The organism is Streptomyces populi (assembly GCF_002911015.1).
Classification (GTDB): domain Bacteria; phylum Actinomycetota; class Actinomycetes; order Streptomycetales; family Streptomycetaceae; genus Streptomyces; species Streptomyces populi.
On sequence record NZ_KZ626850.1, the window covers coordinates 56,735 to 114,405 of the forward strand.

A 57,671-nucleotide genomic window follows, 5' to 3' on the forward strand; every position below is an offset into this window, starting at 1 on the left:
GCCCCGCATGATTCCCATGGACGGCGCTTCCGAGAGCTTCTCGCTCTCCGCCCACGCGCCCGCCGATCTCATGGAACGGTTGCCGGAAGGCTTCGTGGCCCTCGACCTGGAGGGCAGGATCACTTTTCTCACCGCGCGGGCCGCGTCCCTCCTCGGCCGCCACGTCAGCCGGCTCCTGGGAACACGGCCCTGGCAGTCCCTGCCCTGGATGGACCAGGTCCTCGTCGAGGACCACTACCGCACCGCGGTCATCAGCCGTGAGCCCGTCGGCTTCACCGTGCTGCGGCCGCCGGACACCTGGCTCGACATCGAGCTCCACCCCGATTCCAGCGGTATCAGCGTCCGGGTGAAGCCCCGCCTGTCGCGGCCCGGTGATCCGCCCGGCACGGCCGCCCCCGCCGCGGTCCCACCGCCCGGGGCGTCCGTGGGCCGTCTGTACCAGCTGGTGCACCTGGCGGCGGCCCTGACGGACGTGATCGGCGTACAGGACGTGGTCGACCTGATCGCCGTCCAGATCCTTCCCGCCTTCGGGGCCGACGGCATGGTCCTGTCCACGGCCGACGCCGGGCGCCTGAAGATCGTCGGCCACCACGGTTACGACCCGCGGACCATCGAACGCCTCGACGGGCTTCCCGTGGACACCGGCCTCACACCCGCGGGTGAGGCGCTGATCAGCGGAAACCCCCTGTTCTTCGCCGACCCCGACGAACTCGCCCGGGACTACCCCTCCGCACCCCGGATCAGCGGCAAGCAGGCCTGGGCCTTCCTCCCCCTCGTCAGCGACGCGCGCCCCGTCGGCTGCTGCATCCTCACCTACGCCCGCCCCCACACCTTCACGGCGGAGGACCGGGCCGTCCTCACGTCGCTGGGCGGCCTCGTCGCCCAGGCCCTCGACCGGGCACGCCTCTACGACGCGAAGCACGCCCTGGCCCACACGCTCCAGCAGGCCCTCCTCCCGCGGAGCCTGCCCGCCCTCGACGGGCTGGAGGTGGCGGCACGGTATCTTCCGGCCGGCCACGGCATGGACGTGGGCGGCGACTTCTACGACCTCATCCGGCTCGACCGCGCGACCGCGGCGGCCGTCATCGGCGACGTCCAGGGTCACAACATGGCGGCCGCGGCGCTCATGGGACAGGTCCGTACGGCCGTCCACGCCACCGCGGGCGCCCGGCCCGACGAAGTGCTCGCCCGCACCAACCGGGTCCTCGCGGACCTGGAGCCCGACCTCCTCGTCTCCTGCCTGTACGCGCACATCGACCTGGACCGTCGGCGGATGAGCCTGGCCAGCGCCGGCCACCCGCCGCCCCTCCTGCACCGGCCCGGGCAACGCCCCGGCGTGCTGGAGATCGATCCGGGTCCGTTGCTCGGTATCGGTGTCGACCTCCCGTACCCGATCACCACGGTCCCGATGCCCCCGGGGACGACCCTCGCCCTGTACACCGACGGACTGGTCGAGGTACCCGGCACCGATCTCGACCGGATGACGAGCGGTCTCGCACAGCTCCTCGCGGGCGGATCCCGTCCGGACCGGCTCGTCGACAAGCTCATCCACCATTCCTGGCCCCACGGCCTGCCGACCGACGACATCGCGGTTCTGCTGCTGAAGACCGGTGAGGCCTGAACCCCGCGGCCGAAAGGCGTCGGCCACGGGGGTTTGCGGTCGCGAGCCGAGGGCACTCGGACGTCCGTGCTTCGGACCGGAGGCGCGCACCCAGCGGGAGGCGCCGGCCGCCACGGCCTTCGACGGTCCGAACAGCGCTTCTCGCATCGGCGAACCTGACTCCACGTTCAGGCAGGGTCCACGGGACGAGTCCTGTCGACCGGGCGTGAACCCACCGCTCAGGAGCGACCCGCATGCTCACCGACACGACCATCGGCAGTCCTCGTCGCCCTGACGGCTTCGCGGGCCGCCACCCGCGGCACACGCACGACGACCGTATTTGCACCCCCGCGCTCTTCACACGCCTGGTACGTCTGGAAGCGGGCCCCGAGCGTGACGCCGTGCGTGACGAACTGGTGAGGGCGTGGCTGCCCATGGCCCACCGGATCGCCGGCCGTTTCCGCAACCGCGGCGAGACGGTGGAGGACCTGAACCAGGTGGCCGCGGTAGGCCTGATCAAGGCTGTCGACCGGTTCGACCCGACCCGGGGCGCCTTCGAGAGCTACGCCGTGCCGACCATCACCGGCGAGGTGAAGCGGCACTTCAGGGACCGCATGTGGGCTCTGCGCGTGCCCCGCCGGGTGCAGGAACTGCGCAACCAGGTCCGCGTGGCCCGCCGTGAACTGAGCCAGCGGCCGGGCGCCCCGGAACCGTCCACGTCCGAGATCGCCGCCCACACGGGCCTGACCGAGGAGGAGGTGACCGCCGGCCTGGGAGCCCTGGAGAGCTTCAGCACCCTCTCCCTGGACGCCACACCGGGTGACGGCGGCACGAGCAGCCTCGGGGACGTCCTGGGCGCGGCGGACTCCTCGTACGACGTCGTCGTCGACCGCGAGGCGGCCAAGCTGGAACTGCGCCGGCTGCCCGAACGGGAACGTGCCGTGCTGTACATGCGCTTCTTCGAGGACATGACGCAGAGCCGCATAGCGGACAAGCTCGGCATCTCCCAGATGCACGTCTCCCGGATCATCAGCCGCAGCTGCGCCCACGTCCGGCACGAGGCACTCAAGTAGTGCTTCCCGGGAACCCGCGATCCGGGGACCCGGACCCCACCGACCATCCACGAGCCCACGGGCCCGTGGCCCGTCACGACCGAGGAGCCCACTGTCATGCGCGCACTCTCCCTCGTCTGCTCGTTGAACGCCTCACCCACGCCCTCCAGCAGTCATCTGCTCGCCGAGCAGATCATGACGGAACTGGATGATCTCGGAGTCCAGGGTGAGGTGGTGCGGGTCGCGGACTTCGACGTCCGGCCGGGCGTGGAGACGGACATGGGCGACGGCGACCAGTGGCCCCGGCTGCGCGAGCGGGTGCTGGAGGCCGACATCCTCGTCCTCGCCACACCGATCTGGCTCGGGCACCCGTCGAGCATCTGCCAGCGCGTACTGGAGCGCCTGGACGCCGAGCTCTCGGAGACCGACGACGAGGGGCGCATGCTCACCTACGACAAGGTCGCCGCCGTCGCCGTCGTCGGCAACGAGGACGGCGCCCACAAGGTGAGCGCCGACCTCTTCCAGGGCCTCAACGACGTCGGTTTCTCCCTGGCGCCCGGAGCGGTCACCTACTGGGTCGGCGAGGCCCAGCAGGGGACCGACTACCAGGACCTCGAGAAGACCCCCGACGCGGTGAGGAAGACGACACGCACGCTCGCCGTCAACGCGGTCCACCTGGCCCGCCGGCTCAAGGAGCACCCGTACCCGCCCGGCTGAGCGGCTGAGCGCACCACGGCCACCGGCCCGCCCGGCGGGCCGGTGGCCGCCGCTGTGTCCGACGACACCCCGGCATCGAGGGCCGGGCCACATCGCGCCGCCCCTCATCAGGGCTACCGTTCCCGGCAGGAAGTTCATCCTCTCGGCGGTTCCCGGAGGGCCGGCAGTGCTCGCAGATCTCTCCCCGCTCATCGCGGCGGCCACGCAATGGCTGACGCGCGCCTATCCCGCCTGCGGCGGGCCGTTCGCCTCCGCCCTCTGCGAGGCCCAGGCGCGCCAGGCCGTCACCGTGGCGGCGTGGCTGCGTTACCCGACACCGATGGACGCCGCCCTGGTCGCGATGGCCGGTCCGGGGGGTGCCGGAAGGCTCGACTGGACGGTCGGCGCGGACACCGCCGACGGCGCGGAGGACGACGCCTGGCGCACCTGGGTGGACGAGGCCGTGGTGAGCTGGGCCGCGTCACTCCTGACCGACGCCCGGCTGGCCGGGCTGGCGGTCACCGCACTCGCCGCCGGCGACCACGTCAGGATCGCTCCCGTGGAATTCGGGCGTCTGCGGTCACCGGACGACCACGACCGGCGGGCGGCGGCGCTGCTGCGCCACCCCGACCTGCTCGCCCCGGTGGCGGCCCTGCACCGCGAGGAGCTCATCGGCCTCCTGGGACAGGGGCGCGCGCTCGTGGCCTGACGGGGGGCGTTCTCCGCTCCGGACGTCCGTCCGCCCGCACGACCGCGAGACGCCGTGCGGGCGGACAGGACACCGGCGGTTCGCGGCGCCGGCTCTGCGGAGGCCTTTCAGTCCAGCTTCCCGCGGCCGCTCAGGGCGTCACGCAGCCGGTCGACCATGCCGACGCCCGGGGCCAGGAGCTTGTTGGCGGGCGGAGTGTCGGGGGCGGACGGGTGGGGGCGGGTCGGCGCCACCTTCTTGGCCTGGCGCACCTTGTCCCCGAGATCGTCCAGGGCCTCCGGAGGGCACGCGGCGCGCAGCATGGGGAAGAGGTTCTGCTCCTCGTCGGCGATGTGGGCCCGGATCTCGAGCATCAGGGTTCCGACGAGCCGGTCGAACTCGGGATCGCCGGCCTCGTAGCTCTCCAGGTCCTTCATGATCTGCTCGGCCTTGGAGTGGTCCTCGATCTCCCTGTCGGCCAGCGTGTCACCGTTCGGCAGGTGCCGGCGCACGGCCGGGTACAGGTAGGCCTCCTCGGCCACCGAATGGCGCACCAGTTCCATCGTCGCCTGGTCCGCGTAGACCTTCCGGTTCTTGTCACCGGGCGCGCAGCGGTCGATGCGCCCGAAGATCTCCTCGACCTCCCGATGATCGGTCATCAGCTCGTCGATGACGTTTCCACCGTGACCCATGTCCTCAGCCTTTCCAGCGGTGACGGCTCCTGGATGATCCGCCCGGGGCTTCCGGGTGCCCATCGGTCGCCGGTTGACACGAGTTTCCGTGCCGGGGGACGGCACCGGTTCCCCGGCGCCGTCGAGAGGGCGCCGGGACGTTTGAGGCCGTGGCTGGAGGACACTCGCAGGGCCCCTGCCCCACCCCGGCGTCGGGCTCGTGCGCCGGGTGCGAGGGGAGGAGCCCCGGGCCACGGGTACCCCCTGTCCGGCGCGGAGAAGCGCGGTGAGACCCAGGAGGTCGGACATGAGCGAGCGGTCCGTGATGGTTTGCCCGCCCACGAGACGCGACGGCCGTCAGGTGTGGGTGGACGGAAAGCCCATGGGCGAGGCCCAGAGCCTGCGAGCCCTGACCGAGCTGCTGAACGCGGCGGGCTGGGACGACATGGACGAGGTCGACGTCGCCGAGTGGGAGGTCATCGAGTGGTACGGCGGAGGGCCGGAGGTCTGGTCGCTGTGGTCCGACCCCTGGCCCGTGAGCGCGCGGCAGCCGGGATCCGGGTGAATCCGCCCCGGTGGCGAGCGGGCGCGGCCCGCCGGGAGCGCGTGTTGCGGAGAGCGTGCCGGTGACGCCGGCCCGCGTCCGGAGGTCTCAGCCGGAGTTCATGCGCAGATACTTCACGCCGCATTCGGGGCAGAAGGGATCCGACGCGTCGGTGCCCCAGGCGGTGGACGGCTGTGTCCAGGCGGCCGGATCGAGCTGACGCCCGCAGAGCGACACGGTCGCGCCCGCCTCCGTCATGTGCCAGAGCGCGACCCGGGCGTCGGCCGACCCGGGCGGGATCCCTTCCGCGTACTCCGCCCGCAACTCGTACTGCACGAGCCGCCCTCCTTTCCCGCCTCCGTGCCCCGCGGGGCGGTCGCCCGGCGGACGCGGCCGGATCTCCGGAGCCGGCGGGCGCCGTCCGAAGAACCCACACCGGGTTCCCCCGCCGGCGCGGGCGAATCACCGGACGCTCGCCGTGTGGGAGGGGACGTCGTGGGAACTGGGAGGGCACACCCGTACCGGGGCCGCACCACCGCACCCGCGTCAAGGACGTGAGGCACCCGGCCGACGGCAAGGGTGGTCACCGCACGGGGTGGGCGCCGTTCCGGTGGGCGGAGCGCGGCCCGCACCACGGTTGGAGTGAGCCACATGGCGAACACCGAGGACGGGACAGCCGCCGCGACCGGTGACGCGGACGTAGTCCGTGCGGTGTTCGAGCAGATGCCGCTGATGATGGCCGGCCTGGAAGGACCCGAGCACCGCGTCGTGGCGGCGAACGGCGCCTTCCGGGCCGGTGCTGACCGTGCCGCTCCCGCCGGTGCGACCCCGCACGCCGTCCTTCCGGAGTCGGTGGAACAGCGGGTGCACGAGGTCTACGACCGCGTGCTGGCCACCGGACGGACGGAGTCCTCGCGCGAGTGGTGCGTCCGGACGAACACCGGCGGCCGGGTGGTGGAGGGCTTCTACGACTGCACCGCCTCCCCTCGCACGGGCGCGGACGGCACGGTGAAGGGCGTCTCCGTGTTCGTCGCCGACGTGACCGACCGGGTTCACGAACGGCAGGCGGCCCGCGATCGGACCGAGGAAGCGGAACATCGTTGCGCACAGGCGCGCGAGACGGTCGTCGAACTGCAGCGGGCCCTGTTCCCCGAGTACCTCCCGGTGCTGCCGTCGGTGCGGGTGTCCGCCCTCCTGTCGGCCGAACCCGGCAGGAGGGCGGGCGGCGACTGGTTCGGCGTGGTGGATCTGCCGGGCGGCCGGGTCGCTCTGGTCGTGGGGGACGTCGTCGGCCATGACGCGGCCGCCTCCGCCGCGATGAGCCAGCTGCGGACCGTCGTGCTCGAGCGGCTCCGCAGCGGTGAGGGCCCGGCCGCCGCGCTGGCCGCCGCGGACCGCTTCACCGAACGGGTGCCGGGAGCACGCGCGGCCACCTGCTGCGTCGCCGTGCTGGTGCCGGGCGACGGACGGCTGGTGTACGCCTCGGCGGGGCATCCGGCACCGCTGCTGGTCGCTCCCGACGGGACCACGAGGTACCTCGCCCACGGAGCGGGCCCGTTGGGCACGGGCGCCTCCTACCGGGACCAGGACGACCGGACGCCGGACGGCGGCGTGGTCCTGCTGTACACCGAGGGCGTCGGCGAGCGTCCCGGCGTCACTCCGTCCCCGGGCCGTACCGCGCCGGCCACGACAGCCGCGGGCACTCTCCTGGAGCGCGCCTTCGGGCAAGGAGGTCCGCCGGGCGCCGCGGCACGGACGCTCGAGGTTCTGCTGTGCGAGGGCGGGCACGGCGAGGACGCCACCCTGCTCGCCGCCCACCGCACCCCGCCCGTACCCGCCTTCGAGACGGTCCTGCCCGCGGTCGTCGACAGCGTCCGCGCCATTCAGTTCGAACTGGGCCGATGGCTGCTGCAGCTGGGGTGCTGCGACGAGGACGAGACCGCCGTCCAGCACGCCGTCGTGGAACTCGTCACCAACGCGGTCGACCACGCCTACACGGAGGCGGAGCCCCCGGACACCGACAGAAGCGTGCGGGTGCGCGCCCGTCTGACGGAGGATGGTACGGCCGTCGTCGAGGTCGCCGACCACGGCAGCTGGTCCGACGGGGGCCAGCCGGACCCGCTGAGGGGACGGGGACTGGCCATGGTGGAGCTGTTCACCGGTGCCTTCACCGTCGACCGCGGTGACGCCTCCACGGACAAGGGGACGACGGTGCGGATCAGCCATCGGCTGCGCCGTCACGTCACCGTCGCCACAGGCACCGCGCCGACGGCCACCAGACCGGGGGAACTGCGGATCGAGGAGGAGCCCGACACCGTCGGGCGGCTCGTCGTCCGCGGCGGCGTCGACACCACGACCGCGCCCCGGCTGAGGGCGGGTCTGATGTCCGCCTCCCACGGCGGCACCACCGACCTCACCGTCGACCTGTCCGCCGTCACCCACCTGGCCGGTGCCGGGGTGCGGGTGCTCCACGACACCGCCGCGCTCTGCGGGAGGAACGGCCGGACCGGACTGACCCTGATCGCCTCGGCCGGCTCCGTCGCCGCGAGCGTTCTCGACCTGGCCGACCTTCCCTACACCCATGACACGGCCCCGTGACCGGACATGGCCTCCCGTCCCGTGCGACGGCGACGGAAAAACGCACCTTTGCTGCTCCCGCGGACGGGTACTCGGCGCGCAGCCGGCGGTTCCCGGGCCGGTCGTCCGAGACCCTGACCGAAGCAGGAGGCGGTTCGCCCGTGACGAGTTCCACGCGTTCCCCGAAGACCCCGGCGCTCGACGTGGCCGGGCTGCGGGCCGCGCTGCGTGAAGGCGTGGACGGCGAGGTCAGGTTCGACGCCGGGAGCAGAGGCGCGTACGTCACGGACGGCTCCAACTACCGCCAGGTGCCGATCGGCGTCGTCGTACCGCGCAACGTCGAGGCGGGGGCCCGGGCGGTCGAGGTGTGCGCCCGTTTCGGCGCGCCGGTCCTGTCACGCGGCGGCGGCACCAGCCTGGCCGGCCAGACCACCAACACCGCCGTCGTCATCGACTGGACGAAGTACTGCGACGCCCTGGTCTCGGTGGACCCCGACGCCCGCACCTGTGTGGTCGAGCCGGGCATCGTCCTGGACGAGCTCAACCGGCGACTCGCCGGCCACCGGCTGCAGTTCGGCCCGAAACCCTCCACGCACAGCCACTGCGCGCTGGGAGGGATGATCGGCAACAACTCCTGCGGATCCTCGGCGCAGGCGTACGGCAAGACCGTCGACAACGTCCGCCGGCTGGAGATCCTCACCTACGACGGACTGCGCACCTGGGTGGGGCCGACCTCGAAGGCCGAACGGGCCCGGATCGCCGCCGAGGGCGGGCGGAAGGCCGAGCTGTACGACGGCCTGGACCGCATCGCCGGCGAGTACCTGGCCGACATCCGGCGCGGCTACCCGAAGATCCCGCGCCGCGTCTCCGGCTACAACCTGGACTCGCTGCTGCCGGAGAACGGCTTCGACGTCGCCCGCGCCCTGGTCGGCAGCGAGGGCACCCTGGTCACCGTCCTGCGCGCGGAACTCGACCTGGTGCCGGTGCCGCGCCGGCAGTCGCTGCTCGTCCTCGGCTACGAGGACATCTGCCGTGCCGGGGACGACGTCGCCCGGCTGCTGGAGCACTGCAACCCCAGCCAGCTCGAAGGGCTGGACGGCCGGATGGCGCAGCTGATGCGCGAGGAAGGCGCCCACCTCGAATCGCTCGACGTCCTCCCCGAGGGCGACAGCTGGCTGCTCGTGCAGTACAGCGGCGACAGCCAGGAGGACGTCGACGAGCAGGCGCACGCGCTGCTGCGCGCGATCGGACGCAGCGAGAAGGACGCGGACGTCGCCTTCTCCGACGACCCCGAGCGCGAGCAGCGGATGCTCAGGGCCCGCGAGGCCGGGCTCGGCGTCACGGCGCGGCCACCGGACGACCGCGAGACCTGGGAGGGCTGGGAGGACTCCGCCGTCCCGCCCGAGCGGCTCGGCGACTACCTGCGCGACCTGAAGGGCCTCTTCGAGGAGTTCGGCTACGACCACCCGTCCCTGTACGGGCACTTCGGCCAGGGCTGCGTGCACACCCGTATCCCGTTCGGGCTGAGGACCGCCGAGGGCGTCGCCGCCTTCCGGCGCTTCGTGGAACGCGCGGCCGACCTCGTGACCTCGTACGGCGGGTCCCTGTCCGGCGAGCACGGCGACGGCCAGTCCCGGGGCGAGCTGCTGACCCGGATGTTCGGCACCCGGCTGGTGACCGCCTTCGGGGAGCTGAAGACACTGTTCGACCCCGGGAACCGGATGAACCCGGGCAAGGTCGTCGACCCGAACCCGGTCGACGGGCAGCTGCGGCTCGGACCCACCTGGCGCCCGGACACCCCCGGGACACACTTCGACTACCCGGAGGACGACCACTCCTTCACCCGCGCCGTGATGCGCTGTGTCGGGATCGGCAACTGCCGCACCCAGGAGGGCGGTGTGATGTGCCCGTCCTACCGCGCCACCAGGGAGGAGGAGCACTCCACCCGGGGCCGGGCCCGGCTGCTGTTCGAGATGCTCGGCGGACACGAGGACTCGGTGATCACCGACGGGTGGCGTTCCACCGAGGTGAAGGACGCCCTCGATCTGTGCCTGGCCTGCAAGGGCTGCAAGTCGGACTGCCCGGTGGGCGTCGACATGGCCACCTACAAGGCCGAGTTCCTCTCCCACCACTACGAGGGGCGGCTGCGCCCCGCCGCCCATTACGCGATGGGCTGGCTGCCGCTGTGGGCGCGGCTCTCCCGGATCGCTCCGTCCCTGGTCAACACGGTCCTCCACGCCCCCGTACTGGCGCGTGCGGGCAAACGGCTGGCGGGGGTCGCGGGGGAGCGGCAGGCCCCCGTGTTCGCACGGCAGTCCTTCGTCCAGTGGTGGAAGGAGCGTGGCGGAACCGAGCCGGATCCGGCCGGTCCGAGGACCGTCGTGCTGTGGCCCGACACCTTCGGCAACCACTTCCACCCCTCCGTCGCGATCTCGGCCGTACGGGTCCTGGAGGACGCGGGGTTCGAGGTCGCCGTACCCACGCAGCCCGTCTGCTGCGGGCTGACCTGGATCTCCACCGGCCAGCTGTCGACCGCCCAGAAGGTGCTGCGACGCACCCTCGACGTGCTGCGGCCCTACCTGGACGCGGGAACCCCGATCATCGGTCTGGAACCGTCCTGCACCGCCGTGTTCCGGTCCGACGCCGTGGAGCTGATGCCCGCCGACCAGGACGTCAGGCGGCTGGCGGGCCAGGTCCGGACCCTCGCCGAGCAGCTCGTCCACCACGCCCCCGAGGGCTGGCGGCCGCCGGAACTCGCCCGGCGGGCGACCGTGCAGACCCACTGCCACCAGCACGCGGTCATGAAGTTCGACGCCGACCGGGAACTGATGCGCCGGGCGCACGTCGACGCCGACGTCCTGGACGAGGGCTGCTGCGGGCTGGCCGGCAACTTCGGCTTCGAACGCGGCCACCACGAGGTGTCCATGGCCGTCGCCGAACAAGGCGTCCTGCCCGCCGTCCGCGGGACAGCCACCGGCAGCCTGGTCCTCGCCGACGGCTTCAGCTGCCGCACCCAGATCGAACAGGGCGACACCGGCCGCCGGGCCCTGCACCTGGCCGAAGCGCTCGCCCTCGGTCTCGACGGGAACCTGCCCGGCCGGTACCCCGAAAGCCTCGGCCGACGGCCCGGCCCGCCCTCCGGCGCGGCCCGGTGGGCGGCCACCGCGGGCGCCACGGCACTCGCGGCCGGCCTCGTGACCACGGCCGGACGGGCCGTCCACAGGCGCTGCCGCCGCCCCTGACCGGGCCCGGCCCGGGACCGGTACGCACCGGGACCGCGCGCCCGGACCGGGAACCCGTCAGGCCCCGGCACCCGTCGAGACCGCCCGCGACCCCGAACCCTCTGACCCCGGAAAACCGAAAGGTCCCCCATCATGTCGAAGAAGGTCTCCGACCACGTTCTCGAGCGTCTGCGCGACTGGGGAGTGGAGCACGTCTTCGCCTACCCCGGCGACGGCATCAACGGACTGCTCGCCGCCTGGGGCCGCGCCGACGACAACCCGCGGTTCGTCCAGGCCCGCCACGAAGAGATGGCCGCGTTCCAGGCCGTCGGCTACGCCAAGTTCTCCGGCCGGGTCGGCGTGTGCGCCGCGACCTCCGGGCCCGGCGCCATCCACCTCCTCAACGGCCTGTACGACGCCAAGCTCGACCACGTGCCCGTCGTCGCGATCGTCGGACAGACCAACCGCAGCGCCATGGGCGGCTCCTACCAGCAGGAGGTCGACCTGCTGAGCCTCTACAAGGACGTCGCCTCCGACTTCTGCGAAATGGTCACCGTCCCCGAACAACTGCCCAACGTGCTCGACCGCGCCCTGCGCACCGCCATGGCCCGCCGCTCCGTGGCCGCGGTCATCATCCCGGCCGACGTGCAGGAGCTCGACTACACGCCGCCCGAGCACGCCTTCAAGATGGTCCCCTCCAGCCTCGGCATGCCCCACTACGCGCCGGTGCCGGGCGACGACGACCTCGCCCGTGCCGCCGAGGTCCTGAACGCGGGCGACAAGGTCGCGATCCTGGTCGGCCAGGGCGCCCGCGGTGCCCGCACCGAGGTCATGGCCGTCGCCGACCGGCTGCGTGCCGGGGTCGCCAAGGCCCTGCTCGGCAAGGACGCCCTCGACGACGAACTGCCCTACGTCACCGGCTCCATCGGCCTGCTCGGCACCCGGCCGTCGTACGAGATGATGACCGGCTGCGACACCCTCCTCGTCATCGGCTCCTCCTTCCCGTACACCCAGTTCCTGCCGGAGTTCGGGCAGGCACGCGCCGTGCAGATCGACATCGACCCGCACATGGTCGGCCTGCGCTACCCCTTCGAGGTGAACCTCGTCGGCGACGCCCGCGAGACCCTGACCCGGCTGCTGCCGCTGCTGAAGGGCGGCGGGGACAAGAGCTGGCGCAAGAAGATCGAGAAGGACACGGCCCGCTGGTGGGAGGTCATGCAACGGCGCGCCGCCGTCGACGCGGACCCCGTCAACCCGGAGTACGTCGTGCACACCCTGAACGACCTGCTGCCCGACGACGTCATCCTCGCCGCCGACTCCGGCTCCGCCGCCAACTGGTACGCCCGGCACCTGAGGCTGCGCGGCGCCATGCGCGGCTCGCTGTCCGGCACCCTGGCCACCATGGGCCCCGGAGTGCCGTACGTCATCGGCGCGAAGTTCGCCCACGGCGACCGCCCGGCCATCGCGCTCGTCGGCGACGGGGCCATGCAGATGAACGGCATGGCCGAGCTGATCACGATCGCCAAGTACTGGCGCGAGTGGGCCGACCCGCGCCTGATCGTGGCGGTGCTGAACAACCGCGACCTCAACCAGGTCACCTGGGAGATGCGCGCCATGTCCGGAGCCCCGCAGTTCCTGCCCTCCCAGTCGATCCCCGACGTCCCCTACGCCGACGCCGCCCGCCTGTTCGGCCTGGAGGGCATCCGGATCGAGCGGCCGGACGACGTCCAGGGCGCCTGGAAGACCGCGCTCGCCGCCGACCGGCCCTGCGTGCTGGACTTCGTCACCGACCCCGCCGTGCCACCGATCCCGCCGCACGCCGGTCTCGACCAGATCGAGGCGGCGGCCCTTTCCGTCGTCAAGGGCGACAGCGACCGCACCGACATGGTCCGCCAGGGCTTCAAGGCCAAGGTGCAGGAGTTCCTGCCCGGCCGCCGGCACCGGGAGGACCGGCCCGGAGCCGAGGACGACACGTGAGCGACACCCCGGTCGTGGAGCGGGTGGACACCGCGGTGTTCACCGTTCCCACCGACGCGCCCGAGGCCGACGGCACCTTGGCCTGGGACAGCACCACCCTCGTCCTGGCCGAGGTCCGCTGCGGCCCTGTCACGGGCCTCGGCTACACCTACGCGCCCGCCGCCACCGCCCGCGTCGTCGACGACCTCCTCGCGGGCGTCGTCACCGGGCGGCCGGCGCTGGACGTGCCCGGCACGAACGAGGCCATGCACCGGGCCGTGCGCAACGCGGGCCTGCCCGGCGTGTGCGCCCAGGCGATCGCCGCCGTCGACATCGCCCTGTGGGACCTCAAGGCACGCCTGCTCGGCCTGCCCCTGGTCCGGCTCCTCGGTGCCGCCCGCCAGGAGGTGCCGCTCTACGGGAGCGGCGGCTTCACCACCTACGACGACCAGCGGCTCGAACGCCAACTGCGCGGCTGGACCGAGGAGGAGGGCATCCCCCGTGTCAAGATCAAGATCGGCGAGTCGTGGGGGCGCCGGGAGGACCGGGACCTGCGGCGCGTGGGCCGGGCACGTACCGTCGTCGGCGACCGCGTGGACCTGTACGTCGACGCCAACGGCGGCTACGACGCCAAACAGGCCCTCCGCGTCGGCCGGGCGATCGTCGACGACGGGGTGACCTGGTTCGAGGAACCGGTCTCCTCCGACCACCTCACCACCCTCGCCCGTATCCGCGCCCAGGTGTCCCAGGACGTGACGGCCGGCGAATACGGCTACACGCTGCCCTACTTCGAGCACATGCTCGCCGCCGGTGCCGTGGACTGCCTCCAGGCCGACGTCACACGCTGCGGCGGCATCACCGTGTGGCTGCGCGCCGCCGCCCTCGCCCAGGCCCGGGGCATCGAGATCTCGGGCCACTGCGCCCCGCACGCCCACGCCCACGCCGCCGCGGCCGTGCCCAACCTGCGGCACCTGGAGTGGTTCCACGACCACGTCCGCATCGAGCGCCTCCTCTTCGACGGCACCCTCACCCCCGACGGCGGCGCCCTCACACCCGGCGACGACGGCACGCCGGGACTGGGCCTGACGCTCGACCACGAGCGCGCCCGGCCCTACCGCGTCGGCTGACACCAGGAGGCGGCACCGATGACCACGACGTCCCACCCACCGCACGCGCTGCACGACTACGCCCTGCTCGCGGACGGGGAGCGCGGCGCCCTGGTCGGACCGGACGGCGCCGTCAACTGGCTCTGCGCGCCCGCCTGGCACGACGAGGCCGTCTTCGCCTCCCTCATCGGCGGCCGAGGCGTCTACGCGGTGACCCCGACCAGCCCCTGGGTCCCCGGCGGCTACTACGAGGACGGCACGCTGATCTGGCGCAGCCGCTGGGTCACCACCGAGGGCGTCGTCGAGTGCCGCGACGCCCTGGCCTTCCCCGGCGAGGAGAACCGTCTCGTCCTGCTGCGGCAGCTGATCGCCGTCGACGGTGCCGCGCGCGTCCACGTCGTACTCGCCCCGAGCGCGGACTACGGACGGGCCCCGCTGTCCTCCACCCACCGTGACGACGACGGCGTCTGGCACCTGACCACCGGCCGCCACCGTCTGCGCTGGCAGGGTGCCCCGTCGGCGGCGTTCCGCGACGAAGCCCTGGTCGCCGATCTCGAACTGCGGCCCGGCAGGCGGCACGACCTCGTCCTCGAGTGCTCCGACGCACCCCTCCCGCACAGCCCGCCGACGGCGCGGCATGCCTGGGACACCACCGAACGGGCCTGGCGGCGGGCGGTGCCCGAACTGGAGCACACCATCGCCACCCGTGACGCCCGGCGCGCGTACACCGTCCTGCGCGGTCTGACCGCCCGCGGCGGCGGCATGGCCGCCGCGGCCACCACCAGCCTGCCCGAACGCGCCGAGGCCGGCCGCAACTACGACTACCGGTACGTGTGGATCCGCGACCAGAGCTACGCGGGACAGGCCGCGGCCGCCACCGGCGCCCCCGAACTCCTCGACGCGGCGGTCCGGTTCGTCGGCGAACGGCTGCTCGCCGACGGCCCGCACCTGGCACCCGCCTACACCGTGCACGGCGCACCCGTCCCCGGTCAGCGGGACCTCGACCTGCCCGGCTATCCGGGAGGCTTCAGCCGGATCGGCAACCACGTGCGCGAGCAGTTCCAGCTGGACTGCTTCGGCGAGGCACTGCTGCTGTTCGCCGCCGCCGAACGCCTGGACCGGCTCGACGCCGACGCCCGGCGGGCCGCCGAGACCGCGGTGCGGGCCGTCGCCGCCCGGTGGCGGGAACCGGACGCGGGCATCTGGGAGCTGGACCACCGGCCCTGGACGCACAGCCGGCTCACCTGCGTCGCGGGACTGCGGGCCCTGGCCGCGGCGGCACCCCGCCGGCCGCTCGCGGACACCTGCACCCGGCTCGCCGACACCCTGTTCGAGGAGGCCGCGGCGAGCAGCGTGCACCCCGACGGGTACTGGCAGCGCACACCCGACGACACCGCGGTCGACGCCGCGCTGCTGCTGCCCGCGCTGCGCGGGGCCCTGCCCGCCGACGACCCCCGCACCCGCGCCACCCTCACCGCGTGCCGGGAACGGCTCACCGACGACCACTTCGTCTACCGGTTCCGCCACGACGACAGACCCCTGCGGGAAGCGGAGGGCGCCTTCCTGCTGTGCGGCTTCGTGATGGCACTGGCCGAACACCGGCAGGGCGGCGCGGTCGAGGCCCACCGCTGGTTCGAACGCAACCACGACGCCTGCGGGGCGTCGGGCCTGTACGCGGAGGAGTTCGACATCGCCCAGCGCCAACTGCGCGGCAACCTTCCGCAGGCCTTCGTGCACGCGCTCCTGCTGGAGACCGCCGCCCGCCTGGCCGAGGAGCCCGCCCGCCACGACAACCGTCACCGGACAAGGAGTTGACACATGACCCAGACCGTCGTCATCACCGGAGCCAGCGCCGGCATCGGCCGTGCCACGGCGCGCCTGTACGCCGGGCGCGGCGCCGACGTCGTCCTGATCGCCCGTGGCCGGGCCGGGCTGGAGGCGGCCGCCGAGGAGGTCGCCGCCCTGGGCGGACGTCCCCTGGTCCAGGTCGCCGACGTGGCCGATCCGGAACAGGTGGACGCGGCGGCCACGGCGGCCACGGAGCTGTTCGGCCCCCTCGACGTCTGGATCAACTGCGCGTTCAGCACCGTGTTCGCGCCGTTCGAGGAGATCACCCCCGAGGAGTACCGGCGGGCCACCGAGGTGACGTACCTGGGCTTCGTCAACGGCACCCGGGCCGCGCTGGAGCGGATGCTGCCCCTCGACCGGGGCACGATCGTGCAGGTGGGTTCCGCGCTGGGCGAGCGGGCGGTACCCCTGCAGTCCGTCTACTGCGGGGCCAAGCACGCCGTCAACGGGTTCACCTCCTCGCTGCGCACCGAACTGCGGCACCGCGGCAGCAACGTCCACGTCACGATCGCGCAGCTGCCCGCCGTCAACACCCCGCAGTTCTCCTGGGTCTCCTCCCGTCTGCCCAGGCACCCGCAGCCGGTTCCGCCGATCTACCAGCCGGAGGTGGCCGCCCGCGGCATCGCGCACGCCGCCGACCATCCGCGCCGCAAGCAGTACTACGTCGGCGCCACCACCCTCGCGACGATCTGGGCCAACCGCATGGCCCCCGCCCTGCTCGACCGCTACCTGGCCCGCACCGGCTTCGACTCCCAGCAGACCGACCGGCGGCCGAGCGGTGAGCACAACCTCCACGAGCCCGCCGACGGCGTCCAGGGCACGGACCACGGCGCCCACGGCGTCTTCGACGGCGTCTCGCACCGCTGGTCACTGGAGGCGGCACTGGCCCGGCACCCGGCCGCGGTCGCCTCCGTGCTCGCCGTCGGCGTCGCCGCCGCCGCGAGGGCCGGACTGGCCGGACGGCACGCTACCGCCCCACGGCGCGGCCCCCTGGCCCTCGTACGGCGGTGAGGGTCGCGTACACCACCACGTTGCCGCGGTATCCGCCGTCCCCGGCCTGGCCCCCGCAGGTGATCACACGGAGTTCGGGCCGCCCGGAGCCGCCGTAGACCTTCCCGTTGGGGAAGTGGTCCCTGTCGTAGACCTCCACCGCGTCGACGGTGAAGACGGCGGTACGGCCGTCCACCCGGGCGACCTCGACCGTCTCGCCCTTGGTGACGGCGCCGAGCCGGTAGAAGACACCGCGGCGTCCGTCGCGCGTGTCCACGTGCCCCGTGGTCACGGCGGTGCCCCGCGAACCGGGTGTCGTGCCCCCGCCGTACCAGCCGGCGAGACCGGGGTCGCCCTCGGGCGGGGGCCGCAGGGCCCCCGCCCTGTCGAGGCCCAGCCGTGCCAGGGCCGCGTCCACACCGATCGCGGGGATACGGAGCCGGACGGGTTCGGCGGACGGCAGCGGCGGGTGGACGGGGTGCGCCGGCGGGGCGGCGAGGCCCGCCGGCGGAGTGGAGAAGGCCTGGTCGGCCGAGGGCTGCGGGGGCCGTCTGTCGACCAGGGTGCCCAGCACCAGCAGGACGCCCGCCACCAGCGCCAGGATCAGATACGCGCTCGGCGGGACGAACGTGCGCGGAGGCGTACCGGCCTCGTCCCTGGATTCCTTCACGGTGGGGCCTCTTGCCTGGAGGGAGCCGGACGGGGCCCGTTCCCGCGGTCCAGGGAACGGACGCCGTGCCGAGGTGGCGGGAGCGGAGGGTCAGGACCGGGTGCCGTACGAGCGGCGGCGCATCCTGAGCAGGGCCCCGGCCGCGGCCGCGGTGATCAGCGCACCGCCCAGGGCGACCTGGGTGTCGGTGTCCCCGGCGTCTCCGAAGCCGGCGTGGACGGCACCGTTCGGCTGCCGCTCCGCGATCTCGTACGTGTCCGTGAGCTTGATCCGCGGCGGGCACTTCACGATGACGGTGTCGGTGCCGGACGCCCCCTCCGCCGGGATCTGGAACTCACCCGTGAGCACGCCCTTGCGGTCGCTTCCGAACATGTGGAACTGGCCCCCCACCGCCGACTCGCCCTTGCCGTACGTCACGTCCGGGCCGCAGGCCGTGGTGGTGACCGTGACGGTGGAGCCCGGCAGGCCGTTGCCCGGGTTGATGCGGAGTTCCGTGTCGTCGGCGGCCACGGCGGCCGGGCTCTGTAGAGCCATGACCCCGAGGAGCAGTCCGACACCGACGCCAACGTGTGTGTTTCGCAAGGGAATCCTCCGACAAAGCAGTGGCCGGCCAGTCCGCTCGGCGCTCCAGTGGTCTCCACCGACGAGAAAACCGACGCTCCGTCAGCTCCGCAACAGGAGACAGGGGGCACGGGCGTCACCCGGGCGGCCGCGGCGACCGCTCGGGTACCGGCGTTTGCGCAGGTCGCGGAAGCGGTGGCCGGGTCGCCGCGGGAGGCGGATGGGCTAACGCCCCTCGTCCCCGAACGGGGCAAGGGGCGTACGGCCGTATGCGCGGGGTCCGGTCACGGTCCGGTCGTCGCTCACCCGCTTCACGGAACGCCGGCCTCGGTGGCGGTGCGGACGTCGTCACCACCGCCGGCCGTGTCCGGAGCGTGCGCGGGAAGACGCCGTACGGCCGGGACACAGAGAAGCGCGAGCGAGGCGGGGACCGCGACGAGCGTCATCGCGTACAGCGTGGGCCGCACGCCGAGGGAGTCGGAGACCGGACCGGCGAGCGCGAGGCCCAGCGGCATGAGTCCCGACGACAGCAGGTAGTCGTAGGAGCTCACGCGGGACAGGGCGGCTTCGGGGATGTGCGTCTGTAGCGCGGTCTCCCAGATGACGAAGAAGAGCGAGACGGCGACGCCGGTGACCGCTTCGAGGACGGTGATCACGGCAAGTGTCGCGCCGGAGCCGATGATGACGGCCTGGCAGGAACCCACGGCGAGCGCCGCGGCGGCCAGGGCCATCGGGTGCCTGACCCCGATCCGGTAGGCGCAGACGTCTCCCACGATCGAGCCGATGCCGAAGCCCGCGGTCACGACGGACCAGCCGACCGCGCCGCCCCACTCGTCCTCGGCCAGGACGGGCCCCAGCACGAACACCGCCGGCAGCACGACGACGTGGTAGACGGAGATGGCCGCCATGCCGGACCACACCCACGTCCGGCTGCGCACCTGCGTCCAGCCGGCGCGCAGTTCCCCGAGGAACTTTCCTCCCGGGGCGGACGGAGGCGTCCCGGGTGCCGTGCCGCGAGGCGTCAGCCGGGCCAGGAACGCGGCACTGGCCGCGAAGGTCAGCGCGTCCACCGCCAGCGCGCCGCCGGGCCCGGCCAGCGCCACCAGCCCTCCGGCCAGGGCCGGGCCGACCACCAGACCGGCCGACTGGACGAACCCGCGCAGGGCGTTCGCCTCCCGCAGCCGGTCGGCCCCGACGAGCAGGGGCATCAGCCCCGTGGCCGCGGGCATGAAGAACGCGTCGGCCGTGCCGAACACGATCATCAGCAGCACGAGATGGCGGACCTCGGCGACGCCGGTCAGCAGCAGCGCCGCGGCGATCCCCTGCACGGCGAACCGCACCAGGTCCGACACCAGCATGATCCGGTGCCGTGGGAAACGGTCCGCCCACACCCCGCCCACCAGGGCGAACAGCAGCATGGGCACGAGTCCCGCGGCAGCCAGCAGCCCCACGTCGGAGGCGGACCCGCCCACCGAGAGCACGGCGAAGGGCACGGCGACGAACGACACGCGGTCGCCCACGACCGACAGGGACTGCCCGATGAACAGGCGGGCGAACTGCGGCTCGTCACGCAGTACGGGGGGAACCAGAGACTTCACGAAAACGACCGATCGGGGACGGCGGGGCAGGACTGCAGCGCCCGATGGTAAGCAGTGCCCGCTTCACCGGTCATCTGTATTCCGCAGGTCAGGCCGTTCCCCCGCGCGGCTCGGCGGTGAGCGGGGCGGAGGCGCCCGGGCGTGCGGCCACGGTCGCGGTGGCCGGATTCCGCCGGCTCGGCGCGCCTGTTAGTATTGATCTTGAGCCGGTCGGAGGAAGTCGCTCCGGTCGATCACGCGTTGGTGGTCCAAGGAAAGACGCCCCGCTTCCTGCGGGGAAATGCAGGTGCAAGGCCTGCCCGGCGCTCTTTCGGAACCCTGTCCCGCACCTGGGTGACAGGGTTCCTTGCTGTCCGGGACGGGCCCGGAGCCGGCGGAAGAGGTCCGGCGTACGGGCTCTGGACCCGGCGTCGTACGGGCCGAAACCCGCCTTTGCGGACCGTGGTCTCCTACGGGTGCGCGATCTCGGTGATGACCTGGTCGTAGCGCCGGACGTTCCCGGTGAAGGCCGAGTTCGGGTACTTCTTCCGCAGTCGGGCCAGGGCGGCGTCCACGTAGGCCCACATGTCACCGGCGTCGGAGTGGGCGTCGAAGACGGCGTGCGCGGCCCATTCCCCCTCGTCGCTGCTGACGTAGGCCTCGTACTTCTGCTCCTCGGTGGTGACGGCCATGGCTGTGTCGGTCTCCTGGGGCGTGGTGTGCGCGGTGTCGTCACTCGTGGCGCCCGAGGGCCGGGCCGCCTGCGCCGTCCCCGGCGCTGTGAGGAGCGCCGTCGTCGCGGCTGTGCCGGCGGCGGCTCCCAGTACGGTCCGCCGGGAAATCTCTGACACGGTTCTCCCCCCTGTGCCGGCACCCCCGAGGTGAGGGGCCCACGGCCGACCCTACATTCAACTACCTTCAGTGGAAGAGGAGTTGATGGACGGGCGTGTCATCTCCGCCCTGGCCGACACCGGCGGCGCGGCGCGCGGGCCCGCCACAGGGCGGGACGGTGGGGGAGCGCGGGCTAACGGCGGGCCCGGCGGTAGGCGATCAGCAGTCCCAGCAGGATGCCGACGAGGAGGGTGACGGTCAGGACGATCCACAGGGGGAGGGTGACCTGGGGGATCCATAGCCGGATGGTCACGGAGCTGGTGTTGGCGGCGATGAACCAGATCGCCAGGGCCGCCAGCACGAAGAAGCCGATGCTGCGTAGCCGGTAGTCCCGCCCCTTGACCGTCACGGTGGACGGCCCGTGTTCCTTCGCGGTCTTCTGGGCCATGAAGCCAGTATCCGGCTGTTCACCCGCGCGGGCGACTCGGTCGGCCGTGACGGGGCCGCCGGGCTCTTCGAGGCCGCTGTCCGCCGATCGGGGCCGGCCGGTAGCCTCCGTCCATGGATGCGCTCGTGCCCTTCGTCGTCATGTTCGGCGGCCTCGCCGCGGTCCTGGGTCTCTTCGCCCGGCTCGCCGTCCGCGTCCGCTCCAGGGGTCTCGCGGGCGGAGCCGCGAACGCGGCCCTGGCGTCCTACGAAGAGGCGTTCCGCGCCACCTCGCACGCGGCCCACGTCGAGATCCAGGTCCAGAAGGAACGCAAGGCTCTGCTCCTGTCCCCCGACGGCCACTGGGAGCCCGGTCCGGGCGGGAGAGGCCCGGCGGACCTCCGGTACCGCCGGCCGCCGGCCCGGTCCCGGCTGCGCCGCTCGCTCCGTCGCCGGGCCGGCCGCGGCGGCGGAGCCGGGCCGTGTCCAGGCTCAGGCAGCGGCCTCGTCCAGGGGGATGCCGAGCCTGCCGGCCACGGTGGTGAGGGCCGCGCCCAGGGGGAGTGCGACCCGGGTGAGCGCGTGCTGGTCGCCCCGGGTCACGTCCCGGTTGACGATCAGCACCGGCTTCCCGGCGTCGGCCGCCTGACGGACGAAGCGCAGTCCGGACATCACCGTCAGGGAGGAGCCCAGGACCAGCAGCGAGGTCGCCTCACGCACCAGCCGACGGCAGTGCTCGACCCGTGACGGGGGAACGGACTCGCCGAAGAAGACCACGTCCGGCTTGAGGACGCCGCCGCAGACCGTGCACGGGACCACGTGGAAGTCCCCGACCTGCTCGTCGGTGAGGTCGGCGTCACCGTCCGGATTGACGGCGGCGGCCACCGGCGCGAAGCCCGGATTGGCCTCCTCCAGCTGCCGGGCGATCTCGCGGCGCGGGGTGCGGGCACCGCAGGAGAGGCAGACGACCCGCTCCAGGCTTCCGTGGAGTTCCACCACGTCCTGACCGTCGACGGCCTGGTGCAGTCCGTCGACGTTCTGCGTGATCACTCCCGAGAGCAGGCCGTGCCGTCCGAACGCGGCCACGGCCCGGTGCCCGTCGTTGGGGCGGGCACGGCCGAAGGTCCGCCAGCCGAGGTGACTGCGCGCCCAGTACCGCCGCCGGGCCTGAGCGGTCGCGGTGAAGTCCTGGTAGGTCATCGGGGTGTGCCGGCGCAGGCTCCCGCCCTCGCCCCGGTAGTCGGGGATGCCCGACTCCGTGGAGATGCCCGCCCCGCTGAGCACCAGCACACCGCCGGCGCTCAGCGCGGCGGCGACCGGCTCGAGATCAGTGGTGCCCGGCGGCAGGTCCCCGGAAGGGATCCAGTTCAGGGTGGGGCGCATGCGCATGCATCCAGGGTACGGAAACGGCGGCACGGCGTACGGGCCGCCGCCGCGTCGGTCTCCGGCCGGGCGCCTCAGCCTCCGTCGGCGCGGCGAAGCCGTGCGGAGAGGTGGTGCTGCAAGGGCTGTCCGACCGCCGCCAGGTCGTGGAGGAAGTCGAGCGTGCCGGCGTCCGTGAGGGTGTACCGGCGGCGGGTGGCGGTGACCTCCTTGGCCGTGGGGGCGAGCGCCACCTGCCCGGTGGCCAGGTCCACCGCGCCGTCGGCCGCCCGGCCGACCAGGATCTCCGCGATGCCGGTCGGCTGGGTGATCAGCGCTTCCACGCGCCCGTCGGCCTGCATCCGCCACCAGCCGCTCTCCCGGGCCGACGGGCGCAGCGGGGCGCCGTCCGCGTCCAGCAGCCAGGCACGGGCCTCGTAGTGGAGGAAGGGACGGCCGTCGTGGCCGAACGTGACCTCCTGCGCGTAGACGAATTCCTCGTCGAGCGTCGGATAGCCTCCGCGGCCCTCTCCGACCCAGGTGCCGAGCAGCCCGGTCACCGGCGCGAGCAGCGCGTGCGGCGCGGGGGTCCGGTCCGGACGGAACGCATCGGGGTACGGGTGCTTCCCGACGGGGGCGACCATGACATCCACTCCTGGGTTGAGGCCGGTACCGCCCGGCAGCCTAGTGGTACTCCACCCGCGGAGCGTGCTCCTTCCACCGGAGCGGCCTGTCGCCGTCGGTACCGCCCGTGCCAGGTCTCCTGTCGTCACCCGATCCAGCGGGCGGCGGCCTCGTAGGTCGTGGCCGGGGTGCTGTTGAACGCGATGGCCGCGTCGGGTGCGTTCCGCCGGACGAGGTCGACCACCTGCTCGAGGAGCCCGACCTGATCGTCCGAGTGCCGCAGACCACCGCCGATGGTGACGCACTCCCACGCCGTGTTCGGCGAACTCGGCCAGTCCCGCCTCGATCGCCTCGGCCACCGGCTCGGGATCCCACGGCCCGGGCACCCGGTACGGATCGAGCCCGATGACGAGGACGCGGGGCGAGGCGGTGTCCATGCGCCGACGATACGCGTCGGACTCACGCGTACGACCTGGTCATGGCGGGGGAGGAGCGGGTCCCCGCCCTCGGGCCGGATCCCGCCGCCGCCTCGCCCGCCAACCGGGCGAGGCGGCGTACGGAACGGCATGGTGCGGGGGCCCGGACGGACCTGCGGCTGGAGACTGGTGGGCCCGGCCCGACGCCGGGCAGGAACAGGAGAGAGCGTGGACGACCGCAGCCGCCCAGCCTCCCCGGGATCGGCGATCACCGGTGCGGAACGGAGAGCCGAAAGCCGGACCGAGGTGCTGAGCACCGCCCTCGTCGGCGTCCTCGCCTTCGCGCTCGCCTCCGGTTCGTGGCAGTGGTTCTCCACCTACCTCGGCGTCACCCTGCTCGCACTGATCCTCGCCTTCAGCCGGCCCCCGGATCCCCTCACGGGCGGGAGGGGATCGTACGTGCGCGGTCTGGCGGCCTACTCACTGGTCGTCGGCCTGTGCGTGGCCATGGCGGTGGCGCCCGCCATGCAGCGCTGGGAGTGGCTCTTCCCGATGCCGGGCACCCGCGCCAAGTGCGCCCACCTGGGCAGTTACGCCGCACTCCACGCGCAGGCCGTCCTGAACGACCTGGCCGGTCAGGACGGCGCCGCGCTGGCGTACGCCCGGAGCGACCGGAGCGAGCACGCCGTGAACGACTGCCTGGCGTCCACGACGACGCTCTGGCTGCCGGTGTACGCGCTGGCCGCCGCGCTGCTGGCGGCACTCGGGGCATGGCTGGTGAGCAGGAGGGGCACGAGCCGGGAGACCGCCGGGGAGCCGTGAGCGGCCGCGATCCGGCGTGCGTGGACCACCCTCCCGTTCAGCCGCGCCGGACCGCTCCCTCCGCGTCGCCGTCCTCGAAGCCCCGCCGGACCGTTGCCGAGGCCCGTTCCGGCTCGGGGTGGGCCTGGCGTACGCGCAGGTCGGCGACGGCCAGCAGCAGTGCGATCACGCTCATCCCGACGGCGGTGAGCAGCCCGAGCTGAATCGCCGTGACGGAGCGGCCGTGGTGGGCCTGGTGGGCGAAGTACACCGCGCCCACCACCGCGATCCCGGCCGCCGAACCGATGCGCTGCCCCGTTTGCAGCACTCCGCCGGCCGCACCGGCGCGGTTCACGGGGACGCGGGTGAGCGTGAGCGTCGTGTTGGGGGAGACCGTGAGGCCCGAGCCGAGCCCGCCGACGACCATGGGCAGGGCCGTGGCCCAACCGACGCTCTCCAGGGGCACCAGCTGCACCGCCACGACCACCCCGAGCAGCCCCGCCACCACCAGGAGGAGGCCGAAGACGACCAGCCTGCGTCCGTGGCGCATCACCAGCTTGCCCCCGACGGCGGCGCCGACCGCGGACGCGGCGGCGAAGGGCAGCACCGAGACGCCGGCCGCCAGCGCGCTGTATCCCGCCGTGTTCTGAAGGAACAGGGAGTAGACGAAGAAGACCGTCGTGAAGCCCGCGAAGTAGGTCAGGCTGATCAGGGAACCGAGCGTGAAGGAACGCAGGGAGAACAGGTCCAGATCGACCAGTGGAGCCCGCCCGCGAAATTTCTGGCGCCGCTCCCACCCCCAGAACGCGATCAGCAGCAGTGCGCCCACCGGCAGCAGGGCCCACTTCAGCCGTCCGCTCCACTGCTGCTCCTGAACCAGCGGCAGCATGAGCGCGAGCACGGCGGTGCCGAGGAGCAGCACGCCGAACGGGTCGAACTCCTCCCGCCTGCCCGTCGACGGGAAGCGGGGCAGCAGCCGCAGTCCCGCGGCGAGCGCGGCCACCCCGATGGGCAGGTTGACGAAGAACACCCAGCGCCAGCCGTCGTCGGTGCCGACGGCGTCGATCAGCACACCGCCCACCAGGGGGCCGGCCGCCGTCGAGATCCCGATGACACTGCCCAGCAGGCCGAACGCCTTGGCCCGTTCGGCTCCCTGGAACATCTGCTGGATCAGCCCCGAGGTCTGCGGGGCGACCATGCCCGCCGCCGCGCCCTGGACCAGCCGGAACAGCACCAGCCAGGAGGCGCTGGGCGCGAGACCGCACGCCCCCGAGGACAGGGTGAACAGGGCCAGCCCCACCAGGAAGGACTGCCGCCGCCCGCGCATGTCGCCCAGTCGGCCCGCCGGGACGAGCACCAGCCCGAAGGTCAGGGCGTACCCGGAGACCACCCAGGACTGGGCGGCCTCGGAGGCGGCCAGCCCGTGTTCCATCGAGGGCAGCGCCACGTTCACGATCGAGGTGTCGAGCAGCGAGATGAAGCCCGCCGTCAGACAGACGGCGAGCGCCTTCCACCGCCGTTGGTCGGGGGCGGGCGGGGCTTGGACAGTGGTCATGAGGTCACGCTAAGCAACCATCCCGTCCGGCGCATGCCAGGGAGCCGTTCCGCGTGCGCCGCGGCCGCCAGGGCGGGCCCGGGAGCAGCGGCCCGGGAGCGGTACATGGCGATGACGCAACTCGCCCGGTGCGCAGTTGACTTGGCGTGCCGTACGGGTACTCTTCCAGGCTTGCCGGACCCCCGGTCGCCGCCGCGGACCGCTGAACGCACCGGGCTCCGTCCGGCCGAGGAGGCCCCAGCCGTCAGGAGGAAGGCACCGATGGCCGACGCCGACGTCGAACTGCACGGGCCCGCGGACTGGGAGGGGCCGCCCCGCCGGTACGGTCCCGTCGCCCGGGTCGCCGTGCTCTCCGACGTGCACGCCAACGTCCCCGCCCTCGACGCGGTGCTCGCCGAACCGGACGTCGCCGCGGCCGACCTCGTCGTCCTGTGCGGCGATCTGACCTGGGGGCCACAGCCCCAGGAGACGTACGAACGGATCGTCGCGCTGGGTGAACGTGCCCTGTGCGTACGCGGCAACGCCGACCGCTACGCCGCACGGATCGGCACGGCGGCGCGGACCGCCGACACCCCGCGGCAGGCGTGGATCGCCGCACGGCACTCGCCCGGGGCGATCGCCTTCCTCGGCCGTCTCCCCTTCGGGGTCGTCGTCGAGGTCGACGGACTCGGACCGGCGCACTTCTGCCACGGCTCACCGCGCAGCGACCACGAACTGGTCACGCCGGGGACACCGCCCGAGCGGTTCGCGGAGCTGTCCGCGGCCGTCGACGCGGCGGTCCTGGTCACCGGACACGCGCACCTCCAGTTCGACCGCGCCGTGGCGGGCCTGCGCAGCGTGAACCCGGGCAGCGTCGGGCTGCCGTACCACACCGGCGAACCGGGCACCGCGTACTGGGCGCTGCTGGGCCCAGGCGTCCGGCTCAGGACCACCCGCTACGACGTCGAGGACGCCGTGGCGCGCGCCCACCGGGCCGCCGACCCGGAGGCGGACCGCTACGCGGACACCCTCATGAACGCACCCGATCCGGAAGAGATCGTCGTGGAGGCGGAGAGGCTGATCTTCGTGAATTGATCCACGCGGCCGTGGGCTCGGCGCGGAACCGACCGGTCGTCACCGGAGGACGACGCTCACGCCCCGTTCCTCGAGGATCTCCAGGAGCAGGTCGAACAGCACGACCTCGCGGTCGATGGAGGACACGCGCTCCGCCAGTCGTGTCCGGGCCTCGGCCGAGTGATCCCAGTGCAAGGTGAACGGAGTGGTGGCGCCCCAGCCGCCGCGCAGGCAGTCGTCCAGAGCGTCCAGGTTCCAGCCGAAGTATCCGCCGGGCCCGTTGACGGCCTCGCCGATCGCGCAGTGGAAGCTGTCCTTGTCGACGATGTGCCGACCGTCGATGGTGAACACCCGCCCCGCCCGAGCGTTCGGCTTTCCCCGGTGCCGGTACCCCCGGGACCACAGCGCCACCGACAGCCACGCGTGCCTGTCCTCGGGGGCGAGTCCGTGCCACATGCCGGTGCGGTCCAGCCGGCCGGCGCGGACCAGGTCCCACACGGCCTCCGCCCCGGGCAGGGCGTTCTCGCACCACAGTGTCACCGTGAGGTCGACGAGGCCGGCTCCACGGGTGGAAGGCCTGACGTCGACGACGGTGACCTCGCCCACGAAGTAGGACCCCATGGTGACACCGTCGCCGTCGAGGAGCTCGAACCAGGCGTTCCCCGCCAGGGCGCGACGGCTGCCGACGTGCCGGACTCTCTTCAGCAGGCCCCCTTGCGGGAGGCAGCCCGCGAGGCGTACCCGGCGCGCGCCCTCCTCGTCCGGAAGAGGCGTGAAGAACCCCTCGGCCTCCTGGGCGGAACCCCAGAAGTCGTCGTCCACCTCGTCCGAGGCCAGCGCGTACCTCCGTCCTTCGACGGTCGAGGTACCGGTCATCCGGCGAGCTCCTCGCACACCTCGGCCACCAGTTTGTCGGCGGCGTCGAGCGCGGCGGCGAGCGTCTTCGGAGTGGTGCCGAGCGCGGAGAGCAGCGCGTGGGCCCGTCCGGCGAAGTCCGCGGGAGCGCCGGGGAGTTCTCCCGCGGCCCGCACCGCGTCCTTCTCGTTGAGCACCCAGTGCCCGGCCCGGGCGTGGAGCGCGTGCACGAGGAGCCCGACCGCGCGGAAGAGGCAGCCGGAGACGTAGAAGGTGTCGCCGCGGGCCGCTCCCTTGCGAGCGCAGGCCAGGACGAACGGCGCCTCCCACCGCGCGTTCTCGACGAGCGCTGCGCGCAGGGGCTCCGGATAGAGACGTGTCCGTTCCCGCAGGGTCCGAAGCTCGCCGCCGGGGTCGGCGAGGACGCGGCCCAGGGCCACCTCACCGGCATAGGAGTGGGAGTACACACCCAGGGGATGGCCGGGCTGGGTGCCGATCTCGAAGCGTCCGGCCCGGCACTGCCGCCAGACGTGGTGCACCCGGTCCATGTCGCGGTAGATCCAGTCGACGCGGTGGCCGTCGACGGTCAGCCAGCCGCCGCCGTCCACCCATGGTCCCCAGCCGCCCGGTTCGGTGACCTCCACCGGCCCGCCGGTCAGCTCGGCCGCCAGCAGGCGCAGGGCGGCGGTGTCCAGCGGTGGCCGGTAGTACAGGCCCAGGTCGTAGTCGGAACCGGGGCTGTGCGTACCCCTGGCGCGGCTGCCTCCCAGGCATACCCCGACGACGCCGTCGACTTCGACCAACCGGTCCGCGATCTCCACCAAGCGCTCCACGGGCCACAGTCTGCGGGGACGGATCACCGGCCGCGACCGATTTATCCGGCCCCCGCGTCCGGACCGCTCGTCCTCACAACAGGCCGAGCCGGGCCAGGTCGAAGTGCTCGTCGGTCAGGCTCTCGTACCCGTGCTCGGCCGCGAAGGCGAGGATGCGCGCGAGGGGAGTACCCGGAGCCGGTGGCTCGGTGGCCAGTTCGAAGCCGGTGACCTGAAGGGCGAACGCGAGATCCGGATCGGGGTGTTCTTCGGACATGATCGTCAGACTAGACGAGCGGTGTCCCGTCCCGACGGGCCAGGTCCCCGGCGGTGTGACGAACGGTTCGTGACGTGATCGGCCTTCGTGATGATGGATCGCTACGCAAAATATTGCGCTTCTTGCGCTCGCTTGCGTGGTGGGTGACGCAAGGCTTCGAGTGGCGCGTGCGGGTGTCGGGGGCGGCTGGTGCCCGTGTGGGCGAAGCCCCCCTCTCCTGACGGGCGGCGGGAGTCTTTCGTCAAGTGGGGTAAGGGGGTTGGCTCCGGAGGGGTGGAGGCTCAGGGGTGTCCCTCTGGTTTCCCTTGCCTCTGTGGACCTCGTGTGTTGACCCCGTCGTCGGTGCGCCGACCGTGCGCGTCATGCCGTCGGCGTTGGAGTGCGGGTGTTGATGGTGAAACTTGTAGCGTCCTGGCCGTAGACGTGCTCGCATTGCTCTGCAATATTGCGATGAAACAATGCAAGAAGCTGCGTATAACTCTCCGTCGGGAATCTTGCGTCCCGCGCGGACAGCTCTTGCCGATCTGTCGTACCGCGCCACCGCTCTGCCCAGGAACGAGCCGACCCCGCCGCCCCTCCGGCGCGCGAACCTCCGCAGGGAGTGAACCCCGCATGACTCCACACAAGCCGAGATCCTGGAGAAGCCGCGCAGCGACCGCCGCGCTCGCCTCCATCGTCATGGTTCTGGGCCTGCCCGCCGTCGGTGCCCACGCGGCCGGCGGCCCCGACGCCGCCGCGGACGCCGCCACCAAGGCCGGCAGCGCCCGCGGCGCACATACGGCCGCCAATGTCACCGACGGCGACGCCGACACCTACTGGCAGGCCGGAGAGAGGTCGGCCCAGTGGGTGCAGACCGACCTCGGGCGGACCGAGCGGGTCCGCGAGGTCGTCCTGCGGCTGCCCGAACACTGGAGGGCCCGCAAGCAGACGCTGGCCCTCCAGGGCAGCGCCGACGGAAAGAGCTTCGCCACGCTCAAGTCGTCGGCGCAGTACGTCTTCGGCCCCGGCAACGGCAACACGGTGAAGGTCTCCTTCCCCGCCGCTCTCGCCCGGTACGTACGGGCGGACTTCAGCGGCAACTCGATCGCCCCCACCGCCCAGTTGGCCGAGATGCAGGTCCTCACGGCCGCCGCCCAGACCCCCAACCTCGCCCAGGGCAAGCCCTTCACCGAGAGCGGGCACGCCGACGTGTACGGCGCGGCCAACGCCGGTGACGGCAACCGGGCCACCTACTGGGAGAGCAAGAACAACGCGTTCCCGCAGTGGCTCCAGGTCGACCTCGGTTCCTCGGTCAAGGTGAACCAGGTGACGCTGCGGCTGCCCGCCGGATGGCCGAGCCGGAGCCAGACGCTGAAGGTCCAGGGCTCGACCGACAACCAGAACTTCACGGACCTGACGGCCTCGAAGGCGTACACCTTCGACAGCGGCAACGACCAGTCGGCGACCATCGCCCTCGACACCACCACGACGCGGTACGTGCGGGCGCTGTTCACCGCCAACACCGGGTGGCCCGCCGGGCAGGCGTCCGAGCTGGAGGTCTACGGACCGGCCACCGGCGACACCCAGGCGCCGACCGCGCCGTCGAATCTGGCGTTCACCGAACCGGCCACCGGGCAGATCAAGCTGACCTGGAACGCGGCGAGCGACGACACGGCCGTCACCGGGTACGACGTCTATGCGAACGGCCAACTGCGGGCGAGCGTCGCCGGGAACGTCCTGACGTACACCGACACCCAGCCGGCCGGCACCGACATCACGTACTTCGTACGGGCCAAGGACGCGGCGGGCAACGTCTCCTCCGACAGCAACAGCGTCACCCGCCGGGGATCGGGCGGTGACACCCAGGCCCCGACGGCGCCCGGCAACCTCGCCTACACGCAGTCCGGCGGTGACGTGAAGCTCACCTGGCAGGCGTCGAGCGACAACGTCAAGGTCACCGGGTACGACGTCTACGCCGACGGCCGGCTCCTCAAGTCCGTCGCGGGCGACGTCACCACGTACACCGACACCCCGGCGGCGACGGCCACCGTCACCTACTCCGTGAAGGCGAAGGACGCCGCGGGGAACGTGTCGGCGGCGAGCAACAGCGTCACCCGGACCGGCTCCACCGGTTCCGGATCCAACCTGGCCGAGGGCAAGCCCATCGAGGCGTCCTCCTCCACCTTCACCTACGTCGCCACCAACGCCAACGACGGCCAGATCGGCACCTACTGGGAGAGCGGGGCCGGCGCCTACCCGGCCACCCTCACCACCAGGCTGGGCGCCAACGCCGATCTCGCCCAGGTCGTCGTCAAGCTCAACCCGGACGCGGCCTGGTCGACCCGTACCCAGAACATCCAGGTGCTCGGCCGCGACCAGGACGCGACGGCCTTCACCAGCCTCGTCGCGGCGAAGGACTACACGTTCAACCCGTCGAGCGGCAACACCGTGACCATCCCGGTCTCCGGATCCGTCGCGGACGTCCAGCTCAGGTTCACGTCCAACTCCGGTGCCCCGGGCGGCCAGGCCGCCGAGTTCCAGGTCATCGGCACCCCGGCCGCCAATCCCGACCTCAAGGTCACCGGCATCACCAACACCCCCACGGCCCCGGTCGAGTCGGACGCCATCAGCCTGACGGCGACCGTCACCAACAGCGGGACCAAGGCGGCCAAGGCCACGGACCTCGACCTCACCCTCGGCGGCACGAAGGCCGCCACGGCCGACGTCCCCGCACTCGCGGCCGGTGAGACGAAGACCGTCACCGCGAGCATCGGGGCCCGGGACGCGGGCAGTTACCCGGTCGGCGCCGAGGTCGACCCGGCGAACAAGGTCATCGAGCAGAACGAGGGGAACAACACCTTCACCCGCTCCGACGCCCTCGTCGTCAAGCCCGTCTCCAGCTCCGACCTCCTGGCCGCACCCGTCTCCTGGAGCCCCTCCAGCGCCTCGGCGGGCGACGAGGTCAAGTTCACCGTAGCGATCAAGAACCAGGGCACGGTGGCCTCCGCCTCCGGCGGCCACGGCGTCACCCTCACGGTCCAGGACTCCAAGGGCGCCACCGTCAAGACGCTCAGCGGCTCCTACGACGGCGCCATCGCCGCCGGCCAGACCACGGCCCCGGTCTCCCTGGGCTCGTGGACGGCCGTCAACGGCAAGTACACCGTCAAGACCGTCATCGCCGACGACACCAACGAACTGCCGGTCAAGCGGGCCAACAACACCACCACGCAACCCCTGTTCGTCGGCCGCGGCGCCGACATGCCGTACGACATGTACGAGGCCGAGGACGGCACGCTCGGCGGCGGCGCCAAGGTCGTCGGACCGAACCGGACCGTCGGCGACATCGCCGGCGAGGCGAGCGGCCGCAAGGCCGTGACCCTCAACGGGACCGGCCAGTACGTCGAATGGACCACCCGCGCCGCCACCAACACCCTGGTGACCCGCTTCTCGATCCCGGACGGCACCGACACGACACTGAACGTCTACGTGGACGGCCAGTTCCTCAAGACGATCGACCTCACCTCCAAGTACGCCTGGCTCTACGGCAACGAGACCGCGCCCGGCAACTCGCCCGGCTCCGGAGCGCCCCGGCACATCTACGACGAGGCCAACCTGCAACTCGGCAGGACCGTCCAGGCGGGATCGAAGATCCGGCTCCAGAAGGACGCGGCCAACTCCTCCACCTACGCCATCGACTTCGTCAACACCGAGCAGGCGACGGCGAATCCGAACCCGGACCCGGCCGCCTACGCCGTTCCGGCCGGCTTCACCCACCAGGACGTGCAGAACGCCCTCGACAAGGTCCGCATGGACACCACCGGCAAGCTCGTCGGCGTCTACCTGCCCGCGGGCGACTACGAGACGGCCGGCAAGTTCCAGGTCTACGGGAAGGCGGTCAAGGTCGTCGGAGCCGGGCCGTGGTTCACCCGCTTCCACGCCCCGTCCTCGCAGGAGAACACCGACGTGGGCTTCCGGGCCGACGCCACGGCCAACGGCTCGACGTTCGCCGGGTTCGCCTACTTCGGCAACTACACGTCCCGGATCGACGGTCCGGGCAAGGTGTTCGACTTCGCCAACGTCTCCGGCATCACCATCGACAACGTCTGGGCCGAGCACATGGTGTGCCTCTACTGGGGCGCCAACACCGACGGCATGACCATCAAGAACACCCGTATCCGTGACACCTTCGCCGACGGCGTCAACATGACCAACGGTTCCACGGACAACCACGTCGTCAACAACGACGCGCGGGCCACCGGCGACGACAGCTTCGCCCTCTTCTCCGCGATCGACGCCGGCGGCGCCGACGAGAAGAACAACCTCTACGAGAACCTGACGTCGACCCTGACCTGGCGCGCGGCCGGTATCGCCGTCTACGGCGGCTACGACAACACCTTCCGCAACATCCGCGTCGCCGACACCCTGGTCTACTCCGGCATCACCATCTCCTCGCTGGACTTCGGCTATCCGATGAACGGCTTCGGGACCGATCCCACGACCATCGAGAACGTGTCCCTGGACCGGACCGGCGGCCACTTCTGGGGCTCCCAGGTCTTCCCCGCCATCTGGGCGTTCTCCGCGTCCAAGGTGTTCCAGGGCATCCGGGTCAACGACGTCGACATCGACGACTCCACCTACGGAGGCGTCATGTTCCAGACCAACTACGTAGGAGGACAGCCCCAGTTCCCGGTGAAGGACACCATCTTCACCGACATCTCGATCACCGACTCCAAGAAGAGCGGCGACGCCTTCGACGCCAAGTCCGGATTCGGCATCTGGGCCAACGAACTGCCGGAACCCGGTCAGGGACCCGCCGTCGGTGAGGCCACCTTCCGCAACCTGCGGATGAGCGGCAACGCCCAGGACATCCGCAACACGACCAGCACCTTCAGGATCAACATCGAGTAGGAGCCGGACGGAACCGGCAGGTACGGGGGCTGCCCTTCTGGAGGGCAGCCCCCGTACCGTCGTGACACCCGGCCTCGCGGCCGCGCCGTTACAGCGACATCTCGTACGCCCCGGACAGGGCCTCGACATGCTGCCAGACCTGCGCCGAACGCGCCTCGTCCACGGCGGGACGCCGGATCGCGCCGAGCGCCCAGCCCTGCTGCTCCGCGGTGGCGGAGTCCTTGCCGTGCAGTTCGACGCAGTGTCCGGAGAAGTCACGGACCAGCACGGAGAAGAGCTCGTCCAGCACCGGCTCGTCCAGGTCCGTCAGGCGCGCCTGCTCCAGGATCAGCTGTCCGTGCACCACCAGCGCGAACAACTGCCCCACGGAGAGCAGGAAGTCGAGGTCGCGGCTCTGCGTCTCGTCGGGGGCCATGGTGGTGACGAACTCGCACAGCGCGTCGGCCTGCTCCCGGAACCGGGCGACGTTCGGCACCTCGGCGTACGCGTCGTACGCGGCGCGCCAGTCGTGGAAGCGCACGGAGCCCAGGCCGCGGGCCGGTCCCTGGCGGAAGAGGAAGTCGTCGTCAGCGGCGTCGAGCCGGGTCGGCACGACGGGCACGTCGATCGGGTCGAGCAGGTGGTTGCGCATGAACTTGAGGATCAGCGCGAGGTTGACGTGGACCGTGCCCTCGAGCTTGGGCAGGCCCCGGATCTCGATCGCGGCCTGGGAGAAGTAGTTGTCCTTCTCGAAGCCCTTGGCGGCGATGACGTCCCACATCAGGTCGATGACCTTCTCGCCCTCCGTGGTCACCTTCATCTTCGTCATCGGGTTGAAGAGGAGGTAGCGGCGGTCCTCGGGACCGGCCGAACGGAAGTAGTCGACGGCGCGGTCGCTGAACAGCTTCATGCCCACGAGACGGACGTACGCCTCGGCCAGCTCCCGGCGGACGTGCGGGAAGGCGGTGACGGGACGGCCGTAGAGGATGCGGTTGCTCGCGTGCGTGACGGCCTCGTACATCGCGTGCTCGCAGATGCCGATCGAGGCCGTGCAGAGGTTGAACTTGCCGACGTTGACCGTGTTGAGAGCGGCGTCGAAGGCGGCGCGGCCGGTGTGCAGGACGTCCTCGGGGGCGACCGGGTAGTCCTCCAGCCGGAACTCGCTGACGAACTTGGAGGAGTCGACGACGTTCTTCACCAGGTGGTACGCCGGGTGGCGGCTGTCGGCCGCGAAGAAGACGTAACCGTCCGGGCCCTCGACGTCGGTGCGGCGGCCGAACACGGAGACCAGACCGGCGGCGTTGCCGTTGCCGATGTAGTACTTGGAGCCGGTGGCCCGGAAGCCGCCGTCCTCGGTGGGCTCCAGCAGCATGTCGGTGGAGTAGATGTCGGCGCCGTGGGCCTTCTCGGACAGGCCGAAGGCGAAGACCTCACCCTGGTCCAGGAGGTCCGCGGCACGCGTGCGGGCGGCGGCGTTCTCGCTCTGCCAGACCGGGCCGAGACCGAGGATGGTCACCTGCCAGGCGTACCAGTAGTCGAGACCGTAGAACCCGAGGATCTCGTTCAGGGCGGCGATCCGGGCGGTGTCCCAGCGCTGGTCCTCGCCCGTGGCGGCGGAGGCCGGGGTGAGGAAGGTGGCGAACAGGCGCTCCTTGGCGGCGAACGCGAGGAAGTCGCCGAGCCAGGCGCGGGTGCGGTAGTCCTCGATGATCCGGCGCTTGCCGCGCTCCTCGAACCAGTCGACGGTGGCCCGCAGCAGCCTGCGCGTCTCGGGGTCGAAGTGCGCCGGGTCGTAGGTGTGCGGATTGAACAGCGAGGGAGTGGTCACGGAGGTTCGCCTTCCGGGGGTGAGGGTTTCGGGTACTGCCGTACTCGGCACGGAGGAAAGGGGGGTGGGGCTCAGACCGACGGACCCGGGCGGCCGTCCTGCGGGCCGCCCCTGGCACCGGTCGGCGCGCCCAGGGCGCGGAGGGTGGCGAGGACGTCGTCGAGCCAGGCGATCGTCATCCGCTCGTACGCGATGCCGCCGCGCAGCACGACGTGTTGCAGTTCCTGGCCGGTGTCGAGCGGCGCGGGGGCGTCGGGGCCGGTGAAGTCGCGCAGTTCTCCCGCGAGATAGCGCGCGAGCCGGTCGCTGTGGACCCGGTGGTGCCGTTCGACCTCGTCGACGAGTGCCGCCGGGTCGTCGAAGGCGGCGCCGCGGATCTTCACCGCGAGATCGTGACGGAGGCTCTCCGGTTCGATCGGCTCGTGCAGCCACCGGGAGAGGGCGGCACGGCCCGGATCGGCCACGGAGTACTCCTTCTTGTCCGGCCGGCCCTGCTGCGGCACCTCGCGGACGGCGAGAACACCCTCGCTCTCCATGCGCTTGAGGACGCGGTAGATCTGCTGGTGCGTGGCGGTCCAGAAGTAGCCGATGGACCGCTCGAACCGCCGGGCCAGCTCATAGCCGGACCCCGGCTTTTCCAGCAGGGAGACGAGGATCGCGTGTTCGAGCGCCATACCGCACAGCTTTCTATGCAACTCGTTGCATAGGCAAGCTGTGCCGCCCGGGTGAGACACGGCTCACCCGGACGGCGGGGCGCGGCACTCCGGAATAGCCCAGGGTGTTTCCATGTTTCGCGATCATGACAATGAATGCGCCGAGGCCCGAGGTCCTGCGATACACCGCCTTCTCCAGTGACCCCGAGGGCGGGAACCCCGCGGGTGTCGTTCTGGACGCCACCGCTCTGGACGACGACGACATGCTGGCCATCGCCGCCGACCTCGGATACTCGGAGTCCGCGTTCCTGACCACGCTCCCGAACGGTCCCGGTGACTCCGGGGAACGGGCCTACGGCATCCGCTACTTCAGCCCGAAGGCCGAAGTGCCGTTCTGCGGGCACGCCACCGTCGCGACCGCCGTCGCGCTCGCCGAGCGGACGGGCCCCGGGAAGCTGGTGTTCACGACGCGCGCCGGCGTCGTGCCGGTGGAGGTGGTCCAGGAGACCGGGACGGTCCGGGTCACACTGACCAGCGTCGAGCCGCACGTCGAGGAGATCGCCGACGCCGACCTCGGCGAAGCCCTCGCGGCGCTCGACTGGGCGGCCGCCGATCTCGATCCGGCCTTCCCGCCCCGCATCGCGTTCGCCGGTGCCCGCCACCTCGTCCTCGCGGCGGCGACGCGCGCCCGACTCGCGGACCTGGCGTACGACTTCGCACGCCTCGAAGCCCTGATGCACCGCCTGGACCTGACCACGGTCCAGCTGGTCTGGCGGGAGGCGGCCACCGTCTTCCACGTCCGTGATCCGTTCCCCGTGGGCGGTGTCGTCGAGGACCCGGCGACCGGTGCCGCGGCCGCGGCGTTCGGCGCGTACGTCCGTGAGCTCGGTCTCGTCCCCGAGGACGCCGTTCTCACGCTGCACCAGGGCGAGGACATGGGGCGTCCCGGCGAACTCACGGTGAGGCTGCGCGCGGGTGACCGCCGTGTCCGTGTGAGCGGCACGGGGACTCGCATCGGCTAGCCGATCGCTCCGGGACGGGATTCGGAGTCGTTGCGAGCGGGTGGTGGCGCAGGCGGGGCGGGCCGGGCCGCAAGGCCCTGACCCTGCCGCCGCCTGCCCACGCCTCCATCCCTCCACGCTTCTACCCGTCCACCCCTCCACCCGTCCGTACGGCCGCATGACCGGTTGTGCCCGGAGGGGAGGCCGGCGGCCATGATCAGGGCGTCAGTGCGCGCGCCGGTCGATGAGCGCGGGGAACCGCTCGCCGTGAGTCCGCATCAGTTCCCCGAGAATGCTGCCCAGTTGGGCTTCGGGATCGTCCGCGGGGCCCGCCGCGCGGGCGTGCTGGGTGATGCCGCGTACGTGACCGACCAGCAGGACGGCCGCGTCCATCCGCTCCGTTCCGCTCAGTCCGGTGCCGTCCAGGGCGGACACGGCACGCTCCAGCCAGGACAGTTCCGCAGGCCCCATGACCCGTGGTCCGACGGTGGCGTCCAGCGCCCAGGAGTGCTGACGAAAGACAGCGAACAACTGGCTTGCCCATTCCTCCAGTTGCTCACGCCAGCCGCCGCGCCGCGCCTCCGGGCAGGGGCCGATCGCGGCGTCCACCATCAGGGCGACCAGCTCGGCTTTGCCCGGCACGTACCGGTACAGCGCCATCTTGGTCACGCCCGGCCGGGCGGCGACCCGCTGCATGGAGACGTCGGCCAGCCCGTCGGAGTCGGCGATCTCGACCCCGGCCCGCGCGACCCGCTACGAGAGCAGGCTCCGCAAGTACGCCGAGGGCTGTCAGGCGGGCGGTGACCGCACCGGGAAGTTCCTCGCCCCCGCCACCGCCACCGGCATGCGTATCCGCAACACCCTGCTGTCCCGGCCCCTGTTCCTGAACGGCATGCTCAGGCTGGGCGAGAGGGTCAGCACCGTGGTCCTGCCCGACTACACGGCCGACCTCAGCCGTGTCGGCCGGTGACCGGCACGGTTCTCGCCGGGGGGAGGCCTCCACGGCCTCTTCCCGAGGACTTCTCGGGGGGACGGGAGGTCAAGCAGCCTCCTCGGCAGTCGGCTTGCGGGCCATGAAACTGGCGAACTTCCACTTCGGACCCCCGTCGGGGGCCTGCACCAGTTGAGAGGTGACGGTGAGTCCGGCCTGGTTCAGCAGTTCCGCGAGCTCGTCCGCGGGCAGTCGGTAGGACTCGTAGGACACGGGGTGGTCCCCGTAGGCGCGCGACGGCCGGCGGTGTTCACGGGCGCCCACGTGACCGGCGAGCAGGAGATGGCCCCCTGGGGCCAGGGTGCGGTGGAACTCGGCGAACACCAGCGGCAGAAGCTCCGGAGGAGTGTGATGGGTGGAGTAGTGGGCGAGGATGCCGCCGAGCGCGTCGTCGTCGATCTCCAGCGCCGTCATCGTGCCCACGGAGAACCGCAGGTCAGGGTAGGCGTTTCGGGCCAGCTCGACCATCTTGGGCGACACGTCGACGCCGAACGCGGACACTCCGAGTCCGGCCAGGTGGGCCGTCACCTTGCCGGGGCCGCAGCCCACGTCGGCGACCGGCCCCGGGCCGGAGGTCCGCACCAGTTCCGCGAACGCGGCCAGCAGCGCGCGTGATGCGGGGTCCAGCTCGGACGGATTCTTGACGAGAGCGGTGTAGTCGGCGGCGACGGCGTCGTACGAGTCCCGGACAGCGGCGAGGTAAGCAGGCTCGGTCACGCGGTGAATATAGACGGAAGCACCGACAGGGCCGGCGGACTCATGGGGCACCCGGATGCCGCGCGGGGCGGTGCGAAGGCACGTCGGCGGTGAGCACGGTCCGGCTGCCGGGCCCGGAACCCGTACCCGTGCCCCTCCCACCGCGATCGCGGCTCCCCGCGTCCGGCCGGAACCGGAGCCGCTCGTCCGGCGGTTCGAGCCGCAGGCGTCCGCCGGGCGATGCGGCCGGGGCGTACTCGACCCGGCCGCGTCGCCCGCCGCCACGTCCGCGTCGGCCGTCGTCCCGGCGGTCGGCGACGGCCGGCAGGGGCGGTACGGGGGCGGCGAGTTCTGGCGCGAGCCCGGTGAACTCCCGGAACCGGCCGGGGGTTTCCGCTACTCGTCGATCGCCGCGCCGAACCGCGCGTCGGCCACCGGCGCCCCGAGGCGTGCCCCGTCGTAGGTCCACGAACCCCTGGCGACGAGCCCCGACGACGACGCGGGAATGACCCATACGATGCCGTCGCCGGTGTTCTCACCCGGTGCCGCCGCCAGCAGACCGAAACGGCCGTCGTCGTCGGCGTCGATCAACCGCAGCTGGCCGCCCCAGTGGTCCGAGGCCTCCGCCACGCCGGGAACGCCGGGGGAGTTCTGATCGAAACTGCGCGCCCCGGTCGCCGTCAGCCCGCCCCGTGTGCCGCGCAGCGTCCAGACCGCACCCGCGTCACGCACGGAACCCACGTCCTCCCCGGGTGCCCCGATGGCGAGATCCGGCTGACCGTCGCCGTCGGTGTCACCGGCGGACAGCTCGGCACCCCACCGGTCGCCGGCCTCGGCCGTGCCGGGGACACCGGGGGAGTCCTGCGTCCACGTCTGTGCCGGGGTCGGGTCGAGACCGGAGAGGTCGCCCTTGCCCAGGTAGACGGAGACGGAGCCGCCGAGGGGCGAACCGACGCCCGTGTCGCCGATGGCCAGGTCGTCCTGGCCGTCGTGGCTGAAGTCGCCGGAGACGACCGCGGGACCGCCCTTGAACGTGCCGCCGTCGCCCAGCGCCTCGACGTCGGGCGCGCCGTGCAGCACCCGGGTGGCGCCGACGCCGGGCTGGTCGCCGGTGGTCACACCGGAGACCGCCAGGTCGGCCCAGCTGTCCTCGTTGTAGTTGCCGTGGCTGAGGCTCCGGAAAGCGAAGCCGGTCTCCAGCGGGCCGACGTCCCGGGCCCGGACTCCCGTGCCCACCGACTTCATCTGCCGGGCCGCCGCTGTCGCCGGCGCGGAGGTGAAGAACAGCAGCGTGTCGTTCTCCAGGACGGCGATGCTGTCGCGCGGGTCGGCGTCCGGGCGCGCCGGGTCCGGGGCGAAGTACCGGGCGGCTTCGAGGGCCAGACCGAAGTTCGCGCCGGCCCGCAGCCGGCCCGCGTCCTCCAGCCAGGTGCTGTCGGACCCGTGCAGCCCGCTCGGCGAACCCCAGAAGACGACGGCACCGCCCGTGTCGGACAGCCCGGCCAGGTCCTCGCCGGGGATGCCGACGATCGCGTCGTCGTAACCGTCGTTGTCCAGGTCGCCGGAGGCCACGGCGCCGCCGAAGCCGTCACCGGCCTCGGCGGCACCCGGAACGCCCGAGGTGTTCTGGTCGAGGACGCTCTTCCTGGTGGTGCTGAGACCGCCCGACGAGCTGTACTGCACGGAGACGTAGCCGGCGGCCTTGGCTCCGCCCACCGTGGCGCCCGGGGCGCCGGTCAGCACGTCGTCGAACCCGTTGCCGTCGAAGTCGCAGTTGTGCTGCTGCCAGCCGATGGACGGAAAGGGCACCACGGCATGTGCCGCGGGCGCCGCGATCATCGTGCCGCCGCCTAGAGCGAGCAGCGCCACGGCTGTCATGGCCGCGCTGTTGATGTGACGCACGGGGGCGAACCTCCTTGGTTTCCTGGATCGCCTGCGGCGTCCTGTCCGGCCGAGGCGCGTGAGGGCGGCACGGGTGCGCGGTCGGTTCACCGGCCGACACCGACACGTGGGCAGTCATCGCTGTCGCTGTCGCTGTCGCCGCCGGTGGCCGGAGCGGGCCGCGATGTCACGGAGTCCGCCGCGAAGCCCCATACGGTCATGCGAGGCCCCCTCGTCGGACAGCGCGGTGAGGGCGACGCCCCTTTCCCCTCACCCAGAAGACATCCGAAGTTCGCCCATGGTTGTAGTCGGTGCGCGGGACGACCGTCGGATGCGGAGCCTCCGGTCCGCTGCCGTGGCCGATCCCACAGGGGGTTAAGATCCGCTGCCGACCTGCGGGAAGTCCGGACGGGCGGCTTCCAGGGAGCGCGAAGTGTCCGAAGCAGTCAGGTTGCCGCGTGGGCGGGCCCGGTTCGCCGGCGGTGTGCTCGCCGTGTTCGCGCTGGTGAGCGCCGCGGTCGGGCTGGTTGCCTGGCACAAGTACCGGTTGCTGGCGGGACCGGCGGCCCCCGTGCCGTACGTGGACAACCCGCTGGTCGAGGCCGACACGTACTTCAGGAACTTGCAGGGCTGGCGGACGGGGCTGCTGGTCCTGGCCCTGTTCCAGTTCAGCGTCTGGCTCGCCGGCATGCGTGATGTCGCGGACGTGCTCTGGCGCGAGGGACAACGCAGGCGCAGGGCGTGGCTGGTCTTCGGCTGGGTGATCCCGGTGGCGCAGCTCTTCGTGCCCAAGATGTTCGTCAACGATCTGTGGGCCGCCGGCGGGCCGGAACCGCAGCGCCGTCGCGGGCACCCTCTGCTGACCGCGTGGTGGCTGTCCGTCCTGTTCGCGGCCAACGGCTACGGCCACGCCGTCGACGATCTGAAGGAAGCGGCCACCGCGAGCCAGGCCCGTCATGCCCTGCGGCAGATGATGGTCGGCGAGGGTCTGCACGTCTGCGCCGCCGTGCTGTCGATCGTCGTCGTACGGCAGCTCTTCCGCAGGCTGGAGCGCGTCGCCGCGACGGCGTCCGCCGAGGTCTGACCGACGGGCGAGGAGTTCGGCGGGACCGTCGGCGTTTCCCGGCCCACGAGGCCGTCCTCGGTCGCATCCGGCACAGGGGCCGTGCGGCTTCGAGGGTCCGCCCGCCGGTACCGGTGCCGGGCCGCGACGGTCGTGCACCGATCCATGAAGAAGTGGTCCCGGGCCGTGGCCACCCCTTTCCCGCACGTGATCGCTCGTACGCGCCGAGCGCCGTCATGCCGCCTCCGTCGAGCCGCCGGGCCGGGCGGAAGGCGAGTCGCGGACGGAGACCGGGGGGAGGAACATCGGAGGCACGGAGACAGAGTGGTGGTTATGGGGACACCTTCGATGCATTTCAGCGAGAGTCCGGAGGACCCGTTCGCCCTCGGGCACGGCGCTTCGGCCGTGCTCGACGATCACGGCACAGTGGTCGGCTGGAGCGCACGTGCGCAGGAGCTGCTGGGCTACCCGGCCAAGGAGGTGATCGGACGGGCGTGGCAGGACCTCCTGGTCGACGCCCGCGACCTGCCCGTCGCACGGTCCGTCGTCGTGGACGCCCTGAGGGCGGGGGGCTGGTTCGGGATCCTGCCCATCCGGCACCGCGACGGACGGCGTGTGGAGATGGGTTTCCGGGCCCGTGCGATCACCCGTGACGGAGACTGCCAGGAGTGGTTCCTGGTCGGTGCCCCCGCCGTGGAGGTCGTCTCCTGGCAGCGGGACCGCGCGCTGCTGGACGGCCTGTACCGCCGGTCCCCGATCGGCCTGGCCATCCACGGCCCGGACCGGAAGGTGATCCGGGTCAACCGCGCGATCGAGAAGGCGAGCGGCATCGCGGCCGATGCGCCGGTGGGCCGTCGTTCCGGTGAGTTCCTGATCGAGGAGGACGCGGGTCCGGCCGACGAACGGGTGCGCCACGTCCTGGAGACCGGCGAGCCGTTGATCTTCACGGAGCAGTCGGCCCGCACCCGCCATGCCCCGGGCCAGGAACGGATGGTGTCCGTCTCCGCGTTCCGGATGGAGGACCCCTCGGGCCGGGTCCTCGGTGTGGCGGAGACGATCGAGGACATCACCCAGCGTTACCGGGCTCGGCGCAGGCTCACCCTGCTGAACGAGGCGAGCGCCCGGATCGGCACCTCGCTGGACGTGGCGCAGACGGCCCGGGAACTGGCCGAGGTGGCCGCCCCCGGCCTGGCCGACTACTGCTCGGTGGACCTCCTGAAGCCGGTGCTGCTCGGTGACGAACTGCCCTCGAACATGGCGGGTGCGCTCCTGCGCGTGGCTTTTTCGCCCCCGGAACCACGGGTCCCGTTCCAGGAGGGCGACGTGGTCCCGCTCCTTCCGGAGTCGCCGCAGGCGCGGTGCCTGGCCGAGCGTCGCCCGGTTCTCGAACGGCTGCTGTCCCTGCGCCCCGAGTGGCACGCCATGGACCGGCGGCGGATCGAGGTCGCCCTGGGGCTCGGCGTCCATTCCCTGATCGCGGTACCCCTGATGGCGCGCGGCCTGATCCTGGGTGTGGTGAGCCTGTGGCGCGTACGCCATTCGGAGCCCTTCGAGGACGACGACGCCGCGGTGGCCCACGAGTTCTCCTCGCGCGCGGCCGTCTGCATCGACAACGCGCGCCGCTTCACCCAGCAGCAGAACGCCGCTCTGACCCTGCAGCACAGCCTGCTGCCGGGCGCGTTGCCCGACCTGCCGGCCGTCGAGGTGGCCTGCCGGTACCTCCCGGCGAGCGGTGAACAGGGCATCGGCGGTGACTGGTTCGACGTGATCCCGTTGTCGGGGGCCCGGGTCGCCTTCGTCGTGGGGGACGTGGTCGGCCACGGAATCCACGCGGCGGCCTCGATGGGGCGCCTGCGCGCCGCCGTGCGCACCCTGGCCAGCCTCGACCTGGAACCGGACGAGGTGGTGGCCCGGCTGGACGATCTGGTCAGTCTGCTGGCCGCCGAACTGGAGACGGACGCCGAGAGCAGCCAGCCGGCGATCGAGCAGGTGCTCGGGGCAACCTGTGTCTACGCGGTCTACGATCCGGTCTCCCGGCGGTGCTCCCTGGCCCGCGCCGGTCACCCGGCGCCCCTGCTGACCACGCCGGACGGCCAGGTGACCGTGCTCGACCTGCCCGCGGGGCCACCGCTCGGCCTGGGTGGACTGCCGTTCGAGATGTACGACCTCGACCTCCCCGAGGGCAGCCTGCTCACGCTCTTCACCGACGGCCTCCTGGAGGCGCGCGGCGGCGACATCGACGTCGCGCTGGAGAACCTGCGCGAACGTCTCACCCGCAGTGCCGATCCGCTGGAGCTCACCTGCCACGGCGTGGTCGAGGCACTGCTGCCCACGGACCGCCGCCCCACCGACGACATCGCGCTGCTCATGGCCCGTACCCGGGTGCTGCCGCCGGAGAACGTCGCCACATGGCAGCTGCCCCTGGAGGCGACCGCCGCCGCCCGAGGCAGGGAGCTGACCACGGCGAAACTGGCCGAGTGGGGGCTGTCGGACATGGCCTTCACCACCGAGCTGGTCGTCAGTGAACTCGTCACCAACGCCTACCGGTACGGGGACGGCCCCGTCACCCTGCGCCTCATCCGCACGCAGTACCTGATCTGCGAGGTGTCCGACACCAGCCACACCTCCCCCCACCTCCGAAGGGCCCTCAGCACGGACGAGGGCGGACGCGGGCTCTTCCTGGTCGCGCAGCTCACGGAGCGGTGGGGCACCCGCTACGCCCACGACGGCAAGACCGTCTGGACGGAGCAGCCCCTGCCGCCCTCCTGACCCCCGCGGCCACGGCCCACGCTACGGGAGGAGTGCCAGGGCCTCCTTCAGGTTGTGCTCCGCGATCCCGTGCATGAAGGCCCGGTCGGGGAAGTCGCCGTCGAGCAGGCGCAACGGGCCGGCGACCAGGGACAGGCGCATCGCGAGCCGGTAGAGGTCCAGCCGCCGCGGGTCGAGGCCGGGCCGGGCCAGGACGGGGTAGAACTCCCCGAAGCGGATCTCCAGAAAAGCGTGCTCCCACTCGACGTCGAAGTGCATGAGCCCCTCGATGTCGATCAGCACCGCGTGACCGTCGGCGTCGACCAGGACGTGGTCGGGGCCCAGCTCCCCGTGGACCAGCCCGTACGCGGCACGGGGGGTCACCAGCGCGCTCGAGCCGTGGAGACGCTCGCGCAGCCGGCCGTCCGCCGCGGCGATCCTGCGGTCCCTGCCCGAAGCCTCGTCGAGATCGCGCAAGGCCCGGTCGAGGACCAACTGCTCGCAGGAGACCCCCTTTGCGGTGCCGCCCCGCTCCAGCAGATCCACCCGGCCGTACTCCGGGGCGAGGTGCCGGTGCATGACGTCCACCGTCGCGGCCAGTTCGTCCAGGACCGCGGCCGCACGGGCGGGGTCGCTCGCGAAGAGTGCTTCGAGAGTGCCGGCGGAGATGTCCTCGACCACGGCCAGGTCCGCCGGGTAGCGGTGCCGGCTGTCGTCGGCCAGGAGGACCCGCGGGGTCCTCGCACCCAGGTTCTCCAGACTTCGCCGGGCGGCGAGGAAGGGGGCCAGCCCCGACGCGGGTGCGAACGGATCCTCGGCGTCCGTGTCGTTCCGGCCCGGCCAGAAGTTCTCCTCCTCGGCCCAGCTGTAGACGATCACGCTCGCCATCGGGGTCCCGTCGACCCGAACCCGGTACACCCCCTTCTTGCTGCCCCCGCGCAACCGGTCGACCCCGACCACACGGCAGGCCGATCCCAGTACGTCACGCACCAGCCCCGACAGGTCCTCGATCTCCACGAGCTTCCGCATCGGCAGAACGTATCGAACAGCGTTGTCGCCCGGACAACGAAATACGCCTTCGGCGGCTGCCGGGTGCGAAGTCCGTCTAGTCCACCTCGATGCCGAAATCCCGCACGAGTTCCTCCAGGCCACCGGTGTAGCCCTTGCCGCCCAGGACGAAGTCCCAGTCGCCGTTCGACCTTCGGCGGAAGGACCCGAGCACCAGGGCGGTCTCGCGGGGCCGGCCGTCGGAGACCTCGAGTCGTCCCAGCTCGGTCATCCCCGGGTCGAGCAGACGGATGCGGGCGTCCGTGAATCCGGAGAGGTCGGCGTCAGGGTTGACCTCCGGGTCGATCGCGGCCGCGAGGACGAACCGGTCGGCCTCGTCCGGCAAGCCGTCGAAGGAGACGCAGATCGCCGCCTTGTCGGGCGCGGTGGCGGCCAGGGTCCGCACGGAACCGTCGGCCGTCCGCGGGTTGTTGAAGAAGACGAAGTGATCGTCGCTGAGGACCCGGTTGCCCCGGCAGACGAGAGCGCACACGTCCAGCGCCACGCCTCCGGTCCACGACATGCCCAGGACGTTGTGGTCGTCGGGCAGCCGAGTGTCAGGACCTGACGACGTCGGTCGTTCCGGAGCCCGTCGGGCACCCTCGCCCAGGCGTCCGCGCAGCCCGTGACGGTGCAGCAGGTCGACGAGTTCGGGTCCCGAGATCAGCTCGAGCGGCTTGCCGTTGGCGAAGGTGTGCGAGCCGGGGCCGAACCCCGACGTCGTCACGAGGACACCCTTGTTGGCGCCGGCGTCCTGCACGGTCCCGTACAAGTCACGCACGGCGGTGGGCGGCACCGTGTTGCGATAGCGCTTCACCTGAACGACGATCTTCCCGCCCCGGATCGGTGCCGGATCCAGCGCGTCGACGTCCACACCGCCGTCGTTGGAGCGCTGGGTCGTGACCGCCTGCATCCCCATGGCCCGGAAGAGCTCGGCGACGAGGTTCTCGAAGGCGATCGGGTCCATGCCGTACAGGTCGGGTTCCTCGTCACCGCCGTGCGCGACGACGCGGTTCCCGACGTCCTGCGGCCGACGGCTCGGCCGGACCGGCGTGAGCTGGTCGGGGCGGGCCGAGAGCTGTCCGCGCAGTCCGTCGGCCAGACAGCTGACCGCGTCCACCTGTGCCAGGCGCAGACCGCGGAACGTCGAGGCCGAAGCCATCACGGTCGCCAGGTGGATCCGGCCCGGCCGGCCCGTCGCCGGGTCGTGCCCGTCCACGAACCCGTTCAGAGTCACCGACTCGAGCGCGCCCGGCTCGTCCGCGGCGAAGAGCTCGTGCAGGACGAGGAGCACGCACTGTGCGAGCACCTCCCGGTAGAGGGCGCGACGCTGGCCCACCGGGCGGGCGGTTTCCTTGTCCTGGTCGGTCCCGGACACGTACCGGACGGACTTGGCCTCGGGGACGATGCCGTAGGCGGGCAACTCCCAGTCCAGCACCAGCTGTCGGGCCGCCGGGTCGTAGGCCGCCGTCACCTGGCGCGGAAAGTCCTCCGGCCATGCCTGCGAGGCGTAGAGAGCGGCGGAGAAGTACTCCACGACCGAGTCGGGATCACGGCGCCCCACTCCGTCGGTCACCTGGGCGATGCCGGCGTTGTGCCGTCTCACCTCGGCCAGCTGGGCGTCGGCCCACTGCTGGTGCTCCCGCTGGTACGAAGCCAGTTGTTGCTGACGCCGGGCCTCCGCCGCCTGGGCCGCGTGCCAGTCCCGCTCGAAGCGGGCCCGCGCCTCGGCCTGTGCCTGGGCCCGGCGGCCGGCCGTCCACCCGTTCTGTGCCTGGTAGTGGCTGAGGTCGGGCATGGCCACGGGGTGCGCCAAGGGCCCCGGAGCGAAGGGCTGGACCTCCTCGCGCCGCAGGAGGGAGGAAGCCCTGAAGGCCGGAGCCCGGCAACCCGAGGAGAGGAGGTTCTGCAGCGACGCGACCTGTGCGTCCAATTCCTCCGTACGGCGCAGCGCTTCCGCCTGCCGGTACTCGCGGTGGCTCTGGGCGGCCCGCCGTTGACGGGCACGTGCTTGCTGGGCTTCCTGTCTTTGTCGTCTGGCCTCGGCTTCCTGCTGGCGTTGCTGCTGCCGTTGCATCTCTGCCCAGACGCCGACGAAACCGGTCGAGCGACGACTCATGTGGTGCAGGCCCTCCCCGATGTGCACTGGCTGTCCCCACAACCAGGTGTGACGAGATGACTTTATCCAGCAATGGCTGCCCCGCGCGGCCACCCGGCGACCACCGTCGGCCTCGTGCGGTCGATCGATAGGATCGGCGGATGAGCAGTCGCAGCCGTGGCCGCGTCGCGGACGTCCGGGGCGTCGTGGCCGCGCACCTGCCCGACCGCCGGATCGAGTCCGTCGTGCCGCTCGGCGAGGGCCTGGACAACCTGGCGTACGAGGTCGACGGTGAGCTGATCGTGCGCTTCGGCAAGGAGCCCGACCCGGCCCGGCGGGCCGCTCTGGTGGGCCACGAGGCGCGCGTGCTCGCCGCCGTCGCCAGCATCTCGCCGCTGCCCGTCCCCGAACCGGTGTTCACGGACGCGGAGCGGGGATGCCTGGCCTACCGCAAGCTCCCCGGCGTGCCCCTGCTGGACCTGCCGCCGCACCGGCGAGCGGCCCACGGCACGTCGGTCGCCGCCACGCTCGGCGGGCTGCTCACCGCGCTGCACGCCGTTCCGGTCGACCGGCTGGCCGGTCTGGTGGACGTGGACCACCGGCCGTCGGCCGAGTGGCTGCACGAGGCCGCGGAGAACCATGCGACGGTGGCCGGGCAGGTACCGGCGGCGCACCGCCGGGCCGTCGAGGCGTTCCTGGACGCCGCGCCACCGCGCGATGGATGCACCCCGGTGTTCTCCCACAACGATCTGGGGATCGAACACGTTCTCGTCGACCCCGTCACCTGGACGGTGACCGGCATCATCGACTGGAGCGACGCGGCCGTCGTCGACCCGGCCCACGACTTCGGGCTGCTCCACCGCGATCTCGGCCCCGCCGCCACCCGCGTCGCCATCGGCAGCTGTCGATCCGACACCGACGACCTCACGGCGCTCGGCGAGCGTGCCGTGTTCCACGCCAGGTGCAGCGTCTTCGAGGACCTCGCGTACGGCATCGAGACGGAACAACGCAAGTACGTCGACAAGAGCCTCGCCGCGATGGAGTGGCTGTTCCCGTCATAGCCGCCCCGTCTCGACCGGGGTCGCCTCCGCGTACGCGTCGACGGGCCGCACATCGAGCGAGGAAAAGGGGATGTCGGACCCCTGTGACAGGGTGAGTCCCGGACGGAAGACCCGTCCGGTACGGATCCCGGAGACCTCAGGGAGCAGCACGTGAACAGCCCCGACACCACCCCGCCCGGGCGCCGTACGGACCGGCGGCGCTCGGACTTCGCCACGATCACGGCCTGGTGGCGGGGGCTCGGCGGCGACGGGTTCCTCGTGCTGCCGCCGCCGAGGCGAGCCCGCTACACCCAGTCCGAGGGCCACGGTGACGCCGCCGCCCTCATCGAGGCGCGGGGCCTCACCGGCCCCGTCTCCTTCGCCTACTGGCACTGGCAGTCCCATGAGCGTGCCTTCGACCGCTCCGGCGCCCTGACGGGCGAACTGCTGCTGCACTGGGGCGGCGATCACGCCGCCGTCGCCGCCGGGCTCGGTGAGGGACCGCCCGGTTTCCGGATCGTCGACGGCGGGCCGCGGAGCGCCTTCCAGCTGGACCGGGTCACCCACCGGGACGAGGCGGGTCTGCCCGACCCCGGGGACCCCGACGGCGTACGCCAGTTCCTCAAGGCGCTCGACGAGCCGGTGGACAGCAGTGTCTCCTCCCTCCGGTACCGGTCGCTGTCACCGGCCGAGGCCGAATGGCTCCACGACCGGCTGCGCGACCCCCTGGACCTCTCCGTCGTGACCCGGTTCGTGGTCCCGCTGGAGCGCCGGGACGGACTCACGCCCGACGAGACGGAACGGCTGCTGTGTGCCTGGCGGCTGGAGTACGGGGGGCGGCTCGCGGAGTGGAGCGCCTGGCGGGAACTGCTCCACGCGCTGCTGCGTCACGGCCACGAGGCGGCGTGGGAGATCGTCGCCGCCATGGGCTCGGGGACGTCCGGCGTGCTGCGCCAGGTGCCGTCCGAGCGGGGCCTCGCCGTGGTGCGGGAGTTCGCGCTCGCCGGTGACCGCGCTTCGGTCCACGCCTGGCTGGAGCTGCACCGGTCGCTCCACGAGCCCGACGCGGTACGGGCCGCGGCCGAACTCGCGGCGGAACTCACCGCGTCCGACGCCCCGGCGACCTCCCTGCGCGGCCTGTACGACGCGCTGGTCTGGGGCGTCACGGCCGACTGGCGCCGGGAGACGGGGGCGGACCATCACGCCGGCCGCTCCTACGCCGCCCTCGCGGTGGTCCGCCTCTGCACCGACGAACGGCTGCCGCACGTGCTGCGCGTCCTCGCGGCGGAAGCGGCCCGCGACCAGGCGGATCTCGTACGGGAGGAGGCGCTGCGGCCCGGCGGTTCCGTGCTCGTCGGCGTCGACGCCACCGAGGTGCTGGCCGCCGTGGACCGCTGTGAAGCCGCCCGGGACGGGCTCCTGTCCGGTACCGGACCCGATCTCACCGCCTCCGAGGGGGCGCTGCGGGGAGCGTGGCACCGGTACCGGACGCTCACCGACGCCGACGTGAGCTGGCTGCGGGACCGCGTGACCGACCCGAAGACCGGTTTGCAGGGGCTCGGCTTCTGCCTCGAACTCCTCCTCGCCCACGGCCTGGCCACGGGGGCCGAGGCCGACGCGCTGCTGCCGCGCAGGCTGAAGGACCTCACCAAGACGTACCGGACCACGTACGCCGAATGGCGCCACCCCCTGGTCACCCTGACCTGTCTGGCCCTCGACCTGGACCATCCGGCCGCGGGAAAGCTCGGCGCCTGGTGGAACGGAGCCCGGCCGCTCTGGAAGAACGAGCTGCGTCTCCTCACCCACCTCGGCGCCCCCGACGAGGCCAAGGCCGCCGAGCTGTGGGACTTCGTCACCTCGCGCGCCCACGACGTGGGCCAGCTCATGACCTGGGTGCTGGTCCGGGCCCGTCTCGACGGTGAGCACCCGCTGCTCGTGGCCGACCGGCTGCTCGGCACCCCCGGTATCAACGGTCACGTCCTGCGCCGGGTCCTGATCGCTGTGGCCGACCCCGGACAGCCGCTGTGGCACTACGCCGTCGACCTCCGCAGCAGGAGTTGGTGGCAGCGCGCCCTGGAGGTCGCGGAGCACCCCGGTCTCTCCCCGGAAGCCCGCGCGATCGGCCTGCGGACCGCCCGCGAGCACTGTCTGATCCGTCACCCGGACCAGCTGAGCCCCGTACCGACCGAGACCGAACGCGCGGCGGCCCTGGCCTGGATCGACCGGCACGCCGACGGCCGCCCGGCCGTCACGGACTGACCTCCTCGCACGGTCCGGATGTTCCTGGCGCTATCCCGTTGGAACCTGTCACTGGTGCCACTGGGCGATCACGTCGGCGGCCGGTTGACTTCGGAGCGGCCGATGGAAATCACTCCCGAAGGAACATCCATGCACGTTCAGGTCGTCCTGTTCGACGGTTTCGATCCGCTCGACGTCATCGCCCCCTACGAGGTGCTGTACGCCGGCGGCTCGGCGTCGGACGGCGCGGTGACCGTCGAACTGGTCTCCGCGGAGGGGCCTCGTGAGGTGGTCAGCGGCACCGGAGGTCTGACACTGCGCGCCACGGGTGCCCTCGACCTGGAGCGCGCGGACATGCTTCTGGTGCCCGGTGCCTCCGGCCGTGTGGGCGAGCCCGGCGAGGTCCCGGAAACCGAGGCGGGTGCCGGTGAGTGGAAGCAGGACGAGTTCATCCCGGTACTGCTGGGCCGCACGCTGACCACCGAACTCCCCGCCCTCCTCGGGCAGGCGATGGACGACCCGGACATCACGGTCGCCACCGTCTGCGGCGGTTCGCTCGTCCTGGCCATGGCGGGTCTGCTGGAGGGACGTCACGCCACCACGCACCACCTGGGCCTGGACATGCTGGACGCCACCGGCGCGCACGCCGTCCGCGCCCGCATCGTGGACGACGGCGACCTGGTCACCGGAGCCGGCGTCACCTCCGGGCTCGACCTGGGCCTGTACCTGCTGGAGCGCGAGGTGGGTCCCCGCGTCGCGCACGCCGTCGAAGAACTCTTCTCCCACGAACGGCGCGGCACCGTCTGGCGCGCCCAGGGCCTGACGCCCGCCGCCCTCTGAGAGCCCGGCCCTCCACGGCTCGGCCGCCCACCGTTTCTCCCACACAGTCAGGAAAAGTATCGGCATGTCCGTCGAAGGCACCTGGAACCTGTCCGTCTCCACCCCCATCGGCAGGATCGAGGCCGTGATCGAACTCCGTGAGCAGGGTGGCCTCCTGGCCGGTGTCGCCCACGGCGCCGGAGAGGAGGTGCCCCTCCGTGAGATCGTCCTCGACGGTGACCGGCTCACCTGGAAGCAGGCCGTCACCAGGCCCGTGCGGCTGAACCTGGCGTTCGACGTGACGGTCGACGGCGACACCCTCCGAGGCACCTCCAGGGCGGGCCGGCTTCCGTCCTCGAAGGTCGTCGGCGAGCGTCGGACCGAACCGGAACGCCGGCCGTGACCGGACACCCGCGGTCTCCCCGCCACCGCGTGCGGGACTGAGCCTGCCGAGGGGCCGGCCGGGCCGTGGTTCCCCGGTGGCACGGTCCGGAACACGAGCTCGTCCCGGCAGGACTCGGTGAGCCTGCCGGGACGAGTCGGCCGGAGCGGCGGGTCAGCGGGTGAAGGTGACGCGCTGTTCCTTGAGGGAGGCGCAGTTGGAGCCGGAGACCTGGGTGTACACGTTCTTGATGTGGCCGCCCCAGTCGACGCAGTGGCCCTTGCCGTACACGTAGGCCGGTCCCGCGTACGACGTGTACTGCCCGTAGTCGTCGCCCTCCGCGTCGGTGTCGGGGACGTAGATCCACGTGGACATGTCCACGGCGGCGCCCGGGTTGTTGCGGATGGTCGTGACGCAGTTCTTGCCGTTCGAGGAGTTGTACGTCAGGTAGACGGTGCCCAGGGAGCCGATGGGAGCCGAGTTGACGGTCTTGTAAGCGCTGCCGCAGACCTTCTGCGGCGTGGTGTTGGGAGCGGCCGAGGCGGGCGCCGCCAGAGCCGTGGTGGCCCCCAGGGCCAGCGCGGCGAAGGCGCCGGCCGTCACGACGGAACGATTGAAGCGCATATTTCCCCCTTGTGATCTTTGGAGATGTTTGCTCCTGCTTGGTATGACACACGCGATCTCGAAACGGTTGTGCGGTGCCGGAGAGATGTGCGGTCCGGGCGGCGGGTGCTCGGGGCGGGGGCTCTCGCGCCGGTGTCGCCCGGCCCGGCTGTCCCGTGCGCGCGGCGTGACCCGCCGCTCGAAGTAATGTCATGCATATGACAAGAGATGAGGCGCGTGACGGTTTCGGTGGGCGCCGGGCGGGCGTCCGGGGGCGTGCCGGCGGCGATCCGCGCGTCGGCCCCCGCCGCGCCGGACGTCCGGAGCCCGCTCCGGCGCGTCGGGGGTCGACGCGTCGCCGGCCGGGTGCGCCGGGTCCAGCCTATCGCCCGTCGAGCGCCCTGTCGAGGGCGAGGGTCGCGTCGATGAGGGCGAGATGGGTGAACGCCTGCGGGAAGTTACCGAGTTGACGGCCCGTCAGGTCAACTTCTTCCGAGTACAGACCCAGGTGGTTGGCGTACCCCATCATCTTCTCGTACACCAGCCGTGCCTGGTCCGTCCGTCCCGCCCGGACGAGGGCGTCGACGTACATGAACGTGCACAGCGAGAAGGTGCCCTCCGAGCCGCGCAGGCCGTCGGGCGACGCCTCCGGGTTGTAGCGGTAGACGAGGCTGTCGCTGACCAGCGCCCGCTCGATGGCGTCCAGGGTCGAGGCCCATATCGGATCGTCGGGGCTGAGGAACCCGACCGTCGCCATGCGCAGCAGCGAGGAGTCCAGTACGTCACTGCCGTAGTGCTGGACGAAGGCCTGCTGTTCCTCGTTCCATCCCTTGGCCATGACCTGTTCGTAGACGGCGTCCCGTTCGGTCTGCCACCGTCCGTACGCCGAAGGCCAGCCCTTCGACTCGGCGAGGCGCAGGGCGCGGTCGAACGCCACCCATGACATGACCCGGCCGTAGGTGAAGTCCTGGCGTCCTCCGCGGGTCTCCCAGATCCCCTCCTCCGGCTGGTCCCAGTGATCGGCCAGCCAGTCCAGGTTCTCCCGCATGGAGGTCCATCCAGCGTGCCCGATCTGGAACCCGTGCTGGTGCGCGAAGTGCATGCTGTCCAGCGCCTCGCCGTAGATGTCCAGTTGGAGCTGCGTCGCGGCGCCGTTGCCGATCCGTACCGGCGCGGAGCCCGCGTAGCCCTCCCAGTGGTCGAGGATCTGCTCGTCCAGGTCGGACGAGCCGTCGACCTTGTACATGACGTTGAGCGGGCCCGTGGTCCCGCTGTCGCCGGCCCGCTCCTTGACCCGGTCGCTCAGCCAGGCGATGAACGCCCCGGCCTCCTCGGTGAAGCCCAGCCCCAGCAGGGCGTACACGGAGAAGGAGGCGTCACGGATCCAGGTGAAGCGGTAGTCCCAGTTGCGTTCGCCGCCCAGTTGCTCGGGGAGGGCCGTCGTCGGGGCGGCCACCAGGGCGCCGCTGGGCGCGAAGGTCATGAGCTTCAGCGTGATCGCCGAACGCTCCACCATCTCGCGCCAGCGCCCGGTGTAGCGCGACTGCGTCAGCCAGGTGCGCCAGAACGCCGTGGTCTGGTCGAAGAGTTGCTGGTACGCGTCCAGGCGGACCTCGGTGGGCGGACCCTCGGCGCCCATCTCCAGGATCACCCCGCGGTGCTGACCGGCCTGCAGCGTCACCGACACGCTCAGGTCGCCGTCCTGGTTCGTGAGGACGTCGAGGAGCCGCTCGTCCTCAGGTTCACGGATGGGGTGCATGGTGAGCTCGGTGCCGTCCTCCGCGGCGAAGACCGCTCCGTGCTCGGTGATGTGCAACTCGTGCTTCGCGCGTCCGTAGTCGAACCGCGGGGCGATCTCGACCTGGAACGTCATGGTGCCGCGCACGCAGCGCACCAGACGCACCAACCGGTGGCGGGGGGTGACCGTCGTACCGGTCACGGGCATGAAGTCGACCACCTCACCGGCGCCCGCCTCGGTCATGAACCGGGTCACCAGGATCGCCGTGCCGGGCAGGTACAACTGCTTGGTCGCATGGGTCAGATGCGCCGGCTGGACCGTGCAGTGACCGCCCTTCTCCTTGTCCAGCAGGGCCCCGAAGACACTCGGTGAGTCGAACCGGGGGGAGCAGAACCAGTCGACCATGCCCTCGGTGGTCACCAGCGCCGCGGTCTGCAGATCGCCGATGAGACCGTGGTTCTCGATCAGTGGGTAGCCGTCCATCGGAGCGCTCCTTTCGGTCGTCAAAGAAGGTGGTCGTCCTCATCGGTGGTCTTGCGGTTCCTGTTGGCCATCTCCTCCCAGAAGGCGTGCAACTCCCTGACGGGGACGCTGACCCATGGCGCGGTGTGCCGGCTGACGGCCGGCGGATGCCAGCGGAAGCGGCTGTGCAGGAGCGCCTGTTGCTGCCGGCAGAACAGCTCCGCCACCTCCGCCTGCGCGTTTCCGGTCTGGGGAGGATAGGGGCACAGACGGAACTCGCACGGGGACGTGCAGGTGGTGCGGGATTCGCCTTTGTCGGCCCGGCCGATACTGCGTTCGGGGTGGAGCAGGCTCCGGTCGTGGGTGAGGCAGTGCGGGAGGGCGGCCCTGTTCGAGAGCTTCAGACGTTCCTCGATGTCGTCCGGACCCCCTTTGCCCTCGGTGAGGTTGAGCAGGACCATGACGTCGGCGAGAAGACGCTGTGCCCGGGGGTGCAGGCTGCTCCAGCCGACGGACGGGGAGATCCACAGGTTGTGCTTGCGGTAGCGGTCCGGATCGGCCGGGGTGGAACCGACGCTGTTGCTGATCTCGTTCTCGTCGATCCAGATGAACCGCTCGGGGTGTCCCGTCTCCAGGGCCAGGGTCACCAGATCGCCGGCTTCGGCGATGAACGGGTGGAGGACCTTCTCGCCGTGGCGCCGGTACGCGGCGCCGATGTGGGCAGGGGTCTTCTCGTGCGCGCTGCCGGCCATCGCCAGCCAGCGGGTGACCGACTTTATGGGCTCCGTGGGACTGCCGGACGCCACCTCGTCGCCCTTCGTGAGGCTGGTGGCCGGTGGCGTGGAACGGCTCCGTCGGTTCGTCGTGCCGGACCCGGGAGCGCGTCCGACGGTGTCGGGAAGCTCCCACAGGCACAGCGCCTGAAGAAGGCTCAGTTGCGCGTACCAGTAGCGGCTGCAGGTGAGCATCTTCTCCGCCTGGGCCACCAGGTGGGCCCGGGTCTCCTCGTAGGCCTCCGGGTGCCGTCTCCTGCGGTTCGCCGCGTTCTTGAAGCCCTCGGCCAGAGCGTTCTCCAAGGAGAGCGGCATGGGCGGGCTCTGCTGTCCGGGCTGGGGGGCCAGGTTGCGCAACCAGATGCTCAGCCGTTCCTTGGCCTCGTCGCGGTACTTCTCGGAGACGGACCCGACGACCATGGGAACGAGCCAGGCCCGGAGGGTGAAGTGGCGCCACCACGTGGTCCGGCTCTGCTCGTACTCCCTCACGATCCAGTCGTGCTCCCGCTGCCTCTTCTCCGCCGCCTCCGGACCGGCGGCAGGGTCCGGATCCTCCTCGTTGAGCCAGGCGGTGTAGTCGCGGTCGAGTTTCTGTTTGGCGTCACGGATCTTTCCCAGGTACTGGGATATGGGATCGGAGCCGATGGGGAATTCCGCGCGCAGTTCCTGGAAGGCCGCGTCGCCACCGGCGGCGATCTGATGGGCGATCGCGATCCGGACCGTGTGGGAGGGCTCGTGCGTGCCGATCTGGAAGAGGTGCTTGTAGGGAAGGGCCGGGCGCGCGGGATCCTGTTCCGGACACCCTGAGGAGGGACGGCTCGCCTTGCTGCGGCGGTCCCGTTCACGCAGAGCGGCTCCGAAGTTCCGCACCAGCCTCAGCTTCGCGCTCTCGATGGTCCGCTGATCGCCTCTGATGTCGAGACCCGCCCATTGTTCATCGAGCTCATGGGCCAGCTTGTCCTGTATCGGCACCGGATCGACACAGTCGATTTCCATGGCCGCGGCGTAGAGGTCGAAGTACTTCGCGTCATGCCGGGCCGCCGCGGCGTTGCTGAGCAGCTCGGCCAGTTTCGGCGACGTTCCATGACGGTTCCGGGCACGATGAGCGGTGCGCGACGTGTCGGCCGGCCGGCGGGTGAGGGGAGCCGCCCGGTGGCGTGAGAGCAGCACCAGGGCGATGAGCAGTTCCCGCGACGGACCCGGGCTGTGCAGCGCCGGCTCGACGACCGTGGCGATCTTGTCGTCCGGCAATTCTCTCAGCAGGCGATAGCCCATGTAGGCCTGGAGAATGCTGTGCGGGAACCGGACCTTGTTCTTGCGGCCGTACACCAGTCCGAGGAGCTGGCCGTTGGCGGTGTGCCTCGCCAATTCCGTCCGGCATTCGTTGGGGTAATCCAGGGTGTTGAGCCAGGAGGCCGACCCGCTGATCTTCCGGCACATCACACCCCAGATCGCGTCGCGCTGCGCCGGGGAAATGGAGAGGCGAGTTCCGTACTGTTGGGCGGTGTCCGGTGATTCCTGCCGATTTCCCTGGGATTGCGCGCGTACGCGAAGGTCGTTCGCATGTGCGCTGACGAAATCGTCGAACGTGACCTCGATGCTGTCCTGCAGAAGTCCCAGGCAGGCCATGGCCGACACGACCCACATGCTCTCCCGGCGCTCCTCGCGGCCCATCACCAGGTCGTCGAATACGCGCCCGTCCTCGATGGCCTGGCGATAGGTGTTGAGGAATCCGAGCCGGAGAGTGGAGCAGTCGTTGCTCCGGGTGTCCAGACGGTCCTTCTCTCCGCGGAGGGTGAGGTGGTCCAGCAGTCCGCACTGCTGCAGCAGACGGGCGATCCGCAGATAGATCGGCGATTCCACGACCTTGGCGGTCTCCACCACCCAGTCGAGGCGGCGCTCGTCCAGCTCGCCCTGTTCCCCCACCAGGTATTCCAGGGCCGCCTCCTCGCTCAGCGGTTCCATGTCGGCGATC

At 71.8% G+C, this 57,671-nt stretch carries 45 protein-coding genes (2 of these 45 running past the window's edge); 22 read left to right on the plus strand and 23 right to left on the minus strand.

Annotated features, from left to right (window positions below; genetic code table 11):
- The 4 genes from CW362_RS08670 to CW362_RS08685 all read left to right on the plus strand — a co-directional run.
- Nucleotides 1–1,621 carry the 3' portion of a SpoIIE family protein phosphatase gene (locus tag CW362_RS08670; protein ID WP_240657726.1) on the plus strand. 443 nt of this gene lie to the left of the window's left edge, so the window shows 1,621 of its 2,064 coding nt (coding positions 444–2,064); its start codon lies beyond the left edge, outside the window; it ends in the stop codon at nt 1,619–1,621.
- 233 nt (nt 1,622–1,854) lie between these two features.
- A complete protein-coding gene (locus tag CW362_RS08675) occupies nt 1,855–2,673 on the plus strand; it encodes a SigB/SigF/SigG family RNA polymerase sigma factor (RefSeq protein ID WP_103548781.1) in 819 nt (272 codons plus the stop codon).
- Between the two features lie 96 nt (nt 2,674–2,769).
- Nucleotides 2,770–3,369, plus strand: a complete 600-nt coding sequence (locus tag CW362_RS08680; RefSeq protein WP_103548782.1) for a flavodoxin family protein — start codon at nt 2,770–2,772, stop codon at nt 3,367–3,369.
- Nucleotides 3,370–3,535: 166 nt separating this feature from the next.
- Complete coding sequence (locus CW362_RS08685; RefSeq protein ID WP_103548783.1) at nt 3,536–4,057, plus strand: hypothetical protein; 522 nt, start codon at nt 3,536–3,538, stop codon at nt 4,055–4,057.
- 107 nt (nt 4,058–4,164) lie between these two features.
- Here CW362_RS08685 and CW362_RS08690 read toward each other — a convergent pair whose 3' ends face one another.
- Nucleotides 4,165–4,728: a hemerythrin domain-containing protein gene (locus CW362_RS08690; RefSeq protein WP_103548784.1), complete on the minus strand. Its 564-nt coding sequence runs from the start codon at nt 4,726–4,728 to the stop codon at nt 4,165–4,167.
- A 286-nt stretch (nt 4,729–5,014) separates the two neighbouring features.
- On the opposite strand from CW362_RS08690, the gene CW362_RS08695 reads away from it, so the two are divergent.
- On the plus strand, nt 5,015–5,272 hold the full coding sequence (locus tag CW362_RS08695) for a hypothetical protein (protein ID WP_103548785.1): 258 nt from the start codon (nt 5,015–5,017) through the stop codon (nt 5,270–5,272).
- 87 nt (nt 5,273–5,359) lie between these two features.
- Here CW362_RS08695 and CW362_RS08700 read toward each other — a convergent pair whose 3' ends face one another.
- Nucleotides 5,360–5,587, minus strand: a complete 228-nt coding sequence (locus CW362_RS08700; RefSeq protein ID WP_103548786.1) for a hypothetical protein — start codon at nt 5,585–5,587, stop codon at nt 5,360–5,362.
- A gap of 315 nt (nt 5,588–5,902) precedes the next feature.
- On the opposite strand from CW362_RS08700, the gene CW362_RS08705 reads away from it, so the two are divergent.
- The 6 genes from CW362_RS08705 (at nt 5,903) to CW362_RS08730 (ending at nt 16,970) form a co-directional block, all read left to right on the plus strand.
- Nucleotides 5,903–7,849 (plus strand): SpoIIE family protein phosphatase, encoded by a 1,947-nt coding sequence (locus CW362_RS08705; protein ID WP_103548787.1) that lies wholly within the window; start codon nt 5,903–5,905, stop codon nt 7,847–7,849.
- 140 nt (nt 7,850–7,989) lie between these two features.
- Nucleotides 7,990–11,070: an FAD-binding and (Fe-S)-binding domain-containing protein gene (locus tag CW362_RS08710; RefSeq protein WP_103548788.1), complete on the plus strand. Its 3,081-nt coding sequence runs from the start codon at nt 7,990–7,992 to the stop codon at nt 11,068–11,070.
- Between the two features lie 132 nt (nt 11,071–11,202).
- Nucleotides 11,203–13,026, plus strand: coding sequence for a thiamine pyrophosphate-requiring protein (locus tag CW362_RS08715; protein WP_103548789.1), 1,824 nt, complete (start codon nt 11,203–11,205; stop codon nt 13,024–13,026).
- The gene (locus CW362_RS08720; RefSeq protein ID WP_103548790.1) at nt 13,023–14,132 is read left to right on the plus strand and encodes an enolase C-terminal domain-like protein; all 1,110 of its coding nucleotides are present in this window, start codon (nt 13,023–13,025) and stop codon (nt 14,130–14,132) included. Before CW362_RS08715 ends, CW362_RS08720 begins: the two co-directional genes overlap by 4 nt.
- Nucleotides 14,133–14,150: 18 nt before the next feature.
- The gene (locus tag CW362_RS08725) at nt 14,151–15,926 is read left to right on the plus strand and encodes a glycoside hydrolase family 15 protein (protein WP_103548791.1); all 1,776 of its coding nucleotides are present in this window, start codon (nt 14,151–14,153) and stop codon (nt 15,924–15,926) included.
- A 3-nt stretch (nt 15,927–15,929) separates the two neighbouring features.
- Nucleotides 15,930–16,970 (plus strand): SDR family oxidoreductase, encoded by a 1,041-nt coding sequence (locus CW362_RS08730; RefSeq protein ID WP_103548792.1) that lies wholly within the window; start codon nt 15,930–15,932, stop codon nt 16,968–16,970.
- On the opposite strand, the gene CW362_RS08735 is transcribed toward CW362_RS08730, so the two are convergent.
- The 7 genes from CW362_RS08735 to CW362_RS08770 form a co-directional block, all read right to left on the minus strand.
- The gene (locus tag CW362_RS08735) at nt 16,927–17,556 is read right to left on the minus strand and encodes a class F sortase (RefSeq protein ID WP_103548835.1); all 630 of its coding nucleotides are present in this window, start codon (nt 17,554–17,556) and stop codon (nt 16,927–16,929) included. The two genes, CW362_RS08730 and CW362_RS08735, sit on opposite strands and share 44 nt — an antisense overlap.
- 153 nt (nt 17,557–17,709) lie before the next feature.
- Nucleotides 17,710–18,153: a sortase gene (locus CW362_RS08740; RefSeq protein WP_240657722.1), complete on the minus strand. Its 444-nt coding sequence runs from the start codon at nt 18,151–18,153 to the stop codon at nt 17,710–17,712.
- Between the two features lie 338 nt (nt 18,154–18,491).
- Nucleotides 18,492–19,778, minus strand: a complete 1,287-nt coding sequence (locus tag CW362_RS08745) for an MFS transporter (protein WP_103548794.1) — start codon at nt 19,776–19,778, stop codon at nt 18,492–18,494.
- Between the two features lie 449 nt (nt 19,779–20,227).
- Nucleotides 20,228–20,608 carry a hypothetical protein gene (locus tag CW362_RS08750; RefSeq protein WP_103548795.1) on the minus strand — a complete coding sequence of 127 codons (381 nt, stop codon included), beginning with the start codon at nt 20,606–20,608 and terminating at the stop codon, nt 20,228–20,230.
- A 173-nt stretch (nt 20,609–20,781) separates the two neighbouring features.
- On the minus strand, nt 20,782–21,036 hold the full coding sequence (locus CW362_RS08755) for a lipopolysaccharide assembly protein LapA domain-containing protein (RefSeq protein WP_167455609.1): 255 nt from the start codon (nt 21,034–21,036) through the stop codon (nt 20,782–20,784).
- A gap of 470 nt (nt 21,037–21,506) precedes the next feature.
- Entirely contained in the window at nt 21,507–22,403 is an 897-nt protein-coding gene (locus CW362_RS08765; RefSeq protein WP_103548796.1) for an NAD-dependent protein deacetylase, read from the minus strand.
- A gap of 68 nt (nt 22,404–22,471) precedes the next feature.
- Entirely contained in the window at nt 22,472–23,020 is a 549-nt protein-coding gene (locus tag CW362_RS08770) for a heme-binding beta-barrel domain-containing protein (protein WP_103548797.1), read from the minus strand.
- A gap of 624 nt (nt 23,021–23,644) precedes the next feature.
- Here CW362_RS08770 and CW362_RS08780 point away from each other — a divergent pair.
- Nucleotides 23,645–24,238 carry a hypothetical protein gene (locus tag CW362_RS08780; RefSeq protein ID WP_103548798.1) on the plus strand — a complete coding sequence of 198 codons (594 nt, stop codon included), beginning with the start codon at nt 23,645–23,647 and terminating at the stop codon, nt 24,236–24,238.
- 37 nt (nt 24,239–24,275) lie between these two features.
- Here the strand turns inward: CW362_RS08780 and CW362_RS08785 are convergent, their stop codons facing one another.
- Nucleotides 24,276–25,772, minus strand: coding sequence for an MFS transporter (locus tag CW362_RS08785; protein WP_103548799.1), 1,497 nt, complete (start codon nt 25,770–25,772; stop codon nt 24,276–24,278).
- Between the two features lie 261 nt (nt 25,773–26,033).
- On the opposite strand from CW362_RS08785, the gene CW362_RS08790 reads away from it, so the two are divergent.
- Complete coding sequence (locus CW362_RS08790; RefSeq protein ID WP_103548800.1) at nt 26,034–26,846, plus strand: metallophosphoesterase family protein; 813 nt, start codon at nt 26,034–26,036, stop codon at nt 26,844–26,846.
- Nucleotides 26,847–26,885: 39 nt separating this feature from the next.
- Here CW362_RS08790 and CW362_RS08795 read toward each other — a convergent pair whose 3' ends face one another.
- The 3 genes from CW362_RS08795 to CW362_RS08805 all read right to left on the minus strand — a co-directional run bounded on the left by CW362_RS08795 (nt 26,886) and on the right by CW362_RS08805 (nt 28,769).
- The gene (locus CW362_RS08795; RefSeq protein WP_103548801.1) at nt 26,886–27,701 is read right to left on the minus strand and encodes a barstar family protein; all 816 of its coding nucleotides are present in this window, start codon (nt 27,699–27,701) and stop codon (nt 26,886–26,888) included.
- On the minus strand, nt 27,698–28,504 hold the full coding sequence (locus CW362_RS08800; protein ID WP_376451226.1) for a nucleotidyltransferase domain-containing protein: 807 nt from the start codon (nt 28,502–28,504) through the stop codon (nt 27,698–27,700). The genes CW362_RS08795 and CW362_RS08800 overlap by 4 nt, the downstream gene beginning before the upstream one ends.
- An 82-nt stretch (nt 28,505–28,586) precedes the next feature.
- Nucleotides 28,587–28,769 carry a hypothetical protein gene (locus tag CW362_RS08805; protein WP_103548802.1) on the minus strand — a complete coding sequence of 61 codons (183 nt, stop codon included), beginning with the start codon at nt 28,767–28,769 and terminating at the stop codon, nt 28,587–28,589.
- A gap of 612 nt (nt 28,770–29,381) precedes the next feature.
- Here CW362_RS08805 and CW362_RS08810 point away from each other — a divergent pair.
- Nucleotides 29,382–33,656: a discoidin domain-containing protein gene (locus tag CW362_RS08810; protein WP_103548803.1), complete on the plus strand. Its 4,275-nt coding sequence runs from the start codon at nt 29,382–29,384 to the stop codon at nt 33,654–33,656.
- 88 nt (nt 33,657–33,744) lie between these two features.
- Here CW362_RS08810 and CW362_RS08815 read toward each other — a convergent pair whose 3' ends face one another.
- Both CW362_RS08815 and CW362_RS08820 read right to left on the minus strand, forming a co-directional pair.
- On the minus strand, nt 33,745–35,463 hold the full coding sequence (locus CW362_RS08815; protein ID WP_103548804.1) for an acyl-CoA dehydrogenase family protein: 1,719 nt from the start codon (nt 35,461–35,463) through the stop codon (nt 33,745–33,747).
- 71 nt (nt 35,464–35,534) lie between these two features.
- Nucleotides 35,535–36,137 (minus strand): PadR family transcriptional regulator, encoded by a 603-nt coding sequence (locus tag CW362_RS08820; protein ID WP_103548805.1) that lies wholly within the window; start codon nt 36,135–36,137, stop codon nt 35,535–35,537.
- A 125-nt stretch (nt 36,138–36,262) separates the two neighbouring features.
- Here CW362_RS08820 and CW362_RS08825 point away from each other — a divergent pair, with 125 nt between their 5' ends.
- Nucleotides 36,263–37,138, plus strand: a complete 876-nt coding sequence (locus tag CW362_RS08825; RefSeq protein ID WP_103548806.1) for a PhzF family phenazine biosynthesis isomerase — start codon at nt 36,263–36,265, stop codon at nt 37,136–37,138.
- A 204-nt stretch (nt 37,139–37,342) separates the two neighbouring features.
- On the opposite strand, the gene CW362_RS08830 is transcribed toward CW362_RS08825, so the two are convergent.
- Nucleotides 37,343–37,813: a TetR/AcrR family transcriptional regulator gene (locus CW362_RS08830; protein WP_103548807.1), complete on the minus strand. Its 471-nt coding sequence runs from the start codon at nt 37,811–37,813 to the stop codon at nt 37,343–37,345.
- Between CW362_RS08830 and CW362_RS08835 the strand changes: the two genes are divergently transcribed.
- On the plus strand, nt 37,812–38,087 hold the full coding sequence (locus tag CW362_RS08835) for a hypothetical protein (RefSeq protein ID WP_240657723.1): 276 nt from the start codon (nt 37,812–37,814) through the stop codon (nt 38,085–38,087). The two genes, CW362_RS08830 and CW362_RS08835, sit on opposite strands and share 2 nt — an antisense overlap.
- A 69-nt stretch (nt 38,088–38,156) precedes the next feature.
- Here the strand turns inward: CW362_RS08835 and CW362_RS08840 are convergent, their stop codons facing one another.
- A complete protein-coding gene (locus CW362_RS08840) occupies nt 38,157–38,825 on the minus strand; it encodes a class I SAM-dependent methyltransferase (RefSeq protein ID WP_103548808.1) in 669 nt (222 codons plus the stop codon).
- A gap of 375 nt (nt 38,826–39,200) precedes the next feature.
- A complete protein-coding gene (locus tag CW362_RS08850; protein WP_103548810.1) occupies nt 39,201–40,706 on the minus strand; it encodes an FG-GAP repeat protein in 1,506 nt (501 codons plus the stop codon).
- A 412-nt stretch (nt 40,707–41,118) separates the two neighbouring features.
- Between CW362_RS08850 and CW362_RS08855 the strand changes: the two genes are divergently transcribed.
- Both CW362_RS08855 and CW362_RS08860 read left to right on the plus strand, forming a co-directional pair.
- Entirely contained in the window at nt 41,119–41,769 is a 651-nt protein-coding gene (locus CW362_RS08855) for a DUF4328 domain-containing protein (protein ID WP_162684005.1), read from the plus strand.
- A 327-nt stretch (nt 41,770–42,096) separates the two neighbouring features.
- Nucleotides 42,097–44,517, plus strand: a complete 2,421-nt coding sequence (locus tag CW362_RS08860) for a SpoIIE family protein phosphatase (protein ID WP_240657724.1) — start codon at nt 42,097–42,099, stop codon at nt 44,515–44,517.
- 21 nt (nt 44,518–44,538) lie between these two features.
- Here CW362_RS08860 and CW362_RS08865 read toward each other — a convergent pair whose 3' ends face one another.
- Together CW362_RS08865 and CW362_RS08870 are read right to left on the minus strand one after the other, a co-directional pair.
- Nucleotides 44,539–45,525: a phosphotransferase gene (locus tag CW362_RS08865; RefSeq protein WP_103548813.1), complete on the minus strand. Its 987-nt coding sequence runs from the start codon at nt 45,523–45,525 to the stop codon at nt 44,539–44,541.
- 76 nt (nt 45,526–45,601) lie between these two features.
- Complete coding sequence (locus CW362_RS08870; protein WP_206300897.1) at nt 45,602–47,662, minus strand: restriction endonuclease; 2,061 nt, start codon at nt 47,660–47,662, stop codon at nt 45,602–45,604.
- Between the two features lie 140 nt (nt 47,663–47,802).
- Between CW362_RS08870 and CW362_RS08875 the strand changes: the two genes are divergently transcribed.
- The 4 genes from CW362_RS08875 (at nt 47,803) to CW362_RS08890 (ending at nt 52,141) form a co-directional block, all read left to right on the plus strand.
- Complete coding sequence (locus CW362_RS08875; RefSeq protein ID WP_103548814.1) at nt 47,803–48,702, plus strand: phosphotransferase family protein; 900 nt, start codon at nt 47,803–47,805, stop codon at nt 48,700–48,702.
- A gap of 150 nt (nt 48,703–48,852) precedes the next feature.
- Entirely contained in the window at nt 48,853–50,940 is a 2,088-nt protein-coding gene (locus tag CW362_RS08880) for a hypothetical protein (protein WP_103548815.1), read from the plus strand.
- A 129-nt stretch (nt 50,941–51,069) separates the two neighbouring features.
- Entirely contained in the window at nt 51,070–51,759 is a 690-nt protein-coding gene (locus CW362_RS08885; protein ID WP_103548816.1) for a DJ-1/PfpI family protein, read from the plus strand.
- A gap of 64 nt (nt 51,760–51,823) precedes the next feature.
- Nucleotides 51,824–52,141, plus strand: a complete 318-nt coding sequence (locus tag CW362_RS08890; protein WP_103548817.1) for a hypothetical protein — start codon at nt 51,824–51,826, stop codon at nt 52,139–52,141.
- 153 nt (nt 52,142–52,294) lie between these two features.
- Here the strand turns inward: CW362_RS08890 and CW362_RS08895 are convergent, their stop codons facing one another.
- From CW362_RS08895 to CW362_RS08905, 3 genes are all read right to left on the minus strand, one after another.
- Nucleotides 52,295–52,744 carry a spore-associated protein gene (locus CW362_RS08895; protein WP_103548818.1) on the minus strand — a complete coding sequence of 150 codons (450 nt, stop codon included), beginning with the start codon at nt 52,742–52,744 and terminating at the stop codon, nt 52,295–52,297.
- A gap of 361 nt (nt 52,745–53,105) precedes the next feature.
- A complete protein-coding gene (locus tag CW362_RS08900) occupies nt 53,106–54,944 on the minus strand; it encodes a glycoside hydrolase family 15 protein (RefSeq protein WP_103548819.1) in 1,839 nt (612 codons plus the stop codon).
- 20 nt (nt 54,945–54,964) lie between these two features.
- A protein-coding gene (locus tag CW362_RS08905) for an ATP-binding protein (protein ID WP_103548820.1) crosses the window boundary here: on the minus strand, nt 54,965–57,671 show its 3' portion. 980 nt of this gene lie beyond the right edge of the window; the window shows 2,707 of its 3,687 coding nt (coding positions 981–3,687); its start codon lies off the right edge, out of view — the gene reads right to left on this strand; it ends in the stop codon at nt 54,965–54,967.

What these genes read in the sequence shown, in the direction of transcription:
- CW362_RS08690 (WP_103548784.1), bottom strand. Translation starts at nt 4,728, where the DNA reads ATGGGTCACGGTGGAAACGTCATCGACGAGCTGATGACCGATCATCGG.
- CW362_RS08870 (WP_206300897.1), bottom strand. Translation starts at nt 47,662, where the DNA reads ATGAGTCGTCGCTCGACCGGTTTCGTCGGCGTCTGGGCAGAGATGCAA.
- CW362_RS08675 (WP_103548781.1), top strand. Translation starts at nt 1,855, where the DNA reads ATGCTCACCGACACGACCATCGGCAGTCCTCGTCGCCCTGACGGCTTC.
- CW362_RS08835 (WP_240657723.1), top strand. Translation starts at nt 37,812, where the DNA reads ATGGAGACGTCGGCCAGCCCGTCGGAGTCGGCGATCTCGACCCCGGCC.
- CW362_RS08795 (WP_103548801.1), bottom strand. Translation starts at nt 27,701, where the DNA reads ATGACCGGTACCTCGACCGTCGAAGGACGGAGGTACGCGCTGGCCTCG.
- CW362_RS08890 (WP_103548817.1), top strand. Translation starts at nt 51,824, where the DNA reads ATGTCCGTCGAAGGCACCTGGAACCTGTCCGTCTCCACCCCCATCGGC.
- CW362_RS08725 (WP_103548791.1), top strand. Translation starts at nt 14,151, where the DNA reads ATGACCACGACGTCCCACCCACCGCACGCGCTGCACGACTACGCCCTG.
- CW362_RS08695 (WP_103548785.1), top strand. Translation starts at nt 5,015, where the DNA reads ATGAGCGAGCGGTCCGTGATGGTTTGCCCGCCCACGAGACGCGACGGC.
- CW362_RS08825 (WP_103548806.1), top strand. Translation starts at nt 36,263, where the DNA reads ATGACAATGAATGCGCCGAGGCCCGAGGTCCTGCGATACACCGCCTTC.
- CW362_RS08885 (WP_103548816.1), top strand. Translation starts at nt 51,070, where the DNA reads ATGCACGTTCAGGTCGTCCTGTTCGACGGTTTCGATCCGCTCGACGTC.
- CW362_RS08765 (WP_103548796.1), bottom strand. Translation starts at nt 22,403, where the DNA reads ATGCGCATGCGCCCCACCCTGAACTGGATCCCTTCCGGGGACCTGCCG.
- CW362_RS08705 (WP_103548787.1), top strand. Translation starts at nt 5,903, where the DNA reads ATGGCGAACACCGAGGACGGGACAGCCGCCGCGACCGGTGACGCGGAC.
- CW362_RS08820 (WP_103548805.1), bottom strand. Translation starts at nt 36,137, where the DNA reads ATGGCGCTCGAACACGCGATCCTCGTCTCCCTGCTGGAAAAGCCGGGG.
- CW362_RS08790 (WP_103548800.1), top strand. Translation starts at nt 26,034, where the DNA reads ATGGCCGACGCCGACGTCGAACTGCACGGGCCCGCGGACTGGGAGGGG.
- CW362_RS08755 (WP_167455609.1), bottom strand. Translation starts at nt 21,036, where the DNA reads ATGGCCCAGAAGACCGCGAAGGAACACGGGCCGTCCACCGTGACGGTC.
- CW362_RS08900 (WP_103548819.1), bottom strand. Translation starts at nt 54,944, where the DNA reads ATGGACGGCTACCCACTGATCGAGAACCACGGTCTCATCGGCGATCTG.
- CW362_RS08680 (WP_103548782.1), top strand. Translation starts at nt 2,770, where the DNA reads ATGCGCGCACTCTCCCTCGTCTGCTCGTTGAACGCCTCACCCACGCCC.
- CW362_RS08875 (WP_103548814.1), top strand. Translation starts at nt 47,803, where the DNA reads ATGAGCAGTCGCAGCCGTGGCCGCGTCGCGGACGTCCGGGGCGTCGTG.
- CW362_RS08860 (WP_240657724.1), top strand. Translation starts at nt 42,097, where the DNA reads ATGCATTTCAGCGAGAGTCCGGAGGACCCGTTCGCCCTCGGGCACGGC.
- CW362_RS08740 (WP_240657722.1), bottom strand. Translation starts at nt 18,153, where the DNA reads ATGGCTCTACAGAGCCCGGCCGCCGTGGCCGCCGACGACACGGAACTC.
- CW362_RS08715 (WP_103548789.1), top strand. Translation starts at nt 11,203, where the DNA reads ATGTCGAAGAAGGTCTCCGACCACGTTCTCGAGCGTCTGCGCGACTGG.
- CW362_RS08810 (WP_103548803.1), top strand. Translation starts at nt 29,382, where the DNA reads ATGACTCCACACAAGCCGAGATCCTGGAGAAGCCGCGCAGCGACCGCC.
- CW362_RS08865 (WP_103548813.1), bottom strand. Translation starts at nt 45,525, where the DNA reads ATGCGGAAGCTCGTGGAGATCGAGGACCTGTCGGGGCTGGTGCGTGAC.
- CW362_RS08785 (WP_103548799.1), bottom strand. Translation starts at nt 25,772, where the DNA reads ATGACCACTGTCCAAGCCCCGCCCGCCCCCGACCAACGGCGGTGGAAG.
- CW362_RS08830 (WP_103548807.1), bottom strand. Translation starts at nt 37,813, where the DNA reads ATGCAGCGGGTCGCCGCCCGGCCGGGCGTGACCAAGATGGCGCTGTAC.
- CW362_RS08730 (WP_103548792.1), top strand. Translation starts at nt 15,930, where the DNA reads ATGACCCAGACCGTCGTCATCACCGGAGCCAGCGCCGGCATCGGCCGT.
- CW362_RS08770 (WP_103548797.1), bottom strand. Translation starts at nt 23,020, where the DNA reads ATGGTCGCCCCCGTCGGGAAGCACCCGTACCCCGATGCGTTCCGTCCG.
- CW362_RS08895 (WP_103548818.1), bottom strand. Translation starts at nt 52,744, where the DNA reads ATGCGCTTCAATCGTTCCGTCGTGACGGCCGGCGCCTTCGCCGCGCTG.
- CW362_RS08805 (WP_103548802.1), bottom strand. Translation starts at nt 28,769, where the DNA reads ATGTCCGAAGAACACCCCGATCCGGATCTCGCGTTCGCCCTTCAGGTC.